The following is a 56,446-nucleotide window of genomic DNA, read 5'->3' on the forward strand; positions in this document are numbered from 1 at the left end:
GGGGGGGGGGGGGGGGGGGGGGGGGGGCCTGCGCCCCACCCCCCCCCCCGGGGCGGGGGGCCGGGGCTCCCCGGGGGGGGGGGGGGGGGCCCGGGGCCGGCCCCCCCCCCCCCCCACGGGTCTAACTCGGCGGGGGCGGCGGGGATGTCAGCTCCCCGCACGCCAGCTCGACCGCGAGCGTGTTCCCGGGTGGCGCGAGCGGGCACGCCCACGCCGGGTCGTACGCGCACGACGGGTTGTACGCGAAGTTGAGGTCCACGACCAGGGGCGCGTCGCCCTCGGGCAGGAGGGACGGGCCCGACCCCAGGTCCGCGCCCTTGATCGTGTCCAGCAGGTACCGCCCGCCGCCGTACGTCGCGGTCGACCGGTCCTTGACCGGCACGAACAGCCCGCCGCCGTACGACCGCAACGCCCACACGTCGAGCGACCCCAGGCCCGGGAGGTCGAGGCGCCCGACGCGCTCGAACGGCACCACGCCGTCGGTGCCCGTGGGGACGTCGAGGCGGGCGGCATCGGGGGTGCCGCGCGCAGGATCGGGCACGAGCAGCACCTCGAAGCGCAGCGCCGCGTCGTACGGGGCGACCGGGACCCCGGTGAAGGCGGGGCGGTTCTCGGGCAGGATCGGCGACGCCTGGTGCTCGGCCAGCAGGTCGTCGCGTGACGCGACCCAGTACTCGTGCGCGGCCGCGGGGTCCTCGACGGCCAGGTCGCGGACGTGCGCGTACAGGTGCTGGACGCGGCGGCGCCAGTCGACGACGTGCAGCTCGGTGATCATCTGGCCAGGGTGCCAGCCGGGACGTGCACCGGCACCCTCGCAGGCCGTGGCAGCGATGCTCAGTGCGCAACCCGCCATCGCGGACTCGTCCCCGACCTGCGGGAGACCATCACCGACGCGACGGCAAGAATCACCACTGCCGCGTTCGCGATGAGAGTGCCCGCCCAGGTCGTCGGCGGGATGCCGAGGGCGAAGCTGGCGGCGTTGAACACCGTGTGGCTGAGGATGCACAGGAACACTCCGTTCCTGCCCGACATTCGGAAGATCGCGCCGTAGAGGAAGCGGAACGCCATGATCTGGACCGCGAACATCCAGAAGTCGATCAGACCGGACTCGTGGTTCGTGCCGGGGATGAAGAACAGCGGTACGTGCCAGAGGAGCCAGATCACCCCGACCACCAGCGAGGACGTGAAGAATCCCCACCGTCGGTCGAGCTCGGGCTGCAGCCCGGTCATCCAGCCGGCCTCCTCCATGCCCCCGATGATGAGATTGCCCGGCAGCGACAGGAAGAACATGTACCACGGAAGCAGGTGCAACGAGGGGCCTGAGATCAGCAGGTGGAGAGAGAAGTACACCGCGAGCACCGAGAAGGCGAACAGGTACCCCGCCGGGCGACCCCGGGCGGAGAACACGACCCTCAGCCACTCCCGGGGACCCGAGACCCTGCGGTTCGCTCTCAGGACGACGTAGGAGGCGATCGCAGGCGAGAGGATATAGATCGAGAACGGCACGTTCGCCAGGAACTCGGGGACCGTGGTGACGACGTTGTTCACCTCGTAGCCAAAGCGGGACGCGAAGATCAGCCCGCCGGAGAAGCCGTAGGCGATCAGGAACGTGAGCGCTGTGAACTGCCGGGCGATTCGCGTGTCCGTCACCCCGCAACGATAGAGCCTGGCCCAGTCTCCCCAGGGAACCATCAGTCAGCACGAGACGAACCGACCTGCCGAACGATGCGCGTCGGGACGGAGCGAATCGGGTGTGATTCACCATCTTCACCGTGCCCCCCGAGACCGCGGCCTAGAAGGTCGGCAGGAGCCGCAGCCACCCGAACGTGTACCGGAACGGTGATCGGGGACGCTCAGCACTGGCCGGATGCTCAGTGGTGCAGCCGGTAGAACCGGAAAAAGCTGAACCCCTCGATCGGCAGCACCTCGACGCGCTCGAACCCGGCGTCGAGCGCGTACCGCTCGAGCGTCGCGGGCCGCATGACGGTGCCCGTGCCGACCGACGGCGAGGACGACAGGCCGTCCGGCAGGCACACGAACTGGCTGAAGCCGTACATGAGCCGCTCCACGTCGTCTCCTGGCGCGGCGAACTCCTCGGCGACGGCCTCGTCCATGACGACCACGGCGCCGTCGGGCAGGACGGCGCGCCGGACCGCGGACAGGACCTCGACCGGGCGCGGCATGTCGTGCGTGCACTCGAACGCGAAGGCCGCGTCGAGCGGCACGTCCGCAGGCAGGGTCGCGGCGTCCGCGGCGTGGAACGCCACGCGGTCCGCGACGCCCGCGGCCTGCGCGTTCGCGCGGGCCACGTCGACCGACGGGCCGTCGATGTCGTACCCGTCGAACCGGGCCTGCGGGTAGGCGCGCGCGAGCGCGACCGTCGACCACCCCGCCCCGCAGCCCACGTCCGCGACGCGCGCGGTGGGTCGCGACAGGACCGCGTGCAGGTCCGGTGCCCGGCCGAGCGCCCCCGCGAGCTCGTGCTCGAACCACGGCCGGTTGAGGTCCGCCTGCGCCTCGCGCGCGTCGGCACCGAGGCGCCCCCACGACACCCCGCCGCCGTCGCGGTACGCGTCGAGGAGCTCGTCGAACGTGCGCCCCACGGCCGCGAACAGCCGCGGCAGCGGCGCCACGTACGCGAGGCTGTGCTCGTCCGTCAGCACCTCGGCGGGGCCTGGCGGCAGGGCGTAGCGTCGCGTAGCGCCGCCCGGCACGCCCGACGGCGGAGCGTCGCCCTCCGGCCCACGTGTGGCGGGCGCCGCGAGCGTGAGGATCCCCGCGACCGCCTGGCCTTCCAGCCACTCGCGCGCGTACCTCTCCTGCGTGCCCGTCCGGGCCGCGAGCTCGGCCGAGGTCGCGGGGCCGTCGGCCGCGAGCGAGCGGTACCAGCCCAGCCGGTCGCCCAGGTAGACCGAGAAGACGTCGAGGGCGCCGAGCGCCGAGGCGAACAACCGCTCGGCGAACTCCTCGGCTCCCGGGCCCTCGCCCGTCGGGCCGCCGGGGGTGCCGGGGCCGCCGGGTTCGCTGAGCGGGACCTGCGCTGTCGTGGACATGACTGCTCCGTCCGTCGAGGACGCGGCGCTCGCGGTCGTCGTCGACGCGCGGACGCACGGACCACCTCCAGCGTAAATCCGTTGCGCCCCCGTGGGACCATGCACAGCATGCTGGTCACCCTCACGACGACCGCCGGTGCGCCGGCCGGGTCCGTCGAGCACGGAGCCCTTCTGGACGCGACCGACCTCGGGTACCTGCTGCACAAACATCCAGCGCGGGCCCAGTCGTTCGACCTGCCCGTCGGCACCGCGCACGTCTTCTACCCCGAGGCCGACGCCGCCCGCTGCACGGTCGCGCTGCTGCTCGAGGTCGACCCCGTGGGGATCGTGCGCAACAAGCGGTTCGGCGGGCGCGACGCCTTCTCCCTGGCCCAGTACGTCAACGACCGCCCCTACGCCGCGTCCTCGATGCTCGCGGTCGCGCTCGGCGCCGTGTTCCGCACCGCGATGACCGGACGCTGCGACGCGCGGCAGGCGCTCGCGGACGGCCCGGTCCCGCTCGAGATCCACGTCCCCGCGCTGCCCTGCCGCGGTGGTGCGCGGCTCGCCGAGCGCCTGTTCGAGCCCCTGGGCTGGACGGTCGAGGCGACGCCCGAGCCGCTCGACCCGACCGTGCCCGAGTGGGGCGACTCGCGCTACGTCGACCTGCGCCTGAGCGGCACGGTCCGCCTCGCCGACGCCCTGCACCACCTGTACGTCCTGCTGCCCGTGCTCGACGACGCCAAGCACTACTGGGTCACGGGCGACGAGGTCGACAAGCTGCTGCGCGCGGGCGCGGGATGGCTCGCCGAGCACCCCGAACGGGACCAGATCATGCGCCGCTACCTCGCGCACCAGCGACGGTACGTCGAGGACGCGACCGACCGGCTCGTGACGCTCGACGGCGTCGCGCCGCCAGAGGACGTCGCGTCACCAGAGGACGGCGCCGCCGAGGGCGACGTCCCCGCCGCGGGGAGCGACGCCGTCGGGACCACGGCGCCCACGCTCGCCCGGCAGCGCGCCGAGGCCGTGCTCGCGACGCTGCACGAGGTCGGGGCGAGCAGCGTCGTCGACCTCGGGTGCGGCGAGGGCGCGCTCCTGCGCCTGCTCGCCGCCGACCGCCGCTTCACGCGCGTGCTCGGCACCGACGTCGCTGCCCGCGAGCTCGAGAAGGCCGCGACCCGGCTGCGCCTGGAGGACGCGAGCGACGCCGAGCGCGAGCGCGTGCGGCTCGTGCAGTCCTCGCTCACCTACCGCGACGAGCGGATCGCGGGCTTCGACGCCGCGGTGCTCATGGAGGTGATCGAGCACGTCGACCCGCCCCGCCTGGGTGCGCTCGAACGGGTCGTGTTCGCCGAGGCGAGGCCGGGGACGGTCGTCGTCACGACGCCCAACGTCGAGTACAACGCGCTGTACCCGTCGCTCGAGGAGCACGGGCACCGGCACACCGACCACCGCTTCGAGTGGACGCGCGCCGAGCTCCAGGCCTGGGCCGACGGCGTCGCGCACCGCCACGGGTACGCCGTGACGTTCCGCGACGTCGGGCCGCAGGACGTGGGGCCGGGAGCGCTCGGGTCGCCGACCCAGATGGCGCTGTTCACACGATCGACGGAGGCAGGGGCATGACCGAGCAGCACGTGACCAGCGGGGAACCGCGCGTCCTGACCGTCCCCGAGCTCTCGCTCGTGGTGCTCGTCGGGGTGTCCGGGTCCGGGAAGTCGACGTTCGCGCGCGAGCGCTTCGCGCCGTTCGAGGCAGTCTCCTCGGACTTCTGCCGGGGACTCGTCTCGGGGGACGTCAACGACCAGTCGGCCACGGCCGCGGCGTTCGAGGTGCTCGAGACGATCGTGAGCAAGCGCCTGGAGGCCGGGCACCTGACGGTCGTCGACGCGACCAACGTCCAGTCCGCGGCGCGCAAGAACCTCGTCGCGCTCGCGCGGGCGCACGACGTCCTGCCCGTCGCGATCGTGCTCGACGTGCCCGAGTCGGTCGCGATCGAGCGCAACCGGTCGCGCCCCGACCGCGACTTCGGCGACCACGTCGTCAAGCGTCAGCGCCAGGCGCTGCGGGCCTCGCTCAAGGCGCTGAGCCGCGAGGGCTTCCGCAAGGTCCACGTGCTGCGCGGCGTCGACGAGATCGAGCACGCCACGATCTCCCGCGAGCCGCTGCTCAACGACCTGCGCGCCGAGACCGGGCCGTTCGACGCGATCGGCGACGTGCACGGCTGCCGCGCCGAGCTCGAGACCCTGCTCGCCGAGCTCGGCTACGTGATCGAGCGCGACGACGCCGGCCACCCGGTCGACGCCGCGCACCCCGCGGGACGTCGCGCGCTGTTCCTGGGTGACCTCGTCGACCGCGGGCCCGACTCGCCGGGCGTGCTGCGCCTCGTGATGGGCATGGTCCGGGCGGGTCACGCGCTCGCCGTCCCCGGCAACCACGAGCACAAGCTCGTGCGCGCTCTCTCGGGGCGCAACGTGACCGTCAGCCACGGGCTGGAGACGACGCTCGCGCAGCTCGCCGAGGAGCCCGAGGAGTTCCGCAAGGACGTCGAGACGTTCTGCCGCGACCTGGTCTCGCACCTCGTGCTCGACGGCGGGCGCCTCGTGGTCGCGCACGCGGGCCTCAAGGAGTCGTACCACGGGCGCGCGTCGGGCCGGGTGCGCAGCTTCGCGCTCTACGGCGACACGACGGGGGAGACCGACGAGTTCGGGCTGCCCGTGCGCTACCCGTGGGCGAACGAGTACCGCGGCCGGGCCATGGTGCTCTACGGGCACACGCCGACGCCCGAGGCCGAGTGGGTCAACAACACGATGTGCCTCGACACGGGCGTCGTGTTCGGCGGGAAGCTGTCGGCGCTGCGCTACCCGGAGAAGGAGCTCGTGTCCGTCCCCGCGGCCGAGGTCTACTACGAGCCGGCGCGCCCGTTCCTGCCGGCCGACGACGCTGAGGCCGCCGCGCGCCCGGCGCGCGAGCCCGACGTCCTCGACGTGACCGACGTGCTCGGCCGCCGGTCGGTCGTCACGGGCACGCGCGGGCGCATCACGATCCCCGAGGAGAACGCCGCCGGGGCGCTGGAGGTCATGAGCCGGTTCGCGACCGACCCGCGCGCGCTGCTCTACCTGCCGCCGACCATGAGCCCCGTCGCGACGTCGCAGCGTCCCGGCTACCTCGAGCACCCCGAGGACGCGTTCGCGGCGTACGCGGGCGACGCCGTCGGGCAGGTCGTGTGCGAGGAGAAGCACATGGGCTCGCGCGCCGTGGTGCTCGTGTGCCGCGAGGCGTACGGGGCCTCGGCCCGGCGCTTCGGGGTCGACGTGCAGCCGGGCGGGCGCGGGGTCGCGCACACGCGCACGGGTCGCCCGCTCTTCTCCGGGCCGACGGCGGAGGCTCTCCTCGAGCACGTCGCGAAGGCCCTCGACGGGGCCGGGGTGTGGGACGAGCTGGGCGCCGACTGGGTCCTGCTCGACGCCGAGATCCTGCCCTGGTCCGCGAAGGCCGACCAGCTCATCCGCGACCAGTACGCGAGCGTCGGGGCCGCGGCCCGGGCCGTCATGCCCGCGGCGCTCGCGGTGCTCGACGCGGCCGTGGCCCGCGGCGTGGACGTCGGGGACCTGCGAGCGCGCACGGCCTCGCGGGCCGAGGACACCGAGCGGTACACGCAGGCGTACCGGCGCTACCGCTGGCCCGTGGACGGCCTCGACGGCGTGCAGCTCGCGCCGTTCCAGGTGCTCGCGAGCGGGTCGGACGGGTCCGGGTCGCCGACCGGTACGACCTACGCGACCCGCGACCACCTGTGGCACCTGGGGGTCGCCGACCGGCTCGTCGAGGCCGACCCCGTGCTCTTCCGCGCGACGCGACGCCTCGTGGTCGACCTCGACGACGACGCCTCGCGGGCCCGCGGCGTCCGGTGGTGGGAGGAGATGACCGACGCGGGCGGCGAGGGCATGGTCGTCAAGCCGCTCGCCAACCTGGTGCGCGGCCCCAAGGGGCTCGTCCAGCCGGGGCTCAAGGTCCGCGGCCGTGAGTACCTGCGGATCATCTACGGCCCCGAGTACACCCAGGCGCACCACCTGGAGCGGCTCCGGGTCCGGTCGCTGGCGCGCAAGCAGTCGCTCGCGCTGCGCGAGTACGCGCTGGGGCTCGAGGCGGTCGAGCGCGTGGTCGGGGGCGAGCCGCTGTGGCGGGTCCACGAGGCCGTCTTCGCGGTGCTGGCCCTCGAGTCGGAGCCGGTCGACCCACGGCTCTAGCGACCTGTCGGAACGGGCGTGACCTCGAGGTCACGCCCGTTCCGACAGGTGTGCAGGGAAGTCGGCGGCCCCTGCCGCCGCGGGTCAGCCCAGCGTCGAGAACGAGCTCAGCGCGAGCGCCGAGAACAGCGCGATGGCCACGAGGACAGAGCCGGCGACGAGCCAGCCGTTCGCCCGCTCGGACGGGTCGGACGACGCGCCGGGGCGACGTTCCTGCGGGCGGGGCGCTCCGCCGTCGGGCCGTGTGGCGGGGGAGGAGCCCGCGGGGCGAGCCGACGAGCGCGCGCGGCGGGTCGTCGTGTCGTGGCCGCGGAGTGCGACGCGGATCGGCGTCGAGGTCGTGACCTGCGTGGTCATGGCTTCCTCCCCAGGAAAAGTTGGCCGCCCTCGCTGTCGCGGGGCGTACCACCAGTCTCTTCGGGGCGGGGGTGCGGGCACATCGGCCCTCCGAACCATCCTCGGCGGGGGCCTCGTCCTCCCGGAGGATGACGGGCGCCCGTCGGATGGGGGACATCCCTTCCGGGACGCCCCTGAGCCGGGGGCCGGGGTCAGCGCGGGGCGTTGCGCTGATGGTCGCTGCGCTGCAGGTAGCGAATCTCGCGGAAGCCTACCGCCACGGCGACGAGCAGCGGGAACCAGGCCCACGTGCGCCCTCTGAGCAGCGAGAACAGGCTCACGAGCCCCACGACGACGCACCCGAGCACGGTCAGCAGGCTCGCCCAGCGGATGGTCTTCATGCGGTCCTCGGCTTCTCGGTGGGGCTCGCGGGGGAAGGGGCGGGGGGCTGCGAGGAGGGCGCGAGCACGACGCCCTCGATGCTGCGGACCGCCATGCGCAGCGCGTCGCTGCGCGAGGTGCAGTCCTCGGTCACGACCGACCACGCGTTGAACAGGGTCCACCACAGCGTGCGCTGGTCCCACGAGATCGTGAGGCTCCGGTCGAACACGCCGTCCCGCTGCCCGCGCTCGAACAGGTCGCGCACGGGGCCCTCGGCGGTGTCGCTCTCCTGCCAGAACGCCTCGTCGTCGGCGAGCAACGGGTCGGCGAACAGCAGCATGTACCAGGGGCCGAGGTCGAAGTACTCGACCACGAGGCGACGCAGGGCGGTCACGGGACTGCCGTCGTCGAGCCGCGCCGCGAGGATCGCGGCGCGCGTGCGGTCGAGAGCCTCGGCGCCGACGGCGCGCATGAGGTCGGCGCGCTCGGGGAAGTAGCGGTGCAGCGTGCTGCGGCCGACCTGGGCGGCCTGGGCGACCTCGCCGAGGGACGCCGCCTGGTTCGAGCTGAACACCGAGACCGCGGCGTCGAGGATCGCGCGCCGTGTCCGGGCGCGCGCGCCCGTGGCGGGGGCGTCGGACGGAGCGCCGGCGCTCGCCTCGCCCGGTGCGGCGGCGGTGTCGCTTGCTGTCACGTGCTCAGCGTAGCCGCCATCTCGTGGGACGCCCCTTGTCTAAAATGGGACAGCCATGTTCCACTGGAACATGGCCGACACCGATCCCGCGCCGACGACCGAGCCGACCCCGGCGACACCGACCGCTCAGGCGACCGAAGGCGCGGAGAACCCGCCCACGGAGCCCAAGGGGCCGCTGCTCCCACGCCTCAAGATCCTCTGGACGTTCGTCACCCCCCACCGCAGGACGCTCGCCGTCGGGCTCGCGCTGGGCCTCGGGACGACGGCCGCGAGCCTCGCGACCCCCATGGTCACCAAGGCCGTGCTCGACACCCTGGGTACCGGCGCCTCGCTCGTCCCGGCCGTGAGCCTGCTGATCGGCCTGCTCGTCGTGGGCCTCGTGCTGGGGATGTGGCAGTGGATCCTGCTGGGCGCGCTCGCCGAGCGCGTCGTGCTCGACGCGCGCACCTCGATGGTCCGCCGCTTCTTCCGGGCCAAGGTCGGGGCGCTCGGGTCGCGCCCCACGGGCGAGCTCGTCACGCGCGTCACCTCGGACACGGTCCTGCTGCGCGAGGCCGCGTCGTCGAGCATCGTGAGCCTCGTCAACGGCGTCGTGAGCCTGGTCGGCACCGTCGTCCTCATGGCCGTGCTCGACATGGTGCTGCTCGGGACCACGCTCGCCGCGATCGTCGTCATCGGCATCCTCGTCGGTCTCCTGATGCCGCGGATCGCCAAGGCCCAGGAGCAGGCGCAGGAGTCCCTCGGCCGGCTGGGCGGCGTCCTCGAGGGCGGTCTGCGGGCCCTGCGGACCATCAAGGCGAGTCGCGCCGAGGAGCGCCAGATCGACCGCGTCGTCGCCGACGCCCAGGACTCCGCGCGCCACAACCTCAAGGCCGTGCGCACCGGGGCCGTCGCGTGGACCATCGCAGGCGGAGGCATCCAGCTCGCGATCATCGTGATCCTCGCGCTCGGCGCGTGGCGCGTCGACCAGGGCCTCCTCGCGGTCTCGAGCCTCGTCGCGTTCCTGCTCTACGCGTTCCAGATCGTCGACCCCGTCACGACCCTCACGCAGAACGTCACCGAGCTCCAGGCCGGCATCGCGGCCGCTGGCCGCATCCGCGAGGTCGAGGCCATCGAGACGGAGGAGCCCGGGCGCACCTCGGGCGCGCCCGGGCCAGGTGCTGCGGGGAGCCGCGTGCCGTCGTCGGGCACGGGGACCTCGCTGCCCGACGGCGCCGCGCACCACCCGCCGCACCTCGCCGACGCGTCGGGCGAGCCGCCCGTGCTCGCGTTCCAGGACGTCGCAGCGCGCTACCTCCCCGGCGGCGAGCCCGTCGTCCGTGACCTGACGTTCGAGGTGCCGCGACGGGGGCAGGTCGCGATCGTCGGCCCGTCGGGCGCCGGGAAGACCACGACCTTCTCGCTGCTCCTGCGCTTCCTCCAGCCCGAGTCCGGGACCCTGCTGCTCGACGGCCGCCCGTACTCGGACTACACGTTCGACGAGGTGCGCGCACGCATCGCGTACGTCGAGCAGGAGACACCCGTCGTGCCCGGGACGATCCGCGAGAACCTCCAGCTCTCCGACCCCGACGCGTCCGAGGACGCCATGTGGGACGCGCTCGCCAAGGTGCGCCTCGACGCCAAGGTGCGTTCGCTCGCCGACGGGCTCGACACGTCGCTCGTCGGGACCACGGTCTCGGGCGGTGAACGCCAGCGCGTCGCCCTCGCCCGCGCGGTGCTGCACGCGCCAGAGGTCCTGCTGCTCGACGAGGCCACGGCTCAGGTCGACGGCCTCACCGAGGCCGCGGTCCACGCCGTGATCGAGGACCTGTCGCGCGACCGCGCCGTCGTGACGATCGCGCACCGGCTCTCGACCGTGATCGACGCCGACCAGATCCTCGTCATGGAGGACGGGCGCGTGCGGGCGCGCGGCACGCACGCCGAGCTGCTCGCGGCGGACGAGCTGTACCGCGACCTCGTGGCCGCGCTGCGGATCTCGACCGAGGCGCGGACGGACGAGGAGGCGACCGTCGGTCAGGCGGCCCGCGACCAGGCCGAGGCGGAGACGCCCGCGGGCGCCGAGGTGCGCTGAGGCCCGTCAGCGGCGCGCCGTTCAGCCGAGCTGCGCGAGCCCCTCGACGGCGATCTTCTCGAACGTCGCCTGGTCGGCCGCGAACTGCGAGCCGGCGATGGGCCAGTGCAGGACGATCTCCGTGATCCCCTGCTCGCGGTAGGCGTTCGCGGCATCGACGAACGCGTCGACCGAGTCGAGCGGCCGGTCCGGCGTGAAGCCTGTCAGGAGGATGCGCTCGATGCTGCCGGGGTCGCGCCCGGCCTCCGTGCACGTCGCCTCGAGCCGGGACACCTGGGCGCCGACCGCGGCGCGCGACGCGGCAGGTGTCCCGTCCTCGCCGACGGCGCCGTCGCCCGTCGTGACCCACGCCTGCCCGTAGCGGGCGGCCAGCCGCAGCCCGCGGGGCCCGGTCGCGGCGATCGCGAACGGGATGCGCGGTTCCTGGACCGGGCCGGGGATCGTCCGGGCCTCGTGCGCACGGTAGTGCCCCTCGTCGTGCGTGACGACGGGCTCGGTCAGCAGGCGGTCGAGCAGCGCGGTGAAGTCCCGCAGCCGGTCCGCCCGCTCGCGCGCCGACCATCCCTCGCCTCCCAGGACCGTCGCGTCGAAGCCCGTGGTGCCGGCGCCGAGCCCGAGCGTGATCCGGCCACCCGACAGGTCGTCGAGGGTCATGAGGTCCTTGGCGAGCGTCACGGGCTCGCGGAAGTTCGGCGAGGTCACGAGGGTCCCGAGCCGCATCCGCTCGGTGAGCCCGGCCGCCGCCGCGAGCGTGGGGACCGCACCGAACCACGGGCCGTCACGGAAGTTCCGCCACGACAGGTGGTCGTACGTGTAGGCCGCGTGGAAGCCCAGGTCCTCTGCGCGGCGCCAGACGTCGCGCCCCTCGGACCAGCGGTAGATCGGCAGGATCACGGTGCTCAGTCGCATGGTCCGACCCTACGTGCCCGTGGGCCGCGCGTCCCGGCTCGAACCGGACCGCGGACCTGTGATGTGCTGTCCGGAGTCCGCTCACGCACCACCGGAGGTCCCCATGGCTGTCGTCGTCAACGTGTCCCACCGCTTCCCGCGCACCGGCTCGCGCGCCGAGCAGCTCGCGGTGGTCCGGGGCGACTGGCCCGTGCCCGAGGTCGACAACCCCGAGGCGTTCGCGGACTCCGACGACGCGCAGGAGCTCCTCGACGCGGCGGACGTGCTGATCGCCGCGGCGGGCAACGAGGTCGTCGACGTCCAGCGCATCACGGGGCTCCAGGTCGACGAGGGCGGGCACGTGCGTTTCGAGACGGTCGACGAGCCGGTCCTCGTGGGGATGATCGGGCAGCGCCTGCGGCCGGGGGCGGCCTGGGAGCCGGGGGAGAGCTGGCCCGTGAAGCTCGCCGACGCCGCGGGGGCCGTGAGCGGGTACCTCGAGCTCGTCGGGGAGGCGGCCCGGGGGGAGGGCGAGCCAGCGCCCGCCGACTCACCGGACGCCGCGGACGCGGCGGCGGGCGACCTGTCCGACGACCTCGAGCTCGGCGGGTTCCGCCTGGTCCTGGGCGTCGACGGGAACCTCGTGGTCACGGCCCCGGCGGGGCGTTCGGTGACCGTGCTCGCCACGCACGAGGGGTGAGCCGAGGCGTGCGGGAGCGCGACCACGGCACCCTGCGCGGCATGGCAGGGTGGAGGCCATGACGATCGACCTCCGCATCTTCACCGAGCCCCAGCAGGGCGCCACCTACGACGACATCCTCGCGGTCGCACGAGCGACGGAAGAGCTCGACTTCGACGCGTTCTTCCGCTCCGACCACTACCTCGTCATGGGAGACGGTGACGGGCTGCCCGGACCGACCGACGCCTGGACCACGCTCGCGGGCCTCGCACGTGAGACGAGCCGCATCCGCCTGGGCACGCTCGTGTCGTCGGCGACGTTCCGGCACCCGGGCGTCCTCGCGATCCAGGTCGCGCAGGTGGACCAGATGTCGGGCGGTCGCGTCGAGCTGGGCCTGGGCGCGGGCTGGTTCCCGCAGGAGCACTCGGCGTACGGCATCCCGTTCCCGGCCAAGCGGTTCGGGATCCTCGAGGAGCAGCTCGCGGTGATCACCGGCCTGTGGGAGACGCCCGTGGGGGAGCGGTTCGACTTCGCGGGCGAGCACTACACGCTCAAGGACTCCCCGGCGCTGCCCAAGCCCGCGCAGTCCCGCGTGCCGGTCGTCGTGGGCGGGCACGGACCGCGTCGCACGCCGGCGCTCGCGGCGCGCTACGCGACCGAGTTCAACGTGGCGTTCCCCGACCCGGGCGTGCTGGGCGACCGCATCGAGAACGTGCGCGTGGTGTGCCAGGACGCGGGCCGCGACCCCGACGACCTGATCTACTCGGCGGCGTTCGTGGTGTGCGTGGGCAAGGACGAGGCCGAGTTCCGGCGTCGCGCCGAGGCGATCGGCCGCGACCCCGAGGAGCTGCGCACGAACGGCATCGCGGGTACGCCCGCCGAGGCCGCGGACAAGCTCGCCGCCGCGAGCGAGCAGGGCGCGACGCGCTTCTACCTGCAGGTCCTGGACCTCGCGGACCTCGACCACCTCGAGCTGGTCGCGCGCGAGGTCAAGCCGCAGCTGAGCTGAGCGCACCCTCCTGCCCGACGGCGGAGCGCACCTTCTTCCCGAGGGTGCGCTCCGCCGTCGGGAGTCCTGGGAGGTAGGTGGTGAGGCGGGCGCGAGGGGGGCGCCGGGCCGGGGCCGTGGGACGTGGCTGTCCACGACGTACCGGTCGGTAACGGAGGCTGCGTGCGCGGCAGTACCCTTCCCTTCGGCACTTCACCAAAACTTCACGAACGGAGCCCCCCATGGCAGCACTCGGCTGGAAGATCCACGGAGACGGGAAGCGCGTCGAGCCCGGCGCCGTGGTCAGCACCGACGAGCGCCTGAGCTGGCCCCGCACGATCGGGATCGGCATGCAGCACGTCGTCGCGATGTTCGGCGCGACGTTCCTCGTCCCGCTCCTGACGGGCTTCTCGCCCGCCACGACGCTGTTCTTCTCGGCGATCGGGACCATCGGGTTCCTGCTCATCACGCGCAACCGGCTCCCCAGCTACCTCGGGTCGAGCTTCGCCTTCATCGCTCCCATCACCGCGGCGACCGCCTCCGGGGGGCAGTCGGTCGCCGTCGGCGGGATCCTGGTGACGGGTGTCGTGCTCGCGCTCATCGGCGTCGTGGTGCACTTCGCGGGACCGCGCTGGATCGACCTCACGATGCCGCCCATCGTGACCGGCACGATCGTCGCGCTCATCGGCCTCAACCTGGCGCCCGCGGCGTGGAACAACTTCCAGCAGTTCCCCGTCACGGCCGTCGTCACGCTGGCCTCGATCATCCTCATCACGGTCCTCTTCAAGGGGATCATCGGACGCCTCGCGATCCTGCTCGGCGTGATCGTCGGGTACATCACGGCGACGATCCGCAGCGAGGTCGACTTCGCGCCCGTCGCCAAGGCGGCCTGGCTCGGCCTGCCCGAGTTCGTGACCCCCACGTTCGACGTCGCCGTGCTCGGCCTGTTCGTCCCGGTCGTGCTCGTGCTCGTCGCGGAGAACGTCGGCCACGTGAAGTCCGTCGCGGCCATGACGGGCAAGAACCTCGACGACCTCACTGGTCGCGCGCTCTTCGCCGACGGCCTCGCGACGACGTTCGCGGGCATCGGCGGCGGCTCGGGCACCACGACGTACGCCGAGAACATCGGTGTCATGGCAGCAACGCGCGTCTACTCGACCGCGGCCTACTGGGTCGCGGGCGCCACGGCCCTGGTGCTGAGCATGTCGCCCAAGTTCGGAGCGCTCATCGCGACCATCCCCGCGGGTGTCCTGGGCGGGGCGACGACCATGCTCTACGGCATGATCGGCATCCTCGGTGCGCGCATCTGGGTGCAGAACAAGGTCGACTTCTCCGACCCGGTCAACCTGACCACGGCGGCCGTCCCGCTCGTCGTCGGCATCGCGAACTTCACGTGGGTCATCGGCGACGTGACGTTCGAGGGCATCGCGCTGGGTACGGCGTCGGCCCTCGTGATCTACCACCTCATGCGCAACATCGCCCGGTGGCGCGGGACGTCCCAGGAGCCCGCGAGCCCGGCGTCGGTGCCGGGCGGCACGGAGATGGCGGACCGCTGACCCTGCTGTCGGACGCGAGGTCGGTCAGGCACCCTCTGACCGGCCTCGCGTCCGGGCACCCCGAGACCGGTCGGCCCTAGAGCTTGAGCCCCAGCACGTAGCCCTCGTCGGTCGGGACCCGTTCGAGGCCGAGGTGCTCGTAGAAGCCGATCGCCGACGTGTTCGTCTCCGAGACGCCCAGGTGGACCCCTTGGACACCACGCTTCCGGAGCGCGTCGAAGAGCACCTCGAGCAGACGACGCCCGTTTCCCCCGCCCTGGGCCGCGGGCAGCAGGTCCACGTGGAGGTGGGCGGGGAAGAGGTCGAGCACCTCACGGTCCGCCGTCGACGGAGAGTGCATGGCGTGCACCAGGCACGCGTCGTCCGTGTCCGCGGGGAAGGAGTCGACCGGGTAGCGGGCGCGCAGGGCCGGCCACCAGTCCCGCGCACAGCGTTCCTCGAACGCCGCCGTGTCCACCGTGCCGACGACGTACCCGAGCGCACCCGACCCGTCGTCGACCACGAACGCGAGCTCCGGCTCGAACGCCAGGTACGCCCCGAGGTAGATCTCGCCGAGCAGTCGGGGGTCGCGATACCTCGCCGTGGCGTCGCCGCCGTCAGCACCGGTCCGCAGGCAGATGTCGTACAGACGGTCGACCTCGCGGGGGTCGGTGGTGCGAGCAGGGCGGATCGGGAGGGAGACCATCGTGTGCCGGACCGTTCGAGAGCAGGGAGAAGAAGGCGCCGCGCCCAGACAGTAGTCGCGAACCCGGCTCAGGGCCACCGGTGCATGTGCGCTGCCGCGGAGTGCGTCAGCCTCCGACGGTGGGGGCCTCGTCGGCAGGGTCGACGTCGGCGGGGGCCTCTTCGGCGGGCGGCGTCGGCGGGACGTAGGCCGCCTGCGGCGTGATGGTCTCGACCCCGACGCACTTCGCCGGGTTCACCAGCGGCACCGCAGGGTCGACCACCACGAGCTCCTCGTCCACGAGGTTCACGAAGTTCTCGCCCAGCACGAGGTCGACGCTGGTGTCGGGCCGGTCGTCGAGGACGAGCACAGGGTCCTGGTAGTGGGCGGCGAGCGTGTACGCCTGGGCGATCCCGGTCACACCGAACGAGATCTGGGTGGTGCGCTGCGTCGTGTTCTTCCCCTCGGGGGTCTGCAGGTCACCGACCGTGGCGACGGTGAACCCACGGCTCTCGAGGATCTGCTCGTTGGCTGCGGCCATCCCACCCTTGCCCGAGGCGTTGAAGATCCGGACCTGCACCTCGCCGTAGGGGGTCGGCAGGGTGCCTTCAGCCAGGCAGGGAGCCTTCACGTCGGCGATCGCGTCGTCGACCTTGGGCGAGCTGAAGGTACGGTCGAACGGCGGTTCGACGGCACCCGTGTAGACGGCGAGGGCGCCGATGCCGGTGATAGCCAGGAAGGCGACGAGCAGCCCGAAGACCACGGCCTGTCGCTCGTGCATGTGCCGTCGACGGACGGATCGAGAGGGATCGGAGCCGGGCTGCGTGGTCACGCCAGAAACCTACCCGACCGAGGGGGCGTTGAGCATGAGCACACGAGCGTGCAGGATGGCCCGCTGCTGCAGTGCTGCGCGGACCGCCCGGTGCAGACCGTCCTCGAGATAGAGCACCCCCTGGTACTCCACGACGTGCGCGAAGAGGTCACCATAGAACGTCGAGTCCTCCGAGAGCAGGTTGTCGAGGTTCAAGGTCCGTTTGGTCGTCACGAGCTCGTCGAGCCGTACCTGCCGGGGCGGGACGCTCGACCAGTCCTTGGGCGTGACCAACCCGTGATCCGGATACGGGCGCCCGTCACCCACGGCCTTGAAGATCATGCGGGCCAGTCTAGGGGGAGGCCTCGGCGCGGTGCTGCGGATCGCGTCCCGGTGCCCCACAACTCCACAGGCCCCGCACATCCGACCCTCACCACCCGGGTCGGGATTCGGGACCCCGTCACGCGCCCCCCACGTCCCGGCGCCGGAACCCGGCGTAGGAGACCGCGACGAGGGCTGCGGCGATGCCCGTCAGGGCCAGGACGGGCCCGAGGGAGAACGGGTCGAGCGGGACCTGCGGCACGTGCGTGAACGGCGACAGGTCACGGACCCACTGCGGCAGCCCGAACAGCTCGCCGAGCTGCCCCACGACCAGGAAGACCGTGACGGCGCCCCAGCCCAGGGCGACGAGCCGCGGCCACCACCCGTAGAGCACGAGCACGAGCCCGGCGACGACCATCGCCGCAGGGACCTGCACGAGCCCGGCACCGACGGCGTCGCCGAAGGCGCTGCCCCACCCGCCCGACACGAGCGCGTGCCCCAGACCCATCATGAGCCCGGCCCAGAGCGGGACGGCCACGACGCCGACGACCAGCAGCACCACGGAGGCCGTCAGGTACCGCGTCCGGGACGTCCCCGTCGCGAGCACGAGCTCGGTGCGGCCGGAGGTCTCCTCGGCGTGGACCCGGGACACGAGCGTCACGGCGAAGGCGGCCGCGGCGATGCCGACGAAACCCATGATCGCGACCTGGAAGACCTGGGCGAGCGCCCCGGCGCCGCCGAGCTGCGCGATGATCTGCTGCATCTGCGGGGACGACCCGGCGATGTCGTCGACCGAGTCCAGGAGGAACCCGACGAGCAGGCAGTACGCCCCGACGCCCAGCGTCCACGACACGACCCCGGGGAGCTGGAGCCGCGTCGCGAGCGCGAGCGGGCTCGTGAGCGATGCGGAGCCGGCCGGACCCGGGCGCGGCTGGACGAGGCCCGCGCCGAGGTCTCGCCCGAGCGAGAGCCGGGCCGCGACCGCCACGCACACGACGAACAGCGCGAGGCACGGCAGCGCAGGCCCCCAGGCGTTCGCACCGAACGGGTCGATCTCCTGGACCCACCCCACGGGGGAGACCCAGTGCAGCCAGTCCGCGGAGTCGATGTCGGCCACGCCGCGCAGCGCGTACCCGGCGACGAGCAGCAGCACGCCGATCGTGTTGGCGGTCCGCGAGGACGTGGCGACCTGCGCGCACACGGCCCCGATGCCCGTCCCGGCCAGGCCGAGCGCCGCGAACTGGAGGCCGAACGCGACGGACGAGGCGCCGTCGGCTCCTTGTGCCACGTACATCGCGGCCATGAGCGCGCCCGTGACCACGGACATCCCGGCCGCGACGAGGACCCCCGTCGTGAGCGGGGCGAGCGACCCCACGCGGGCGGCGCGCACGAGCTCGAGCCTGCCCGTCTCCTCCTCCTTGCGCGTGTGACGCACCACCGTGAGCACGGCGAGCACGCCCAGGACCAGGATCATGAACAGGCCCACGCGCCAGGCGGCCGTCGAGGCGACCGACCCGGTGTGCTCGAGCGGACCGAGCAGCGCGAGGAACGCGCTGTTGGTGCCCATGCTCGCCGTGAGCTCGTCGCGCTCGGCCTGCGTCCCGTACACCGTGGCGACCGACGAGTACGTGACCGCGACCATGAGCAGCACCACGACGACGGACACGGGCAGGACGACGCGGTCACGGCGCAGCGCGAGGCGCGTCAGCGCCGCCGTGCCCGCGAACGCCCCGCGCAGGGACAGGGGAGGGGCGGCGTCCGCGCGCCGGGGCGAGGCGGCGGCCGGGTCGGCGGAGGTCAGCGCGGTCATCGCAGGGCCTCGCCGTCGAGCAGGGCGAGCTCGTCGCCGTACTGCCGCAGGAAGAGCTCCTCGAGGGACGGGGGCTCGATCGTCAGGCCGTGCGGCGCCAGGTCGGCGAGCGCGCGCGTGACCTGCGGCAGGGCGTCGTCGTCGACGTGGAACGTCACGTGCGAGCCGTCGACGACGAGGTCGTGGACCCCGTCGAGCGCCTCGAGGGCACCCGTCGAGGGCGTCCCCGATCCCACCGTCGCGACGACCTTGGAGCGCGTGAGGTGCCGCAGCTCGCGCAGCGTGCCGGACTGCACGGCCCGGCCGCCCCGGATGATCGTCACGGTGTCGCACAGGGCCTCGACCTCGGCGAGGATGTGGCTCGACAGCAGGACCGACGTGCCGCGGGACGTGGTCTCGCGCACGCAGTCCTGGAACACGGCCTCCATGATGGGGTCGAGGCCCGACGTCGGTTCGTCGAGCACGAGCAGCTCGGCGTCGGCGCTCAGCGCGGCGACGAGCGCGACCTTCTGCCGGTTGCCCTTGGAGTAGGTGCCGGTCTTCTTGGTCGGGTCGAGCTCGAAACGTTCGAGCATGCGGGCCTTGCGCCGTTCGTCGACGGTCGCGCCGCGCAGTCGCAGCAGCAGGTCGATCGTCTCGCCGCCCGAGAGCTGGGGCCAGAGCGTCACGTCGCCCGGGACGTAGGCGAGGCGTCGGTGCAGCGACACGGCGTCGCGGAACGGGTCGCCGCCCAGCAGGGTCGCGGTGCCCGAGTCCGGGCGCAGGAGGCCGAGCAGCACGCGGATGGCCGTGGACTTCCCGGCACCGTTGGGCCCGAGGAAACCTGCCACCTCCCCGGCACGGACCGTGAGGTCGAGTCCGTCGAGGGCCGTGGTCGTGCCGAAGGACTTGCGCAGGTCGTGGATCTCGACGGCCGGCCCGCGGGTCGCGGCGGTCGTGCGTGCGGTCGTGGTCATGGTTCCTCGTCGGGTGAGGGAGGGAGTGGACGGAGAGGGGCGACGGTGCGTGCCGAGGTCGGGTGGGAGCGGGGTCCCGGTGCCCGACGGCGCCGCTCGTCCAGGGGGGCCGGGCTGCGGAACGCGCCGGTCGTCCTGGGCTACGGGGCCGGCGCTGCGGCCTGCTCGCCGGGTGGCGGCTCGGCGTACCGGAGGTATGCGTCGAGGAGCGTGCGGTCGGTGAGGAACCCGCCGGTGAAGAGCTCGATCGACGGCAGGCCGTGCCGGTCGACGTACCCCCGGATGACGGACCCGGTGTCTCCCGGGTCGGTGGGTGGGTTCAGCGTGAGGTCGAGGAGGATCGTCCCGAGCGACTGCGTGACGAGGTACCGGGCGCGCGCGCTCTCGTCGAGAGAGGGCTTGATGGTCCCCGTGGCGACCCCGTCCGCGATGTAGGCGACGGCGTCGTCGATCATGCTCGCGACGAACGAGCGGGCGAGGTCGCCGCCCTCCTGGAGGCTGCGCAGGACGTAGCCGAGCACCGGGCCGTACTCCTCGATCGACCCGAGCTGCGCGAGGACGTCCACGGGACTGCCCCGGGATCCCTGCTCGTCGCCCAGGACGTTGCGCTTGTTCTCGCGGACGAGGACGAGGACGTGCTCGTCGCACGCGCGGCGCAGCCCCTCCTTGGACCCGAAGTGGTGGATGACGAGCCCCGGGCTGACCCCGGCGTCGGCCGCGATGGTGCGGACCGGGACCCGGAAGCCCTCGGACGCGAACCGGAGCAGAGCGGCGTCGCGGATGCGGGCGCGCCCGGTGAGGTCCGGGACGTCGGGCGCCTCCGGGACGTTCGGCGTCCGCGTGCCGGGGCCGGTCGGGTCGGGCTCGTCACCCCGTGGGACTGAACGCATGTTCAACACGCTAAACACTCGTTCAGCAGGATGCAAGAGGTTGTGCGTCAAGAAGACGTCAAGGTTCGAGGGCTTCGAAAGGGGACCCCAGGGCCGGGAAGTCCCCCGCGAGGATGACGATCGAGCCCCCGAGGACGGGGGACGGATCAGGGGAGTCCCCGATGTGCGCGAACCGAGCCCCGGCGTACCGTCGAAGCATGAGCCACATCCTCGCCAGACCGCGCCACGGCGCCGTGATCGCCGGCGTCTGCGCGGGCCTCGCCCGCCGCTTCGACATCAGCCCGACGCTCGTCCGCGTCATCGCGGTCGCCTCGTGCATCCTGCCCGGGCCGCAGATCCTGGCCTACGTCGTGCTGTGGATCATGCTGCCCCGCGACCCGGAGTGACAGGGGGCCGCCGCGGCGCGGCCCGTCGTCCTCGTCAGAGCCGCAGCGCCAGCCACCGTTGCGCGTACCGGTCCTCGTTGAACGCCGGGACGTCCACGTACCCGCGCCGTGCGTAGAGGGCCAGGGCCTCGACGAGGTCGTGCCTGGTGTCGAGCCGCACCACCACGGCGCCGAGGCCCCGCGCCGCGGCCTCGGCCGCCTCGAGGAGGGCGCTCGCGACGCCTCGCCCACGGAACGCCGGTTCGACGAAGACGCGCCTGAGCTCCGCGGTCGGCTCGGGGGCGTCGGGCGCGAGCTCGACCCCCGCGCACCCGACGGCCTCGGGGCCGTCACCGCCGTCCGCCCAGGCGAGGTGGAACGAGCCGCCGGGAGCAGCCAGCCCCGTGGAGTCCTGGGCGGCGAAGCCCGTCGCGAGGTCCTCCGGCGGCGTCGCGTGGCCGAAGAACCGGTCGCTGACCTCGGTGTAGTACCGGAACAGGATCTCTCGGGACTCCGGCGCGTGGACCGAGTGCTCGGCGACGTGCCAGGCCGTCGGCCGGTCGACGGGGAGCGGGCGGTCTGCGGGGGGCACGCCGGCCAGTATGCACCGAACCCACCCGGCCTCGGACCGTTGCCCGAGGCTTTTGTCCGACACAGGTCGGCATGGCACCATCCGAGGGTGCGCTCCCACCCCACCCGAGTCGTCCTGCTGCCCCTCTGTCTCGGCGTCGTCGCCGTGACGCTCGCAGGGTGCGTCTCCACCGCCTCGTCCATGGCCACCGCGGAGCAGACCCCTGCCGCCGCAGCCCCTGCCACGCCCCTTCCGACGTTCGACGGGTCGACGAGGGAGGGGGCGCTCCTGCGGGCCGCGGCGGGCGAGCTCGACCCGGCCGTCCTCCCCGCCGAGTTCCACTACGTCGAGACCGTCGACCTCGACCTCTCGGGGTCGACGAGCTCGGTCTACGTCCAGGGGCAGCCCGAGGACCAGGGGCCGGGCCTGTACGTCCACGCGATGCACGCGGGCGTCACCGTCGAGGGCCTCGGCGACGGCTGGGCGTTCGAGGAGGTCCCCGAGCTCTCGGGCGAGGAGGACGTGACCGTGGCCTCGGACCCCGAAGGGCTGGAACGCTCGGTCGTCTCGATCGACGCGGCCCCTGCCGGGACCGTGCGTCTCATCGGCGACGGGGTCCCGCGCGACGAGCTCCTCGCGACGGCGGGGCGGCTGCTCGACTCGGTGGGCTGACGCGCCCAGGCACCCGGCACCCGGCGCCGGGCGCCCGCTCCGGCGCCGGGCGTCAGTCGGCCTCGACCTCGGTCGTCCGCGTCACCGTGATGCGGTCGGGTCGACGGCGGCGGGCGGGGAAGATCGATCCTGTGGTACGCAGGTGCCGACCGCTCCCCGCAAGCTGCCAGCGGGTCTTGGCGACCTGTCCGTGGACGAGCCAGTCCAGCTTCTCGACGGGCCGGTGCAGCTGGCGGTCGAGCCAGTCGGCGGCCCAGGCCCCGAACGTCTCCGCGCCGGCCACGACGCCCAGGACGGTGAGGTCGTCGGGGCCGTCCGAGTGGTTGCCGAGGACGTGCTGGTCACCCCACCCGCCCGTGAGCCGCCAGGAGTGCAGGGAGTCGTCCGCCCAGAAGGCGATCTGGAGGAAGGCACCCACCACTGGCAGGTCCACCGTGACGAGGAGCGGGTCCCGCGACGTGTCAGCCCCGGTCAGGTCAGGGTCGAGACCGGCCAGGTCCCACCGTGCGGCGCCGGCGCGGAGGCCGGCGAGGAACGCCTGCTCGTGCGGCGTCCGCGGCTCGTCGCCCGAGAACCAGGTGTCGTCGGTCATGGGCTGCACGCTACGCGTTTCCGTGCGCGCAGGGCCGGGGGGAGGTGGGCCCCGGGAGCGACGAAGGGCCCGCAGCGCACGCTGCGGGCCCTTCGGTCTGCGGAGGATGGGGGATTCGAACCCCCGAGGGCTTTTAACCCAACACGCTTTCCAAGCGTGCGCCATAGGCCACTAGGCGAATCCTCCGTGCTGCAGCGTCGACCCACGCGGGGCGTCAGGCAGCGTGTCGAGAATACCGGACGCCGGGCCTGCGACCGAATCGGCCTGTCCGGGGCCGTGCCGCCCTGGCCCAGGAGGGCCGGTTTCGGACGACCGGCCCTCCTGGGCTAGGCTGGGTCCAGACCCCTCGTGCGGCGCTATCTCACTGAACTCCCCCAGGGCCGGAAGGCAGCAAGGGCAGGTGGGCTCTGGTGGGTGCACGGGGGGTCCTTTCATGTCCGGGCACCTGGCCGGCGCGGAGGCGTCCAGCGCCCCGACGGCGTCGCTCGCCCGCGCGCCCGGCGTGCTCGTCGTGTCAGGGGTTCCGGAGTGTGGCCTGCGTCATAGATGACGTGCTGATATCGCCACAGAACATGACATGTCGCCCACGATCGACCATGATGCGGACGGTTTTCCGTCCAGCATTTGGAATATCGACCACCGCAGTGGTTTTGAGGCGTCGAGCGTGCGCATCATGGAGCCATGACCCGCCCCACGAGCACCGAGCTCACGACGCACCGCGCAGCAGTCCGCTGCCGAATGTCGTGTCGCTCCGTCCTGCGTGGCGCCGGTCGAATGTGCTGTCAGCTCTGACCTGACCCCAGCACCGCACCGCCCGCTTCGCGAGCGCAGCCCGGAGACGACCGGAGCCCGCGCCGCAGCGCCCGCCTCATCCCTTCCTGAACCACCGACCACCGGTGACGTGTCCTCGCGACGCGCGCTCCGTCGTCGGGCAGGAGGACGTTCCACCTCCCACCCGTCACCACCGTGACGCCCCCCACGGACGCCCCGCGACAACCGCCGGCGCCCGTCACCGGAAGGACAGCCCATGCTCCGCAAGAACCTGACCCTCGCCGCCGTCGCGGCCGCCGCCGCCCTCACGCTCGGGGCGTGCGCCACGACGCCCGCCGACAGCGGTGCCTCGGCAGGCAGCGCCGACGACGTCGTCAAGATCGGCGTGGTCGGTGCGCAGGAGGACAAGTGGGCCGTGTTCGAGAAGGTCGCCAAGGAAGAGGGCCTGAACATCGAGATCGTCGACTTCGGCGACTACCAGCAGGCCAACCCGTCGCTCTCGCAGGGCCAGATCGACCTCAACCAGTTCCAGCACCTGCAGTTCCTCGCGGGCTACAACGTCGAGGCCGGCGACGACCTCCAGCCGATCGGCGCCACCGCGGTCTACCCGCTCGCGCTCTACTCGTCCAAGCACACGGCGCTCGAGGACATCCCTGCGGGCGGCGAGATCGCGATCCCGAACGACGCCACGAACCTCGCGCGCGCGCTCCTCGTCCTCCAGGAGGCGGGGCTCATCGAGCTCAAGGACGGCGGCAGCTCGCTGTCGACCGAGGCCGACGTGCTCCCGTCCTCGAAGGTCAAGGTCACTCCGGTCTCGGCCGAGCAGACCCCGATCGCCCTGCAGTCGGTCGACGGCGCGGTCGTCAACAACGACTTCATCAAGGACGCCGGGCTCAACCCCGACGACGCCCTGTTCCAGGACGACCCCGACTCCGCCGCGGCCGAGCCCTACATCAACGTGTGGGTCGCGCGCGCCGAGGACAAGGACGACGAGACGCTCCTGAAGATCGCCGCGCTCTCGCAGAACGAAGAGGTCATCGCCGCCGAGAACGAGTCGTCGGGCAACTCCGCCGTCATCAAGAGCAACTCGGCTGCTGAGCTCCAGGAGATCCTCGCGGGGATCGAGAAGAACTACCGCGCCCAGGGCTGAGCCCTCGGCACGAGCCACGGGTGCCCGACGGCGTCACTCACCTGACGCCGTCGGGCACCCGCGTGCCCTCGCCCGACGCACCACCCGCGTGTTGGACTGTCCGTACACGCCTGTCGTCCCCCGCACACGACGCGTGGCCACGCGGCTCTCACGAGGAGCCCGGCCGCCGTACCCCCGCACGAGAGGTTCCTCCGTGAGCATCACCTCGGACACGATGGTCAGCTTCCGCGACGCGACGAAGGTCTTCGGGACCGGTCCGTCCGCCGTGGCCGCCGTCGACGGCGTCACCCTGGACATCCGGGCGGGTGAGATCTTCGGCGTCATCGGCTACTCGGGCGCGGGCAAGAGCACGCTCGTCCGCCTCATCAACGCCCTCGAACCCGTCACCAGCGGGAGCGTCGTCGTCGACGGCGACGAGGTGAGCGCCCTCGGCGAGCGCGAGCTGCGTCCCGTGCGCGCGAGCATCGGCATGATCTTCCAGCAGTTCAACCTCTTGTCCTCGCGGACCGTCGCCGGGAACGTGGCCTACGCCCTCAAGGTCGCGGGCTGGGACAAGCCCCGCCGTGAGGCCCGCGTCGCCGAGCTGCTCGAGTTCGTCGGCCTGTCCGAGAAGGCCAAGGCCTACCCGTCGCAGCTCTCCGGCGGGCAGAAGCAGCGCGTCGGGATCGCCCGTGCGCTCGCGACGTCGCCCAAGATCCTGCTCGCCGACGAGGCCACGAGCGCGCTCGACCCCGAGACCACGCGCGACGTGCTCGCGCTCCTGCGCCGCGTCAACGCCGAGCTCGGCGTGACGATCGTCGTCATCACGCACGAGATGGACGTCGTGCGCTCGACCTGCCACCGCGTCGCGGTCATGGAGCACGGCAGGGTCGTCGAGGTCGGCGAGGTCTACGACGTGTTCTCGTCGCCGCAGGCGCCCGCGACCAAGAAGTTCGTCGGGACGGCGCTGCGCGACCGGCCCGGCCCCGAGGCGCTCGAACGCCTGCGGCGCCGCCACCCCGGGCGCCTCGTGACCGTCGGCGTCCACGAGGACGGGACCTCGGGCGCGAGCCTGACGCGGCTCCTGCGCGAGCACGGGCTCGACGGCGCCGTGGTCTTCGGCGGCATCTCCGAGATCGGGGAGCGGCCCTTCGGCTCCCTCACCCTCGAGCTCGCGGGCGACGACGCCACGATCGCGGCGTTCCTCACCGAGCTCGCGGCGACCACCGACGTCGTGGACCTCGGGACCGCCGCGGACCCGCGCGACGACCCGCGCGTCGTGGCCGGGGCGAGCGACGAGTCGGGCGAGGCCGACGACGCCACCGGGGCTCCGCCGTCGGGCCGCGTCGACGAACCCGACCCGCGCGACGCCTGGCAGAGCGAGAGATGGCCCGGGACGGGAGGCCCCGGCACGCAGGGGACCCAGCCCGGTGACCGCGGCGGCAGGCCCGGCACGTTCGGAGGGGAGCGATGAACCGCGACTGGTCCACCCTGTGGCCGATCCTGCTGTCCTCGCTGGGCGAGACGCTCTACATGGTCTCGATCGCGCTCCTCGCGGGCGGGCTCGGAGGCCTGGTGCTGGGGCTCGCGCTCTACTGCACGCGCAAGGGCAACCTGTTGGCCAACAGCGTGGTGTTCAACGTCCTCAACGTGCTCGTCAACATCGTCCGGCCCATCCCGTTCATCATCTTCCTGACGATGATCTACCCCGTGACGCTCGCGGTCGTCGGGACGACGATCGGTACCGAGGCGTTCATCCTGCCGCTGTCCGTCATGACCGCGTTCGGGACCTCGCGCATCGTCGAGCAGAACCTCGTGAGCATCGACCCGGGCGTGGTCGAGGCCGCGCGCGCCATGGGCGCCTCGCCGTGGCGGATCATCCGGACGGTCCTCATCCCCGAGGCGCTCGCGCCGCTCATCCTGGGCTACACGTTCATCTTCGTGGCCGTGATCGACATGTCGGCGATGGCTGGCTACATCGGCGGCGGTGGCCTGGGCGACTTCGCGATCCGGTACGGCTACCAGCGCTACAACTGGGCCGTGACGGCCGTGACGGTCGTGGTCATCATCGTGATCGTGCAGGTCGTCCAGTTCTTCGGGAACTGGCTCGCGCGCAAGGTCCTGCGGCGCTGAGCCGCCCCGGGCGGCTGCCCGACCGTGGGCGGCCGGGCCCGCCCACGGGCCCCCGGGACACCTGCCTGGGGACCTGCTGTGCGGGCTGTCAGCCTCGCCGTCTAGAGTTGCCGGGGTGAGCACCGCCCTGTACCGCCGCTACCGGCCAGAGACCTTCGCCGAGGTCATCGGGCAGGACCACGTCACCGGACCGCTGCGGCAGGCGCTGCGCAGCGGACGCGTGAACCACGCCTACCTCTTCTCGGGCCCCCGCGGCTGCGGCAAGACGACCTCGGCGCGCATCCTCGCGCGCACCCTGAACTGCGCGCGCAACACCGAGGAGACGCCCGTCGACACCCCCTGCGGGGAGTGCTCGTCGTGCGTCGAGCTCGCGCGCGGCGGCTCGGGCAGCCTCGACGTGATCGAGATCGACGCGGCGTCGCACAACGGTGTCGACGACGCCCGCGAGCTGCGTGAGCGCGCGACCTTCGCGCCCGCCCGCGACCGGTACAAGATCTTCATCCTCGACGAGGCCCACATGGTCACGCCGCAGGGCTTCAACGCGCTCCTCAAGCTCGTCGAGGAGCCCCCGCCGCACGTGAAGTTCATCTTCGCGACCACCGAGCCGGACAAGGTCATCGGGACCATCCGCTCGCGTACCCACCACTACCCGTTCCGCCTCGTCCCGCCGGACGTCCTGGGCCCGTACCTCGAGCAGCTCTGCGCCGCGGAGGGCGTGACCATCGGCACAGGCGTCGTGCCGCTCGTCGTGCGCTCGGGCGGTGGCTCGGTGCGTGACTCGCTGTCCGTCATGGACCAGCTCATCGCGGGCGCCGAGGCCGGGAACGTCGACTACGAGCGCGCCGTGGACCTCCTGGGCTTCACGCACGCCTCGCTGCTCGACGACGTCGTGGAAGCCCTCGCGGCCCGCGACGGCGCGAGCATCTTCCGCGTCGTCGAGCAGATCATCACCACGGGGCACGAGCCGCGCCGCTTCGTCGAGGACCTCCTCGAGCGCCTGCGCGACCTCATCGTCATCTCCGTCTCCGGCGGGGCCGCGGACGCCGTGCTGCGCGACGTCCCGTCCGACCAGCTCGACCGCATGAAGGCCCAGGCGCAGACCCTCGGCGCGGCCGAGCTCTCGCGCGCGGCGGACCTCGTCAACGCGGCGCTCACCGAGATGAGCGGCGCCACGTCACCCCGCCTGCACCTCGAGCTCCTGTGCGCGCGCCTCCTGCTCCCCGGCGTGGACGACGGCGCCGCGGGGCTCGCGGCCCGCATCGACCGGTTGGAGCGGGGCGGGCTGGGAACCGGTGGGCTCGCGCCTGGCGCACCGCGACCCGGCGCCCCCGAGGGCCTCGCCGCTGCCGCGCCCCGTGGGCCGCGGGTCGAGGACGACGCACCCGTCGCCCCCGTGAACGGGCTCAGCGGAGCCGCGGCCGCACGTGCCGCGCTCCAGGCCCGCAAGGCGGGGGAGGGGGCTGCGGCTGCTTCGTCCGCGCCGGGCGCACCCGCCTCGCCGACAACGGCTCCCGTGCCTTCTGCTGTGCCCGACGTGGTGCCCGTCGACGTGGTGCCCGTTGTGGAGGTGCCGACCGAAGCGGTGGCTCCTGCTCCTGCCTCGTCGGGCGCGCCGGACGCCCGGGCGACCGACGAGTGGCCGGTCGTGGTGCCGGTCGGCACCGCCGAGGCCGCACCTGCCACGTCGGAGGCCGGTGCCGAGGCCGCACCCGGGGGTGAGGACTCCCCGGCCGTCTCCCCGGTTCCCGACCACGGGACCACGCCCACGGCCGAGCCGGTGCACGCCGCGCCGGTCGAACCGGCGGCGCAGCAGGTCGCCGTGCCCGCCGCGCCTGCCGCACCGGCAGGGCCCTCGGCGACGTCGACCGACACCGCGGCGCTGACCCTGCGCTGGCCCGAGGTCCTCGAGACGCTGAGCACCATCAAGCGCCTCACGTGGATGCTCGTGCGCGACAACGCCGAGGTCGCCGAGCTCACGGAGAGCACGCTCGTGCTCAGCTTCAGCAACGGTGGCGCCGCAGGCTCGTTCCGCAACGGCAACAACTCGGCCGCGCTCCAGGAAGCGGTGCACAAGACGCTCGGGTTCCAGGTCCGGATCGACGTCCAGATCGACGAGGGCGACGGGACCCCCCGGGCCCGGACCACGGCTGGTCCCGCTCCCGTCCCCTCCCCGCAGCCCGCGTCGGGGGCGACGCCCCCGGCGCGTCCCCTCGACGCACCGGTGACACCGCCGACGCCTTCGACACCTCCGCAGCGGGAGGCGTCGGGTGGTGCCGCTCCCCCGACCGCTCAGGTGCCCGGTGCCGGCTCGGTGCCGAGCGCCCCCACCGCACCCCAGGGCACGGGAGCGCTCCAGGTCTCCGGCGAGACGGCGGCGGTCACCGACCAGCGCGGCGGCGTCGCCCTCCAGGAGCGACCCGACCCGGCGTCGCAGCCCTCCACCCCGGTTGCGGTGGCACCTGTCGTCGAGCCCCCGGTCGTGAACGCGGCCGACGAGGCCTGGCTCGCGGGCCTGCCCGTGACCGAGCCTCCCGCCGACCTCGACGAGGGCCACGAACCGCCGCCTGCGGACGTGCGGCCAGCCGCGCCGTCGGGCAGCGGGACCGGGCAGCGCCCCTCGGCGCCGACGGCACCCAGTGCGCCGACACCCGCCGTCCCCACGGGGCCCGCGCCGGGCGTGCGCGAGACGCGCCGCCAGACGCTCGAACGGCAGGCCGCCGAGCAGAAGGCCCGGCAGTCGTCGGCGCGCGTCGCGGTCTCGATGGACGACGACTCGCCGTCCGACGACGACCCGGACCTCGCGTCGTCGGGCCTGGTCGGTGCGCCGCTCGTCGCCCAGCTGCTGGGCGGCGTCGTGATCGACGAGACCATCGACACCGGGATCTGACCGTGAGCCCGCGCGGGGAGCTCCATCACGTCGAGCTGTGGGTCGAGGACCTCGACGCGGCGGAGAGCTCGTGGGCGTGGCTGCTCGACGAGCTCGGCTACACGCGGTTCCAGACGTGGGCCTCGGGCCAGAGCTGGCTGCGCGGGGCGACGTACATCGTGCTCGAGGCGAGCCCGGCCGCCCGCGCCGCGAGGCACGACCGCCTGCGTCCCGGCCTCAACCACCTGGCGTTCTCGGGCGGGCGCCGCGCCGAGGTCGACGACCTGGTGACGCGCGCGGCCGAGCACGGATGGAGCCTGATGTTCGCCGACGCCCACCCCTACGCGGGCGGCCCGCAGCACTACGCGGCCTACCTCGAGAACGCCGACGGCTTCGAGGTGGAGATCGTCGCGGCCGACGACTGACGCGGCCCCCGTGACGTCCGCGCGGCGGACCGCGGAGTCGGCGGCGCCACGTAGGCTGGGGGCGTGTATGAAGGCGCGGTCCAGGACCTGATCGACGAGCTCGGCCGACTCCCCGGGGTCGGCCCCAAGAGTGCCCAACGCATCGCGTTCCACCTCCTCGCGGCCGACGCCGCGGACGTGCGGCGGCTCTCCGACGCGCTCACCGAGGTCAAGCTGCGCGTGCGGTTCTGCGAGATCTGCGGCAACGTCGCGGAGTCCGAGCAGTGCCGCATCTGCCGTGACCCCCGGCGCTCCGCAGAGGTGATCTGCGTCGTCGAGGAGCCCAAGGACGTCGTCGCGATCGAGCGCACGCGCGAGTTCCGCGGCAAGTATCACGTGCTCGGCGGGGCCATCAACCCGATCGACAACGTCGGTCCCGACGACCTGCGCATCCGTGAGCTCCTCACCCGGCTCGCCGACGGCGCGGTCCAGGAGGTCATCCTTGCGATGGACCCCAACGTCGAGGGCGAGGCCACGGCCACCTACCTCACGCGCATGCTCTCGCCCATGGGGCTGCGCGTGTCCCGCCTGGCGTCCGGACTGCCGGTGGGTGGAGACTTGGAGTACGCCGACGAGGTGACGCTCGGGCGGGCGTTCGAGGGACGGAGGGTCGTCAGTGGTTGAGACCGAAGAGGCCGTGGGGTCGGACCTGCGGTCCGTCGCGGCCTCGGTGTCCGCGCAGGCGCGCACCTTCCTCACGACGACCGCGGAGGTCGCCTCGGGCGCGGCCCCGGAGGCCGCGATCCCGCTGCTCCTCCTCGCCACGTCGGACCTGCTGGCCGTCGGCGCACGACTGGGCGCCATGATGGACGTCGTCCCGGACCAGCGCTTCGAGCCCGACGCCGGGCCCGAGACCGACCTCGACCCGTTGCGCGAAGGCCTGGCCCGGCTGCTCGACGGCCTCGACGACTACCCGGAGATCGAGGACCCGGTGCTCGGTGCGGTCGTCGGTCAGGCGTCCGTGTCCGGGGACATCGCGTGCATCGCCGAAGCCCTGGCCAAGGGGCTCCAGCACTACGACTCCGGCCAGGAGCTCGAGGCCCTGTGGTGGTGGCAGTTCTCCTACCTGTCGCTGTGGGGCGAGCGGGCCGCGAGCGCGCTGCGCGTCCTGCAGCTCGTGCTCGCGCACCTGCGGCTCGACGTCGAGGACGACGTCGCCGCCGAGGCGGAGTACGACGCGCTGCACTCCTGACGCGAACAGTGCTCGGGAGGCGTGGCGCGTGCAGTGTCCTGCGGCGTGACCACCGACCGCTAGGGTCTGGCAGCAAGACAGCACGCGGACGTCTCGTCGCCCGTCGTGCAAGACTTCCGTGTGACCTGGGACCTCGCCGCGACCCTTCCCACCGCCGACGGGATCGTGCTGCCCGGCTCGGGCGGGCTCGAGCTCGACCTCCTGACGATCGCCCTGCTGGTCCTCGCGGGCCTGACCGCCGGCTGGATCGACGCCGTGGTCGGCGGGGGAGGGCTCGTCCAGCTCCCCGCGCTGCTGCTCGTCCCCGGGATCAGCCCCGTCCAGGCCCTCGCGACCAACAAGCTCGCGAGCATCATGGGCACGTCCGTGAGCGCGACGACGTACTACCGGCGCGTGGGGCCGGACCTACGGACCGCCGGACCCATGGCGCTCGCGGCGCTCGTAGGGGCCGTGGGCGGCGCAGCGCTCGCGTCGAAGATCCCCGCCGAGCTGTTCAAGCCGATCATCCTCGTGGTCCTGATCGCCGTGGCGGCGTACACGATCGCCAGGCCGAGGCTCGGTCACACGACGAACCTGCGCTGGGAGGGCAACGGTCACCGGTGGGCCGCGGCGGGGATCGGGCTCGCGATCGGGTTCTACGACGGGCTGCTCGGCCCCGGGACGGGGACGTTCTTCGTCATCTCGCTCGTGAGCATCCTGGGGTACGCGTTCCTGCCGGCCTCGGCGCTCGCGAAGATCGCGAACTTCGCGACCAACGCCGGGGCGCTCATCTTCTTCGTCCCGTACGGCGCGGTGCTGTGGGGACTGGGGCTCGCGATCGGGGCCGCGAACCTGCTCGGCGCCTACATCGGGGCACGCATGGCAGTGGCCAAGGGCAGCGGGTTCGTGCGGGTCGTGTTCGTGGTCGTGGTGGGCGCCTTGATCTGCAAGCTGGGGTACGACGTCCTCACGAGCCTGGGGGAGTGACCGTGCGCGAGGAGGGGGTGTCGGGCGGGGCCGGTCCGAAGGGGTCCGGCCGGCCGGGGCCGAGACGGGTCGTCCGGTCCGAGACGGGTGGTTACGCACCTGACCTGGAGACCCGTCTCGTGCGCGAACACCCGTCTCGTGCGCGACCGCGGGTGCGGGCGCCGGGTGCGACGAACCGTGGCGGCGACCTCGTGCACGACCTGCACGACCTGCACGACCTGCACGACCTGCACAACCTGCACGACCTGCACGGTCGGCCTCGTTCGCGGTGGCGCCCTCTCGTCGGGGTGCTCGTCGCTGTCGTGGGGTATGTCCTGGTGGCGATCCCCGCCATGATCGCCTACGACCGCGGGATCGACGGCTACGGCTACCTCTGTCAGACGGGACCGGGCGTCGAGGCTGACCTTGCCTGCATCGGCGATCCGGCGCCTGCCACCGAGGCGTTCGCGGACCTCGTGGTGATGGTCACCGTGCCTGCCGCGCTCGGGATCCTCGTCGCCTGGCCGCGGCGGCGGGGTCTCGTGCTCCTGGTGCTGGCCTGTGCGGGCCTCGGGCTCTACACCTGTCTCGTGCTGGCCAACCCGCGCACCTGACCCCGCCCAGCCACCACCCGGCTGCCCACGCCGCCGAGAACGGGATGGAGGCCGTCAGGGGCCCCGAAACGGCATCGACAACGTTCTCGGCACCCGCTGATCACGGCGTCGTCGCAGGTCAGCGCCCGACCCCCGTTCCCGGCCGGCCGCATCCTGAGCACCCTCCCGGCGACCCCGGGCCTCGGGCTATCATCGACCGACTCGTAAAACACCCGGCGGGCCGTTGAGAGAGACGGAGGCCGGCGACGTAACGGAGCAGCAAGTGGCACTTGTCGTGCAGAAGTATGGTGGCTCGTCGGTAGCTGATGCGGAGAGCATCAAGCGGGTGGCGAAGCGCATCGCAGAGACCAAGCGGGCCGGACATGACGTGGTCGTCGTGGTCTCGGCCATGGGTGACACGACGGACGAGCTCATCGATCTCGCCCAGCAGGTCACCCCCCTCCCTCCCCAGCGCGAGATGGACATCCTGCTCACGGCAGGCGAGCGCATCTCGATGTCGCTGCTGGCGATGGCGATCAACAACCTCGGTGTGAAGGCGAAGTCGTTCACGGGCCAGCAGGCCGGCGTGATCACGGACGCCGTGCACGGCAAGGCGCACATCGTCGACGTCGTCCCGCACCGCATCCGCGAGACCGTCGAGAAGGGCTCGGTCGCGATCGTCGCCGGGTTCCAGGGCGTCACCCAGAGCACCAACGACGTGACGACCCTCGGTCGCGGCGGCTCGGACACCACGGCCGTGGCGCTCGCGGCGGGCCTGAGCGCCGACGTGTGCGAGATCTACACCGACGTCGACGGCGTGTTCACCGCGGACCCGCGCATCGTGCCGACGGCCCGCAAGATCGACCACATCTCCTACGAGGAGATGCTCGACATGGCGGCGAGCGGGGCCAAGGTCCTGGTTCTGCGCTGCGTCGAGTACGCGCGCCGCTACGGCGTGCCCATCCACGTCCGTTCGTCGTTCTCGACGAAGGCCGGGACGATCGTGTCGAACGACGCGCGCTCGGTGCCGAACGTCCCCCAGCAGGCTCCCGGCTCCCCGGCCGGCAACGAGGCAGAGGTCATCATGGAAGCTCCGATCATCTCCGGCGTCGCGCACGACCGCAGCGAGGCCAAGATCACCGTCGTCGGCGTCCCGGACGTGCCGGGCACGGCCGCACGCATCTTCGAGGTCGTGGCCGGTGCGGGCGCGAACATCGACATGATCGTCCAGAACGTCTCGGTCGCGGCCACGGGCCTGACGGACATCTCGTTCACGCTGCCCATGGACGACGGCGCGCTCGCGACCACGGCCCTGGACGCCGTGCGCGAGGAGATCGGCTTCGCGTCGCTCCAGTACGACGACCAGATCGGCAAGGTCTCGCTCATCGGGGCGGGCATGAAGTCGAGCCCGGGCGTCTCGGCGCAGCTCTTCGGTGCGCTGCGCGACGCGGGCATCAACATCGAGATGATCTCGACGTCGGAGATCCGCATCTCGGTCGTGACCCGCGCCGACAGCCTCGACGACGCGGTGCGGGCCATCCACACCGCGTTCGAGCTGGACGGCGAGAGCGAAGCAGTCGTCTACGCCGGCACCGGCCGTTGAGCGAGGAGAGAACCATGAGCAACCAGAACTCTGCAGGCCTCGTCGTCGGCGTCGTCGGGGCGACGGGTCAGGTCGGCGCCGTCATGCGTCGTCTGCTCGAAGAGCGTGACTTCCCGGTCGCGCAGATCCGCTACTTCGCGTCGGCGCGGTCCGCGGGCAGCACGCTGCCCTGGAAGGGTGAGGACGTCGTCGTGGAGGACGCGGCCACGGCCGACGTGTCGGGCCTCGACATCGCCCTGTTCTCCGCGGGGGGCGCGACCTCGAAGGCGCAGGCCGAGCGCTACGCCGCGGCGGGCGTCGTCGTGATCGACAACTCGTCCGCGTGGCGCATGGACCCGGACGTCCCGCTGGTCGTCTCGGAGGTCAACCCGGAGGCGATCCACGAGGCGCGCAAGGGCATCATCGCCAACCCGAACTGCACCACGATGGCCGCGATGCCGGTCCTCAAGCCGCTCGCGGACGAGGCCGGTCTGGAGCGTCTGATCGTGGCGACGTACCAGGCGGTCTCGGGTGCGGGGTTGGCCGGTGCGGCCGAGCTGCGCGACCAGGCGGTCGCGGGGGCCGAGCAGGACCTCACGGGCCTGGTGCACTCGGGCAGCGCGGTCTCGTTCCCCGCGCCGGACAAGTTCCCGCGCAACATCGCGTTCAACGTGGTGCCGCTCGCCGGCTCGATCGTGGACGACGGCGAGGAGGAGACCGACGAGGAGAAGAAGCTCCGTCACGAGTCTCGCAAGATCCTCGGCCTCCCGGACCTGCTGGTCGCGGGTACGTGCGTGCGGGTCCCGGTGTTCACGGGTCACTCGCTCGCGATCCACGCCGAGTTCGGTCAGGCCATCTCTCCTGACCGTGCGCGCGAGCTCCTCGCGGACGCCCCGGGGGTCGCGCTCTCGGACGTCCCGAACCCGCTCGAGGCCGCAGGTGCCGACCCGTCGTTCGTGGGCCGTATCCGTACCGACCAGAGCGTGCCGGGCGGTCGCGGCCTGGTGCTGTTCGTGTCGAACGACAACCTCCGCAAGGGTGCCGCGCTCAATGCGGTGCAGGTCGCGGAGCTGGTCGCGGCGGACCTCGCGAGCAAGGCTTCGACTCCCGCGTGACCCGGCTGTCAGAACCAGCGTGACATCGAGGTCACGCTGGTTCTGACACGGACCACGCATCGCAGTGCCCGACGGCGCCCCTCACCTTCCGGTGGGCGGGCGCCGTCGTGCTGTGTGCCGTCCCGGGAAGTGAGCTGTGGCCCCTGGTCCGACGGGATCAGGGGCCACAGCTCACTTCTCGTCGAGGAAGCCCCTTGCGCGCACCCACGGTTCTGTGGTTCATTACTCATGTAATGAACCACAGAACGTGCGATCGACGAGAGGATGGGCCCCATGTTCGACGGACCTGAACCCATCTACCTGCAGATCGCCCAGCAGATCCGCGCCCAGATCCTGAGCGGCGACCTCGCCGAGGAGGAGCAGGTCATGTCCACGACCCAGTACGCGACGACGTTCCGCATCAACCCCGCGACGGCCGCCAAGGCCTTCGCCGGGCTGGTCGACGAGGGCGTCCTCTACAAGCGCCGTGGCGTCGGCATGTTCGTCGCGACCGGAGCCCGCGAGAAGCTGCTCGCCGAGCACCGCGACCGCTACTTCGCCGAGGTCCTGCGCCCCGCGCTGGTGCAGGCCGACCTCCTGGGTATCACGCCCGCCGAGATCGTGGACCACGTGCTCGGCCGCGGACCCCAGGGCCGCCCCACCCCGACGGGAGAGACCTCATGACCGCCCCCACCCGCCCCGAGCCGTTCGGCGTCGAGCTCCAGGACGTGACCCTGAGCTTCGGCAAGGACGAGAAGCACCCTGCGCTCGACGGCCTGAGCCTCCAGGTACGCCCGGGCACCATCACGGGCCTGCTCGGCCGCAACGGCGCGGGCAAGACCACCGCCCTCTCGCTGATCGCCGCCATGCGTCGGCCTGACGCCGGCACGGTCCTGGTCGACGGCGAGGACCCGTTCGAGAACGCCTGGGCCATGGCCGGCACGCAGCTCGTCCGCGAGAGCGGCGACACGATCGCCGCGACCAAGGTCGCCGACAGCCTGGGCTACTACGCCGAGCTGCGCGAGCACTGGGACGCGGACCTCGCTGCCGGCCTGGTCGACCTGTTCGAGATCGACCTGCGCAAGGCTCCCGAGAGCCTCTCGCGCGGCAAGCGATCGGCGCTCGGAGCGGTCATCGGGCTCGCGTCGCGGGCGCCGCTGACGATCTTCGACGAGGTCTACCTCGGGATGGACGCGCCCAGCCGGTACGCGTTCTACGACGCGCTCGTCGAGGACTACACCGAGCACCCCCGCACGATCATCCTGTCGAGCCACCTGATCGACGAGGTCGAGCGGATCTTCGAGGACGTCGTGATCGTGGACAAGGGGCGTGTCCTGCTCGCGGAGAGCGTCGAGTCGGTCCGCGCCAGGGGAGTGAGCCTCACGGGGACCGCTGCCGTGGTCGAGCAGTTCGTCGACGGCCGCCGTGTGCTGGCCCGTCAACGCCTGGGCAGCACGGCCCAGGTCACGCTCTTCGGCACGCTCGACGACGCCGAGCGCGCCGCGGCGACCGAGGCGGGCCTCGAGCTCGGCGCGGTGCCGTTGCAGGACCTGTTCGTGCACCTGACCCGAGAGGAGCGGTCATGACCGAGAACCTGGCGGGCCCCACGGCCCTCACCGATCGCGAGGTGCAGCGTGCCACGATGCGTCGCGCTGCCGAGAGACGGTCGCTGCGCACCTCGGCGTGGTCGATGTGCGCCGGGACGTGGCAGATCGGCGTGTGGTTCTGGGCGATCGTGCTCATCATCGCGGGCATCATCGGCTACGTCGAGGTGCGCACCGACATCCTCGACGGCAGCGTGATCGACGGCGTCGTGAGCGGGTCGGCGAAGTTCTTCCTGTTCGTCATGGGCATCATCACGCCCCTCGCCATGATCGCGGTGCACGTCGCGGCGGGAGGCACCCGACGGTCGTTCATCCGTTCGGCCTGGTTCACGGCGGTCTTCCTCGGGCTCACGTTCGCGGTCGTGGCGGCAGCGCTCGGCTACGTGGAGTGGCTCGTCTTCCGGTCGCAGGGCTGGTCGCCCGAGCTCGACCGGGCCCAGCTCTACGTCGACGGCGGGCAGGTCGGCACCGCGTTCCTCGTGCAGCTCTTCTTCTGCAGCGTGTACTGGCTCTCGGGCGCGGCGATCGGCATGGGGTACTACGGCTTCGGCGTGTGGCGCGGGACCTTCGCCATCCCGCTGTTCCTGGTCCCACTGGTCCTCGTCGAGCTCGCGTTCCAGAGCGGCTACTTCGGCAGGCCGTTCGCCCAGGCCGTCGGTCTGGCCGATGCCCAGGTGCTCACCGCGGTGGTGGGCGGTCTTCTGGGCCTCGCCGCAGCGGCGTTCGCTTTCCACCTGGTCACGAGGTCGGTGGCCATCGCTCCCGTCACGACCTGACGGTCGACTGACGCACTGGCGTCCCCGACGCCTTAGCGCGGCGCGTCCCCTCCGCGGGGCCGGCGCACCCACCACGAACGCTCATCCCGTCCAGCGGACGGCGCCCGGTCCACCGGTGCGCCGCCCGGTGGGCGAACACACCCTCAGGGAGGTCGCCATGACCACCGCACATCCTGTCCCGTCCGTCCCACCCTCGCCGTCGCTCGCGGCACGCACCGTGCCCGACGGCGCCGCACCGGCCATCGAGGTCGTCGCCCTGCGCAAGGCGTACGGGAGCACCGTCGCCGTGCGCGACGTGAGCTTCGCCGTCGGGCCGGGGGAGATCTTCGGCGTCCTCGGCCCCAACGGGGCCGGCAAGACGACCACGGTCGAGTGCCTGGCCGGGCTCCGGCAGGCCGACGCCGGGACCGTCCGGATCCTCGGCCTCGACCCGCAGTCGGACCCTGCCTCGGTGCGCGAGCTCCTGGGCGTCCAGCTCCAGGAGGCCGAGCTCAACGAGCGCATGACCGTGGCCGAGGCGCTGCGGCTCTACGCCTCGTTCTACGAGGACCCGGCCGACACGGCCGAGCTCATGGACCTGCTGGACCTCGCCCCGCACCGCGACCAGCAGTTCGCGAAGCTCTCGGGCGGGCAGAAGCAGCGGCTCTCGATCGCGCTCGCGCTCGTCGGGAACCCGCAGGTCGCGATCCTCGACGAGCTGACCACGGGGCTCGACCCGCAGGCCCGCCGGGCGACCTGGGAGCTCGTCGAACGCGTGCGGGAGCGGGGCGTGACGATCCTGCTCGTGACGCACTTCATGGACGAGGCCGAGCGCCTGTGCGACCGCCTCGTCATCATCGACCAGGGTGTCGTCGTCGCGGCCGGGTCCCCGGCCGAGCTCATCGAGTCGGTCGACTCCTCGCGCGTGCTGCGGCTGCGGGTCGAGCCCCACGAGGAGCCCGTCGTGCTCGAGGTCCTCGGCGGCCTCGCGGACGTCGGTGCGGTGGCGCGAGCGGGCCGCGAGATCGAGGTGACGGGGACGCGGCGGGTGCTGCCCGCCGTCGTGCTGGCACTCGCAGAGCGTGACGTCGTGCCCGACGTCCGGACCATGACCAGATCGCTCGAGGACGTGTTCGTGCACGTCACGGGCAGGACGTACGACCACACGGGGGCGACGGGCCCCGCCGCGACCGACGACCGGTCCGACACCGAAGGAGCAGCGCGATGACCACGCAGACGGCACGGACGACGACACAGGGCGCGCGGCAGGCGGGCGGCCCCCGACGCCGCAGGATCGCGGGCACGGGTTGGCACGGCCTGCGGACGCTGACCCTCACCGAGGCCCGCCTGCTGCTCCGCGACCCGGGGACGGTCTTCTTCGCGCTCTTCTTCCCGACGGTCCTGCTCGTGGGTGTGGGTTTCGCGTTCCCCGGCATGCGGGACGTCATCACCGACGCGCCGCCACCCTGGGAGGGGCTGACCGCGGTCGCGGTCTACGTCCCCGTGGCGCTCGCGACCGCCGTCGCGACGGTCGCGCTCACGACCCTGCCCGTCTACTTCGCGACGTTCCGCGAGAAGGGCGTGCTGCGCCGGCTCTCGACGACCCCCATGAAGCCGCAGGGGCTCATCGGGGCGCACCTGTTCATCAACCTGGTGACGGTCTGCGTCGCGGCGCTGCTCGCGGTTGTCGTGGGGAGCCAGGTGTTCGACCTCGCGGGCCCCACGAACCTCACGGTCGTCCTGGGGAGCTTCCTGCTGGGGATCCTGTCGATGTTCTCGATCGGGATGCTCATCGCGTCGCGCGCCGGGAAGGCGAGCACCGCGTCGGCGATCGGGATGACGCTGTACTTCCCGATGCTGTTCCTCGCGGGCATGTGGACGCCCGGGCCGGTCATGCCCGAGGTAGTGGAGACCATCGCCGGATACACGCCGCTCGGCGCGGCGACGCAGGCCATGACGACGGGCTGGTTCGGGACCGGCGTCCCGGTGTCGCAGCTCGTGGTCATGGCGGTGTGGACCGTGGTGCTGCTGCCGCTCGCGGCGAGGCTGTTCCGCTGGTCGTGAGGACGGGCTACCGGACGAGGTGCGGGCCCGCGGTCGGGTCCGCGAGGTAGCCCAGCGTGTGGCCGAGGCGCTCGCTCGTCGACGCGGCGAGGTCGGTGGGCAGGTCGTCGGGCGAGAACCACGCGACGGCGAGCGACTCGTCGTCCGCGACGTGGGCCTCGGCCGCCGCGGCGGGGGAGACCGGGCGGCACAGGAAGCACAGGTCGAGGTACTGCGACCGGTCGCCGTTCGGGTACTCGACGGGCGGCGTCACGGTGACCCCGGTCAGGGCGTCGACGTGGACCGCGACGCCGGTCTCCTCCAGGATCTCGCGGGCGAGGCCCACGGCCGGGTCCTCGCCCGGTTCGAGGATGCCGCTGACGATCGCCCACTGCCCGGTGTCGGCGCGCTGCCCCAGGAGGAGGCGGCCTGCGTCGTCGATCACGACGCCCGACACCCCCGGCATCCACAGGAGGTCGGTCCCGACGCGGGACCGGAGGGCGGCGACGAAGTCGGGGATCGGCATGGGATCGAGCGTAGACCTGCGCGCCACGGGGAGTGTCGGAACCCGCGAGACCTCGGGGTCTCGCGGGTTCCGACATGAACGAGACGCGCCGGCCGCCCGGGGAGTGAGACAGCCCGCCGGTGCCCCGAAACCCCTGTGCTACGGTCGTCGGGTGAACACGGTTCGTTGGTATTGGCGCTTTACGCTGGCTCCTGGAGGGGCCGAGCGGGCGTTCGCCTGACCAACCTTCCCCGGAGCCAGCACAGGGCCTTGGACGCGGACCGCGTCCGGGCCCTTCGTCATTCAGACGGGCCGACTCCGGACACAGAGCAGGCCGCACGGCTCCGTCTGAGTCACCTTCAGATCAGGAGCCCTCGCATGACCGCCACGACCGCGACCGCCGCCTCGCCGGACGAACGTCACCACGAGACGACCACGTCACCCGCCGGTGCAGGTGACACCATGGAACGCGTGACCTCCCACCCCGAGTACGAGCTGCAGGCGCCCACGAGCGACCTGCGCATCCGCGCCCTCGACCCTCTGCCCGCCCCCGTCGACATGCTCGCGGAGCTGCCGCTCGGCACGGCGCGCGGTGACCTGGTCACCCAGTCGCGCCGCGAGATCCGTGACGTCCTGGCGGGCGACGACGACCGTCTGCTCGTCATCGTGGGGCCGTGCTCGGTCCACGACCCCGAGGCCGCGCTCGACTACGCGCACCGCCTTGCGGCCGTCGCGAAGGACCTGTCCGAGGATCTCGCGATCGTCATGCGCGTGTACTTCGAGAAGCCGCGCACGACGGTCGGCTGGAAGGGGCTCATCAACGACCCCGGCCTCGACGGGTCGCACGACGTCAACCGTGGCCTGCACCTGGCGCGCGAGGTCCTGCTCGGCGTCCTCGACGCCGGTGTCCCTGCGGCGACCGAGTTCCTCGAGCCCACGAGCCCGCAGTACATCGCGGACGCGGTGTCGTGGGGTGCGATCGGCGCGCGCAACGTCGAGAGCCAGGTGCACCGCCAGCTCGCGTCGGGTCTGTCGATGCCGGTCGGCTTCAAGAACGCGACCGACGGCGACATCCAGATCGCGGTCGACGGCTGCATCACCGCCGCGAGCGAGCACACGTTCTTCGGCACGGACGGTGCGGGCCGCGCGGCCGCGGTCGAGACCGCGGGCAACCCGGACTGCCACATCATCCTGCGCGGAGGCCGCAGCGGCCCCAACTACAGCCCCGACGACGTCGCGTCCGCCCTGCGCGTGGCCGCGGCCTCGGGCCTGGGCGGGGCCGTCGAGCACGGCCTGGTCATCGACGCGAGCCACGGCAACTCGGGCAAGGACCACGTGCGCCAGGCGGAGGTCGTGCGCGAGGTCGCGGCCAGGATCGCCGAGGGCGAGGCGGGCATCACGGGTCTCATGATGGAGAGCTTCATCGTGGCGGGGGCGCAGGCGCCGGCTCCGAGCGGGCTCGTGTACGGGCAGTCCGTGACGGACAAGTGCATCGACTGGGAGACGACGGCCGAGCTCCTCGGCGAGCTCGCCGAATCGGTGCGGGCGCGCCGGGCGCTCTGAGCCCCCTCGCTCCAGGACGGCGGCCGCTCTCCCACGGGGAGGGCGGCCGCCGTCGTCCTGGGACGGGGGTCAGGGGGTCGTGCTGCTCGGGGTGGTCCAGGAGCCGACCTCCACGGTCGCCCCGCCGAGGATGTCGACGCCGCCCTCCCCGCCCATGTGGGAGGTCACGGGCAGACGGACGGCGTCGGCGCCGACCACGGTCTTGACGAGGAAGCTCGTGGTCACGTCCGGGTCGTTGGCCGTGGACATGGCACCCCACCGGACCAGGGACTCGACGGTCTGGCCGGGGAGGACGACCAGCCGGACGGAGCTGCCGCCGTCCATGTACGGCTCGAGCGTGACCTCGGGTTCCGTGCCCGAGGCGCGGAGGAAGCTCAGGTCGGGACGACCGTCCACGGCGCACGGTGCGCCCGAGCCGTTCGTCGCGCGGAGGATCGCGAAGCGTGACCCGGCGGCGGCGTCGAACCCGACGAGCTCCGGGGTGAGGTCGGGGCCGGTGCAGGCAGGGATCCCGTCGGCTGCGGCGGCCGCGGCGTCCACCGCGTCCTGCTCGGCGAGCGCCGGGTCGGGTCCGGCCGGTTCGAGGTCGCTCACCCAGCCCGTCTGGGACGTCCCCTCGCCGTCGACCACGAACTGGATCGGGCGTCCGAGCAGCTCGGCCTGGCCCGAGGCGCGCAGCCAGGTGGCTGTGGGTGCCGGGTCGCCGTCGACGCGGACCGTCAGGAGGGGGGCGTCGCCCTCGCCGGGAGTGCCCTCCTCGATCGAGGGTCCTGCGTCGTACGAGACCTCGGTGACCTCGTCGCGCGCGGAGGCCTCGGCGAGGAGCGCTACGGCGGGCAGGGGCGGGGGCGTGAGGTAGTGGCCGCCGAAGTACCGGGTGCGGGAGTCGTCGGTCGAGAGGGAGACGATCCCGTGCCCGAGGTCCTGGGCGGCCTGGGCGATCGTCGGGAGGTTCTCCGGGGCGCGGACGGTCACGGCCGCGGTCGTCGCGTCGAACAGGACCGAGGTGGCCCCGGCGTCGAGCAGCCCGACGCCGGCGGCGACCGAGTACGTCCCGGTGCCGTCCATCCCGACGCGCAGCGTCGAGCCGGTCCCGGGGATCTCGTCGACGACCCAGGTCTCGTGGAAGCCCCGGATCCCCGCCTCGAGGAGAGCGGCGCGCGCCCTGTCCGCGGTGTCCTGCGAGGCGTCGGGGCCGGTGAAGCTCTCGAGGTCGATGGTCATGACGAGCCGCAGGACCGGGACGTCGAAGCCGGGCTCGTCCGTCTCGGTCTTCTCGACCTCGACCGACTCGACGCCGTCGAGCGCCCCGACCTTCCTCTCGAGTGCGGCGACGGCCTCCTTGTCGGAGAGGGGGGCGGGGGTGGTGGCGGCGTTGCCCGGGCGGTTCAGGGCCCAGAGCGCCAGGGCGACCAGGACGACGAAGAGTCCGGGCACCACCAGGTAGACGGGCTGGGTCCGGGGGCTCTGCGGCGTCTCGGTCACCCCGCGAGGGTAGCGGCTCCCGAGCGGTGCCCGCCGCGACCCATCCACCGGCCCGTCGGCGACGAACCACAGATGCCTCGGTCGTCGCGGGAGGCCACGTGCCGCGGGTGGTCCGCCGGTGCGCCGCGTCGGCGGGCCTGGGGCAGACTGGGCGGGTGCCACCTGTGAGGACGAGCGAGCCCGACGCTCTCGATGCCGCGCTCGCCGCGTGCGCCGGGGGCGACCCGGACGCGTTCGCGCCGGTGTACGACGCGTTGGCCCCGGCCGTGTTCGGCACCGCGCTGGGCGTGCTGCGCGACAACGACCATGCGGCCGAGGTGACCCAGGAGGTGATGATCGAGGTGTGGCAGACGGCGGTGCGCTTCGACGCCTCACGGGGCTCGGCACGCACGTGGGTGGTCACGATGGCCCGACGGCGCGCGGTGGACCGGGTGCGGTCCGAGCAGTCCCGCCGGGTCCGGGACCAGAAGGACGTCGACGGACGTCTCGCGGGGGGCGGGCACGACGTCGTGGCGGAGGAGGTCGAGCACCTCCTCGAGTCCGCCGCGGTGAGGCAGTGCCTGGGGAGCCTGACGCAGACCCAGCGCGACGCCGTCGTGCGTGCGTACTTCGGTGGGCTGACGTACCGGGAGGTGGCCGTGGAGCTCGGTGCAGCCGTGCCGACCGTGAAGTCGAGGATCCGCGACGGGCTCCTGCGCCTGCGTGACTGCCTGGGGGTGAACCGTGGCTGACGACACCGGTCGCCCGCCCGGCGGCGCCCAGGGCTCGGGCGGGTCGGACGCCCAGGACCGCCCGGGCGGTCCGGACGAGTCTCGTGACCTGCTCGCGGCCTACGCGCTCGACGCGGTCGACGACCTGGACCGCCGCCTGGTCGAGCGGTTGCTGGCCGCCGACCCCGAGGCTCGTCGTGAGCTCGACGAGCACCGCGCGGTGGTCGCGGCGTTCACGGTGGACTCGGCGCCGCCCGTGGCGCTGCGCGAGCGCGTGCTCGGGAGCATCGCCTCCGTGCCGCAGGTCGCCGAGACCCCCCGGAGCGCGGACGCGGCCGGCACGTCCGGCGGCGCACGCCCGGGCACGGCGCGGCGCCCGCGGAGGCGGTGGGCCGCCGTCGCGGTGGCCGCTGCGGCGGTCGTGGCGGTCGCGGTCCCGACGACGCTCGCGATCCAGGCCCGGCAGGAACAGGTCCGGCTCCAGACGCAGGCCGACGCGCTGGCCTCGATGCTGGCCGACCCGACGGCCGAGATCGTCCGCGGGGAGATGGTGGGGGGCGGGGACGCGAGCGCGCTCGTCTCGGGGGACCGTGTCCTCTTCTCCGTCACGGACCTGCCGCAGGCGGGCTCGGCGGAGGACTATCAGCTCTGGCTCGTCGAGGGTGAGGAGATGGTCTCTGCCGGGGTCTTCGACGCACGTGACGGGTCGGCGGCACTCCTCGTCGAGGCGGCGGGGAGCGCGGGGGTAGCGGTGACCCTCGAGCCTGCAGGCGGTTCTCCGCAGCCGACGAGCGACCCGCTCGTCGTGCTCGAGACCTGATACTCGACACCGGATAGAGATTCCTCGGAAAACGGGTGCTAAATACCCGTGCTCGGGTAGTTCCTTGGTCCGATTCCGGATATATGCCAGGGTTTGTAAAATTCTGGGTATTGGTGATGCAATACGACACGTTCCCACCTGTGTCGTCGTGCGAAGGCGCTCCGACATCACCCCGGAAGGAATCCACCACCCGTGAAGAAGCTCCTGGCGAGCGGCGCTGCCGCGCTGCTCGCACTCGGCGGACTGGTCGCCACCGCGGCCCCTGCCTCCGCGCACACCCCCCGCGTCACCGCGGACTGCTCCGGCCTCGAGGTCGACCTGAAGGCCTACTCCGACAACGCCAACTCCGTCGTCGTGAAGGTCGACGGAGAAACCGTCAAGAAGGACACGTTCAAGCGGTCGTACTCCACGTCCTACACCTTCACCGACACGACCGTCGGCCACTCGTGGGAGGTCGTCGTCAAGGCCTCGGACGGCAAGCGGTACGACTTCAGCGACGACGGCACGACCGAGGCGTGCACCGGCACCTCGACGCCGAAGCCCGGCAAGGAGGTCGGCCTCTACGTCTACAAGAAGAACGACCCCGCGAAGCCCGCTTCCTGGGCGAACTCGGGGCCGCAGACGCTCGTCGACCACAAGCCGGGGACCGAGTGGTACACGACGTTCCCGACCGTCCTGCCGACAGAGGTCTGCGGCGAGGGCTGGGCCGTCCAGCAGGACAGGGTCAGGCAGGACGGCACGTTCGTCTGGCCCGGGACCATCACCCCGCCGACGTCGGCCCTGGGCGGCGTCCTCGTCGACTCGAAGCACCATGACCTCGGTGACCTGATCGAGGTGCCGGCGTGCGACCAGCAGACGGCCCCGCCGCGTCCGTCGAAGCCTGCCCCCGAGACGCCGGCGGAGCCCGTGACCCCGGTCGTGCCGACCGTCGGTGACGTGTGCACCGCCGAGGGCCAGGACGTCGACCTGCCGACGGACACCGACGAGGTCACCTACGAGCGATCGGGCGACACCGTGGTGGCCCGCCCGGCCGCCGGACGCACGCTGGCCGCCGTCGAGGGCTACGTCCTCGCCGAGGACGGCTCGTCCGCGACGTTCACGATCGACCGGACCGCGGCCGACTGCGCCCTGGTCCCGGGTGAGATCGGCGCGGTCTGCGAGGCCGACACCCCGTACCTCGGCTACGAGGTCTTCCTGCCCGAGGGCTACGTCGCGGACAGCGACCGCCCGTTGAGCATCACGTTCCTCAACCCCGGTGAGGGCGAGGACTACACGGTCGAGGGGCTGCCGCTCGACGGCACGCTCCTGTGGCCCGGCGCGTCGGCGAGCGAGCCGCTCTCGTGGCCCGGCTGGGAACGTCAGGCCGACGGCACCTACACCGAGACCGACGGCAACTACGCGTGGACCCGGTCGGGCGTCGAGGTCCTGTTCGAGGTCAACCCGGGCTGGTCGACGACCGTCAGCTACCCCGAGGCCACGGAGGCCTGCGCGAACCCGCGCGTCCTGGCCGCGACCGGTCCGCTGGAGGGTCCTGCGACCCCGGTGAGCGCAGAGAAGCCGTCCGGCCCGTCGCTCGCGGCGACCGGAGCGACCGTCGGCGGGGCCGCCTTCCTGGCGCTGCTGCTCGTCGGTGGCGGCGCGGGCATCATCTGGGCGCGGCGTCGGGCAAACGCCTGAGCCGCTGAGGTGAACCGGGCCCACCGATGACGGGTGGGCACGAAGAGGAGCCGGCCGCTCCGGGCATCCCGTCCGGTGCGGCCGGCTCCTCGCTCGTCGTCCCCGTGGGCGGCTCGCGGACCGCTGAGGGCCGACCGCCGCGGCACGGGGACAACCGCGGCGGCCGGCGTCGGGGGTCACATGGTCGGCATGAGGACCGTGTCGACGAGGTAGACCGTGGCGTTCTGCGTCATGACGCCGCCGCAGATCACCTTGGCGTCGTTGACCATGAGGTCGTCGCCCGAGCCCGTGACGGTCACGGTCCCGCCCTCGACGGTCTCGTGCTCACCGACGACCTGGTCCGGGGTGAGCTGGCCGGGCACCACGTGGTACGTGAGGATCTTGGTCAGCGTGTCGGAGTCGGTCTTGAGGCTCTCGATGGTCGCCGGGTCGATCTTGGCGAACGCGTCGTCGACCGGCGCGAACACCGTGAACTCGCCGCCGTTGAGCGTGTCGACCAGGTTCACGTCGGGGTTGAGCTGCCCGCTCACCGCGGCGGTGAGGGTCGTGAGCAGCGGGTTGTTGGAGGCGGCGACGGCGACCGGGTCGGTCGACATGCCGGTCACGGAGCCTGCGCCGTCGGGGACCTGCTCGGCGTAGGCCGCACAGCCGGGGCCGACGAGGTTCGCCGCGGGGTCGACCTCGGGGGTCATGGCCTCCTGCGACATGTCGTCGGACGGCGTCGTCATCTCCGACGCGCTCGACGAGTCGCTCCCGGAGCCGGAGTCCGAGTCGGAGCTGCAGGCGGTCAGGCCCAGGATCGCCAGGGCGGCGACGCCGGCCACGGCGTACGAACGGGTTCGAACGTTCATCGGTCTCTCCTCGTTGTCGTCGCCCCGTCAGGTGCGGGGCGTCTCGCAGGAGGTTCGGAGCCGGGGGCGGGGTGGATGGGTCGGACTTCCGGCGAGCCGCGCGACCCATCCGTGCGGAGGGCCGCGCCGAACCCCGGCCATGGAAACCCTCGTGCTCATCGGCCTGATCGGTGGCCTCATCACCGGCATCTCGCCGTGCATCCTCCCGATGCTCCCCGTGATCTTCTTCGCGGGCGGCGTGCAGGGCGCCCGCGGTACCGCGGCCGCTGCGCCCTCGCTCGTCCCCGTGCCCGACGGCGCAGCGGCCACCGCGGCCCCGTCGCCCTCGGTGGGGGCCGGGTCGGGCGCCTCGACCGCCTCGCTGTTCGCCGGCGTCCCCGGCGCGGTCCAGGTCGGTGCACGCGGCCAGGTCGTCACGGCGGTCCGGCCGGACGTTGGCACGGCGCCGGGGGGCACGTCCGACCCGACCACGGCGGTCAAGGCGCCGTCCGCGGGCGGTGAGCGGCGCCGTCGGGCGGGGAAGGGCGGTGACGGCGCCGGCAGCACCCGGGGCGCGCGCCGCTCGTGGCGGCCCTACCTCGTGATCGCCGGGCTCGTCGTGAGCTTCAGCGTGTTCACGCTGCTCGGATCGCTGCTCCTCGGGGCGCTCGGGCTCCCGCAGGACCTGCTGCGCTGGGTGGGGCTGACGCTGCTCGCGGTGATCGGCGTGGGCATGATCGTGCCCCGGTTCGAGGAGGTGCTCGAGCGGCCGTTCCAGAGGATCGCTGCGCTGGGTTCACGGCGCGGTGCGCGCAGCCAGGACCGCGGGGCGTTCGTCCTGGGCCTCGGCCTCGGGGTCCTGTACGTCCCGTGCGCGGGGCCGGTCCTCGCGGCGATCACGGTCGCGGGCGCGACGGGGAACATCGGGCCGGAGACGGTCGCGCTCACGGTGTCGTTCGCGGTCGGCGCCGCGGTCCCGCTGCTGGTCTTCGCGCTCGCGGGACGTCGGGTGGCAGAGCGCGTCAAGGCCTTCCAGCGCCACACGCGCGGGATCCGCGTGGCCGGGGGCGTGGTCATGATCGCGCTCGCCGTCGGGCTCGCGTTCAACCTGCCCGCGTACCTCCAGCGCGCGCTGCCCGACTACACGGGCAGCCTCCAGGAGCGTGTCGACGCGTCCGGGACGGTGCGCGAGGCGCTCGACCTCGGCGGGATCGTCACGGACGAGAACCGTGGGCTGTCGAACTGCTCGAACGGTGCGCCCGAGCTCGAGGACTGCGGGCCCGCCCCCGCGCTGCGCGGCATCGACACGTGGTTCAACACCCCTGGCGACCAGCCGCTCGCGCTCGACGGCCTGCGGGGCAAGGTCGTCCTCGTCGACTTCTGGGCGTACTCCTGCATCAACTGCCAGCGCGCGATCCCGCACGTCAACGCCTGGTACGAGCAGTACAAGGACGTGGGGGAGGGCTTCGAGGTCATCGGCGTGCACACGCCCGAGTTCGCGTTCGAGCGCGAGACGCGCAACGTCGTCGCGGGCGCCGAGGACCTCGGCGTCACGTACCCGGTCGCGCAGGACAACTCCTACGCGACGTGGACCGCGTACCGGAACCGGTACTGGCCCGCGCAGTACCTGGTCGACGCCGACGGGACCGTGCGGCACATCCGGTTCGGCGAGGGCGGGTACGAGGACACCGAGGGGCTGATCCGCGAGCTCCTCGCGGACGCGAACCCGGGCGTGAGCCTGCCGGGCGCGACCTCCGTCGAGGACGGCACCCCCGAGGGGTCGACGACCCCCGAGACCTATCTCTCGGTGGGCAAGGTGGGCAACTACGCGGGCGAGCCGCGCTACGCCGCGGGCGAGCAGGGCTTCACGCTCGCCGACGAGCAGGCTCCCGACACGTTCTCGCTGGGCGGGACGTGGGACGTCGACTTCCAGGGCGCCACCGCGGTGTCCGACGGCGCCCGCGTACGACTGGCGTACCGCGGCACCGACGTGTTCAGCGTCCTGGGCGGCGAGGGGACCGTCACCGCGACGGTCCGGGACGCGGCGGGGAAGGTCGTCGAACGTCGCGAGATCGACGTCTCGGGGAACCCGACGCTCTACCCCGTGCTGGAGGGGGACGCGCCGAGCGAGGGGACCGTCGAGCTCGACGTGCCTGCGGGGATGCAGGTCTTCACCTTCACGTTCGGGTAGCGGGCGGAGCGGGGCGCGGACTGAGACCGCGCGTTCCACCTGACGACCCTCGCCGCGACCTTAGATGGAAGGGGTGGATCATGAGAGGGTGCTGAGCCTCTCCGAGAACCTGACCGAGCAGTCCCGTGCAGCTCGCACCAAGGTCGACGGCGCCCGACACCCGTGGCGCTACCTCGTGGCCGCGATGCTCGCGGGCGCCTACATCGGCGTCGGGGTGGTCCTCATGGTCGCCACCGCCGGCCCGTTCCTCGCGGCAGGGGCCCCGGCCGAGAGGCTCGTCGCCGGCGGCGTGTTCTCGGTCGCGCTGACCCTCGTCGTCTTCGCGGGGGCCGAGCTCAGCACCTCGGCCATGATGATCCTGACGCAGGGAGCGGTGACCCGGACGATCCCGGTGCGCTCCGCCGTCGGGACGCTGCTGTTCTGCTTCGGCGGGAACCTGCTCGGGTCCATGCTCTTCGGCTGGATGGTCGTCCAGTCCGGCATCCTGCACACCAACGCCGCCGCGGGCGAGATGATCGCGTCGATGCTCGCGGGCAAGGGGCACGAGACCGGCACACAGCTCTTCTTCCGCGGCGTCCTGTGCAACATCCTGGTCTGCGCCGCGATCTGGGCGTGCGGGCGGCTCCGCTCCGAGGCGGGCAAGGCGATCGTCATCTTCTGGGCGATCTTCGCGTTCATCTCCTCGGGGTTCGAGCACGTCGTCGCGAACATGACGACGTTCAGCATCGGGCTCTTCAGCCCCGAGGCGCTCACGACGTGGGGCGAGTTCGGGCGCAACATGCTGTTCGTCGGGCTGGGCAACGTGGTGGGCGGGGCCGTCGTGGTCGGGCTCGGCTACGCAGCCGTGTCGGGGCGGCGCCGGGCCGTCGCGAGCGACCCCGACGACGTCGAGGAGCTGGTGAGCGGGCCCCTCGTCGAGCTCGAGACCGAGGCTGTCCGGGCCGGGAACGTCGAGCGATAGTCTCGTCAGATGGACTGCCCATCGGGTGGTTTTCGGCGGAATTCCGGGGTTTGTGCGCCAGGAAAGTCCGGAAAAGATGCACACATGGGGCGGATCCGGTAACGGAATCTCCGCGAGGTGTCGGAATTCACTGCCGTCCATGGCATGATCCCCGATCATGGGCATCAGGACGGTGGTGGATCTCACGCAGGTCGAGGAACCTGCCTGGCCCACGCTCGCGCGGATGTTCCAGCGACCGGGCGTCGAGGTGCTCGCGCCCCCCGAGTGGGCGCCCGAGGTCCTGTACCGGCTCCAGATCACGACCCGCTCGACCCTGGGAGCGCTTGCGCTCCACACCGGGGGAGTGCTGGTCGACCACGGCTGGCTGCGACTCCTCGGCGGCGGCGCCTACGGCCTGCCCGACCTCGCCACGATCAACGGGCTCGGCGACCCTGCCGAGGGCAGTGTCGCGCCGCAGCGACTCGTGGTCGCGTTCGACGTGCTCGGCGGCACGTTCGCCGTCAACGGCGGCGGGCTGCCCGGGCCGCTGGGCGACGTGCACTACTTCGCGCCCGACACTCTCGAGTGGCACTGCCTGGGGTTCGGGCAGGGGGCGTTCACCGAGTGGGCGGTCAGCGGCGGCCTCGGCGAGTACGTCGCGGACCTGCGGTGGCCGGGCTGGGAGCGTGACGTCGAGGCGCTGCCTCCGGACATGGGGTTGAGCGTCTACCCGCCGCTGTGGTCAGGGCAGGGCGCGGGGTCGTGGGTCGAGCGACGGGCCGTGCTGCTCGAGGGCCTCGCGGTCTGGCACCACGAGCTCGCCGAGCGCATGCGGCCGCTCGACGACGACGCCCCGCTGGGCAACCCCTCGGCCGACGGCTGCTAGCCACTCCGGGGGCGGTTGAGGGGCCCCGTCGGCAAGGGCACCGGTGAGGACGTCCTCCTGCCAGTACTCCCAGTCCGCGTCCGGCGACGGGTCGAACGTCCCGAGGGCCGCGTCGTCCGATGTGCAGGGGATTCCTGCGCAGCCCGCAGCAGAGTTGTATACAAGTACGCAGGCGGTGTGGCACGATGGCCGCATGGTCAGCGCCCCGACGACGTCGTCCCCACCTCGTGACGAGCCCCTTGCCGTCGTCCGCCGCCAGTCCGGGGCCCGTGCGGTCTACGACCTCCTGCGTCAGCGCATCATCGACGGCACGCTCGCGGCCGACGCCCGACTCACCGAACCCGTCCTCTCGGCCCAGCTCGGCGTGAGCCGCACCCCCGTCCGAGAAGCCCTGAGGCTCCTCCAGGCCGAGGCCCTCGTGGTCGAGCAGCCGACCGGGGGAGTGCGCGTCGCGCCCCTCGCGGTCACCGACCTGCACCGCGTGTACGACGTCCGGGCCCGCCTGGAAGGCCTGCTCGCCCGGGACGCGTGCGAACGTGCGCGGCCTGCCGACGTCGCCCGTCTCTCCCGGCTCGTCGACCTCATGGACGCCGTGCGCGACCACGAGGACGAGGTCCTGCGCATCGGCGCCCAGTTCCACGGCGAGATCGCGACCCTCGCCGACAACCGGTGGTGCTCCGAGCTGCTGCGTCAGATCCGCGGTCACGTCGACCGCTATCGTTCGCTGTCCGCGCGGGAGCGAGTCGGGACCACCGACCACGTCGACGAGCACCGTGAGGTCGCGTCCGCCATCGCGAGCGGCGACCCGGACGCGGCCGAGCGTGCCATGCGCGAGCACATCGAACGCAGCGGCGCCATGGCGGCCAAGGCCCTCGGCGAGCAGGAGAGCCCGCCGCCCGGCTGACGACGCGCACCTCACCCGGCCCCCACCGACCGCAACCGGCCCCCACTGCCCACGCGACGCCGTCGGGCAGGGAGCACGCCCTACGTCCCCCGACGCACCGCAACAGACCACCGGAGGCACCGATGCCCACGACCCACCACCTGCGGACCCACCGCTCCGCGGAGAACCTCGCCCGCACCGACCAGCTCGCCTGGAAGCTCGCCGAGCTCGCGACCGACCAGGTCGAGGTGCCCGACGAGGTCGTCGACATGATCGTCAACCGCGTGATCGACAACGCGGCCGTCGCGGCGGCGAGCCTCACCCGAGCCCCGGCCGTCGCGGCCCGCGGGCAGGCCCTCGCGCACCCGTACGAGCCGGGCGCGACGGTCTTCGGGACGCCGCTCGCGACCCGCACGAGCCCCGAGTGGGCCGCCTGGGCCAACGGCGTCGCGGTCCGCGAGCTCGACTACCACGACACCTTCCTCGCGGCCGAGTACTCGCACCCGGGGGACAACATCCCACCGATCCTCGCGGTCGCCCAGCACGCGGGCTGCGACGGGGCGGCGCTCGTGCGCGGCATCGCGACGGGCTACGAGATCCAGGTGGACCTGGTGCGGGCCATCAGTCTGCACGCGCACAAGATCGACCACGTCGCACACCTGGGCCCGTCGGCAGCGGCAGGGATCGGGACCCTGCTCGGGCTCGACACGACCACGATCTTCCAGGCGATCGGCCAGGCCCTGCACACCACGACCGCGACGCGGCAGTCCCGCAAGGGGCAGATCTCCACGTGGAAGGCGTACGCGCCCGCCCTCGCGGGCAAGGTCGCGGTCGAGTCCGTGGACCGGGCGATGCGCGGGCAGACGTCGCCCGAGCCGATCTACGAGGGCGAGGACGGCGTGATCGCGTGGCTGCTCGACGGCCCCGAGGGACGCTACGACGTCGTGCTGCCGTCGCCCGGTGAGCCCAAGACCGCGATCCTCGACACCTACACCAAGGAGCACTCGGCGGAGTACCAGTCGCAGGCGCTCATCGACCTGGCGCGCGCCCTGCACGCCGAGCACCCGTGGCTCGCGGACCCTGACAACATCGCGAACATCGTGATCCACACGAGCCACCACACCCACTACGTGATCGGCTCGGGCGCGAACGACCCGCAGAAGTACGATCCGGCCGCGTCGCGCGAGACGCTCGACCACTCCATCCCGTACATCTTCGCGGTCGCGCTCCAGGACGGCGGGTGGCACCACGTCGACTCCTACACGCCCGAGCGCGCGGGCCGCGCCGACACGGTCGCGCTGTGGGGCAAGGTCACCACGGCCGAGGACCCCGGGTGGACGCGTCGCTACCACTCGGTCGACCCGGCCGAGAAGGCGTTCGGCGGTCGCGTCGAGATCGAGCTGGCCGACGGCGGACGGATCGTCCGCGAGATCGCCGTCGCCGACGCGCACCCGCTCGGCGCGCGCCCCTTCGCCCGGGCGCAGTACGTCGCCAAGTTCAGGCTGCTCGCCGAGGGCGTGCTCGAGCCCGCCGAGATCGAGCGCTTCCTCGACCTCGCGCAGCGGCTCCCGTCGCTCACGCCCGCCGAGGTGCGCGAGCTCTCGATCGTCGCGCGGCCCGGGCTGCTGGACGCGGTCCCGGTGCCCACGGGCATCTTCGAGCTGGGCCGCCCCGACACCACGGACGCCGGGGGTCCCGGCGAGACCGGTCCCGGCGAGGGCGCCGCGGGCTGGACCATGCACGAGGCGGCCGACGACCCCACCGGCTCGACCACCGCAGGAGGCAACTGATGCTGTACTCGCACGTGACGCCGTCGGACAAGCGGGCGGCGCTGCGCGCCCGGCTCGCGGCCGGCGAGCTGCTCCAGCTTCCCGGTGCGTTCAACCCGCTCTCGGCGCGCCTCATCGAGGACAAGGGCTTCGACGGCGTGTACATCTCGGGGGCCGTGATCTCGGCGGACCTGGGGCTCCCGGACATCGGCCTCACGACCCTCACCGAGGTCGCGACCCGTTCCGGGCAGATCGCGCGCATGACGAACCTGCCCGCGCTCGTCGACGCCGACACCGGCTTCGGGGAACCCATGAACGTCGCGCGCACCGTCCAGTCCCTCGAGGACACCGGCGTCGCGGGCTGCCACATCGAGGACCAGGTCAACCCCAAGCGCTGCGGCCACCTCGACGGCAAGGCGACCGTCGACCTCGAGACAGCGACCAAGCGCATCCGTGCCGCGGTCGACGCCCGGCGCGACCCGAACTTCCTCGTCATGGCGCGCACCGACGTGCGCGCGAGCCTGGACGGTGCCGCGGGGCTGGCGACCGCGATCGACCGCGCCAAGGCGCTCGTCGACGCGGGCGCCGACGCGATCTTCCCCGAGGCCATGCGCGACCTCGCCGAGTTCGAGGCCGTGGCCGCCGCCGTAGACGTGCCCGTGCTCGCCAACATGACCGAGTTCGGCAAGTCCGAGCTGTTCACCCGTGACCAGCTCGCGGCGGCAGGCGTGCAGATCGTCATCTACCCCGTGACCCTCCTGCGTAGCGCGATGGGGGCTGCGGAGCGCACGCTGGACATGATCCGGGAGACCGGCACGCAGGACGGGGTGGTCGGTGAGATGCAGACGCGCGCGCGGCTGTACGAGCTGGTGGACTACGCCGGCTACAACCACTTCGACACCGAGATCTTCACCTACCGGCCGTAGGGCGCCCAGGACTGCCGCAGCACGACCCCGCATCACGAAGGAGTGAGCACATGACCACCAGCACCCCCAGCGTCGGGACGCCCGCGACCACCCCTGGAGCCGTGGCCCCGGCCGCGCCCCCCGAGATCCGCAAGGGCCTCGCGGGCGTCGTCGTCGACACGACGTCGGTCTCCAAGGTCAACCCCGACACGAACTCGCTGCTCTACCGGGGGTACCCCGTGCAGGAGCTCGCCGCGCGCAAGAGCTTCGAGGAGGTCGCCTACCTCCTGTGGCACGGCGAGCTGCCCACGCCCGAGCAGCTCGCCGAGCAGACCGCCGTCGAGCGCGCGCACCGTGCGCTGCCGGGCGCCGTGCGCAACGCGATCCTCGAGCTCCCCACGACCTGCCACCCCATGGACGTGTGCCGCACCGCGGTGTCGGTCATCGGCGCGCACGACCCGACCGCCGAGGACTCGTCCCCCGAGGCCGAGCACGCCAAGGCGCTGCGCCTGTGGGCGATGCTGCCCGCCGTCGTCGCCCTCGACCAGCGCCGACGCCGTGGTCAGCAGATCGTCGACCCCGACGAGGACCTGGGCTACGCCGAGAACTTCCTCCACATGACCTTCGGCGAGGTGCCCGACGAGTGCGTCGTGCGGGCCTTCGAGGTGTCGATGATCCTGTACGCCGAGCACTCGTTCAACGCCTCGACGTTCACGGCCCGCGTCATCACCTCGACGCTGTCCGACCTGCACTCGGCCGTCACGGGCGCGATCGGCGCCCTCAAGGGGGCCCTGCACGGCGGCGCGAACGAGGCCGTCATGGCGACCTTCGCCGAGATCGGGACGGCCGACCGGGCCGCCGCCTGGCTCGACGAGGCGCTGGTCGACAAGCGCAAGATCATGGGCTTCGGCCACCGCGTCTACAAGCACGGCGACTCACGCGTCCCGACCATGAAGAAGACGCTCGACGACCTCGTCGCACACCTCGGGACCGACGAGGCGACCGCGCTCGACGCGCTCTACGACGCGCTCGAGGCCGCCATGACCGAGCGCAAGGGCATCCTGCCGAACCTCGACTACCCGACCGGCCCCGCCTACCACCTCATGGGTTTCGACACCCCCACGTTCACGCCCCTGTTCGTCGCGGCGCGCGTCGTGGGCTGGACCGCGCACGTCGTCGAGCAGCGGTCCGCGAACGCCCTCATCCGGCCGCTCAGCCAGTACGTCGGGCAGGCGCAGCGCGAGGTGCCGTAGGGGCGGTGCGGGACCGGCCCTTGCCGGTCCCGGGGCCATGCCGGACCGGTCAGGCGCGGAACGCCTCCAGCGCGTCCCGGTCGACCGGCCCGGTGGCCCGGACGAGCTCCTCCACGTGTTCCATCTGCTCCCAGACGTTGACCGTCATGCCGGCCTGGACCCGGTCGCCCGACACCCAGAACGCGACGAGCTCGTGGTCCTCGAGGGACCCGCTGACGACCACCTCGGTCCCGGCCGGGTCCTCGACGAACCCCAGGTACTCCATGCCCACGTCGTACTGGTCGGAGAAGAAGTAGGGCAGCTTGTCGTAGGGCTCACGCGAGCCCAGCATGGC

The 56,446-nt window shown here is 72.6% G+C and carries 53 protein-coding genes, 1 tRNA gene, 1 other RNA gene and 1 pseudogene (1 of these 56 cut by a window edge); 36 read left to right on the top strand and 20 right to left on the bottom strand.

Features of this window, described 5'->3' with window-relative positions:
• Positions 1-121: 121 nt before the first annotated feature.
• From WFH32_RS17740 to WFH32_RS17750, 3 genes are all read right to left on the bottom strand, one after another.
• A complete protein-coding gene (locus WFH32_RS17740) occupies positions 122-775 on the bottom strand; it encodes a DUF1684 domain-containing protein (protein WP_336708635.1) in 654 nt (217 codons plus the stop codon).
• A 59-nt stretch (positions 776-834) separates the two neighbouring features.
• Positions 835-1,650 carry a CPBP family intramembrane glutamic endopeptidase gene (locus WFH32_RS17745; RefSeq protein WP_336708637.1) on the bottom strand — a complete coding sequence of 272 codons (816 nt, stop codon included), beginning with the start codon at positions 1,648-1,650 and terminating at the stop codon, positions 835-837.
• 221 nt (positions 1,651-1,871) lie between these two features.
• A complete protein-coding gene (locus WFH32_RS17750; RefSeq protein ID WP_336708639.1) occupies positions 1,872-3,053 on the bottom strand; it encodes a class I SAM-dependent methyltransferase in 1,182 nt (393 codons plus the stop codon).
• Positions 3,054-3,161: 108 nt separating this feature from the next.
• Between WFH32_RS17750 and WFH32_RS17755 the strand changes: the two genes are divergently transcribed.
• Together WFH32_RS17755 and WFH32_RS17760 are read left to right on the top strand one after the other, a co-directional pair.
• Positions 3,162-4,658, top strand: a complete 1,497-nt coding sequence (locus WFH32_RS17755) for a 3' terminal RNA ribose 2'-O-methyltransferase Hen1 (protein ID WP_336708641.1) — start codon at positions 3,162-3,164, stop codon at positions 4,656-4,658.
• Complete coding sequence (locus WFH32_RS17760) at positions 4,655-7,279, top strand: polynucleotide kinase-phosphatase (RefSeq protein ID WP_336708642.1); 2,625 nt, start codon at positions 4,655-4,657, stop codon at positions 7,277-7,279. The genes WFH32_RS17755 and WFH32_RS17760 overlap by 4 nt, the downstream gene beginning before the upstream one ends.
• Positions 7,280-7,363: 84 nt before the next feature.
• On the opposite strand, the gene WFH32_RS17765 is transcribed toward WFH32_RS17760, so the two are convergent.
• From WFH32_RS17765 to WFH32_RS17775, 3 genes are all read right to left on the bottom strand, one after another.
• Positions 7,364-7,636 carry a hypothetical protein gene (locus WFH32_RS17765; protein ID WP_191796321.1) on the bottom strand — a complete coding sequence of 91 codons (273 nt, stop codon included), beginning with the start codon at positions 7,634-7,636 and terminating at the stop codon, positions 7,364-7,366.
• 191 nt (positions 7,637-7,827) lie between these two features.
• Positions 7,828-8,016 (bottom strand): hypothetical protein, encoded by a 189-nt coding sequence (locus WFH32_RS17770; RefSeq protein WP_336708645.1) that lies wholly within the window; start codon positions 8,014-8,016, stop codon positions 7,828-7,830.
• A complete protein-coding gene (locus tag WFH32_RS17775) occupies positions 8,013-8,690 on the bottom strand; it encodes a TetR/AcrR family transcriptional regulator (RefSeq protein WP_336708647.1) in 678 nt (225 codons plus the stop codon). Before WFH32_RS17775 ends, WFH32_RS17770 begins: the two co-directional genes overlap by 4 nt.
• 55 nt (positions 8,691-8,745) lie before the next feature.
• On the opposite strand from WFH32_RS17775, the gene WFH32_RS17780 reads away from it, so the two are divergent.
• The gene (locus WFH32_RS17780; RefSeq protein WP_336708649.1) at positions 8,746-10,761 is read left to right on the top strand and encodes an ABC transporter ATP-binding protein; all 2,016 of its coding nucleotides are present in this window, start codon (positions 8,746-8,748) and stop codon (positions 10,759-10,761) included.
• A 21-nt stretch (positions 10,762-10,782) separates the two neighbouring features.
• Here WFH32_RS17780 and WFH32_RS17785 read toward each other — a convergent pair whose 3' ends face one another.
• A complete protein-coding gene (locus tag WFH32_RS17785) occupies positions 10,783-11,670 on the bottom strand; it encodes an LLM class flavin-dependent oxidoreductase (RefSeq protein ID WP_191796323.1) in 888 nt (295 codons plus the stop codon).
• Positions 11,671-11,773: 103 nt separating this feature from the next.
• Here WFH32_RS17785 and WFH32_RS17790 point away from each other — a divergent pair, with 103 nt between their 5' ends.
• From WFH32_RS17790 to WFH32_RS17800, 3 genes are all read left to right on the top strand, one after another.
• The gene (locus tag WFH32_RS17790) at positions 11,774-12,349 is read left to right on the top strand and encodes a hypothetical protein (protein WP_336708650.1); all 576 of its coding nucleotides are present in this window, start codon (positions 11,774-11,776) and stop codon (positions 12,347-12,349) included.
• A gap of 64 nt (positions 12,350-12,413) precedes the next feature.
• Positions 12,414-13,337 (top strand): LLM class F420-dependent oxidoreductase, encoded by a 924-nt coding sequence (locus WFH32_RS17795; protein WP_191796389.1) that lies wholly within the window; start codon positions 12,414-12,416, stop codon positions 13,335-13,337.
• Between the two features lie 221 nt (positions 13,338-13,558).
• Positions 13,559-14,872, top strand: coding sequence for a uracil-xanthine permease family protein (locus WFH32_RS17800; RefSeq protein ID WP_191796325.1), 1,314 nt, complete (start codon positions 13,559-13,561; stop codon positions 14,870-14,872).
• Between the two features lie 76 nt (positions 14,873-14,948).
• Here the strand turns inward: WFH32_RS17800 and WFH32_RS17805 are convergent, their stop codons facing one another.
• The 6 genes from WFH32_RS17805 to WFH32_RS17830 form a co-directional block, all read right to left on the bottom strand.
• On the bottom strand, positions 14,949-15,557 hold the full coding sequence (locus tag WFH32_RS17805) for a GNAT family N-acetyltransferase (protein ID WP_336708652.1): 609 nt from the start codon (positions 15,555-15,557) through the stop codon (positions 14,949-14,951).
• Positions 15,558-15,663: 106 nt separating this feature from the next.
• Positions 15,664-16,368, bottom strand: coding sequence for a LytR C-terminal domain-containing protein (locus tag WFH32_RS17810; RefSeq protein ID WP_191796327.1), 705 nt, complete (start codon positions 16,366-16,368; stop codon positions 15,664-15,666).
• 9 nt (positions 16,369-16,377) lie between these two features.
• Positions 16,378-16,689 carry a type II toxin-antitoxin system VapB family antitoxin gene (locus WFH32_RS17815; protein WP_138822644.1) on the bottom strand — a complete coding sequence of 104 codons (312 nt, stop codon included), beginning with the start codon at positions 16,687-16,689 and terminating at the stop codon, positions 16,378-16,380.
• A 118-nt stretch (positions 16,690-16,807) separates the two neighbouring features.
• Positions 16,808-18,478, bottom strand: coding sequence for an ABC transporter permease (locus WFH32_RS17820; RefSeq protein WP_336708654.1), 1,671 nt, complete (start codon positions 18,476-18,478; stop codon positions 16,808-16,810).
• Positions 18,475-19,434, bottom strand: coding sequence for an ABC transporter ATP-binding protein (locus tag WFH32_RS17825; protein WP_336708656.1), 960 nt, complete (start codon positions 19,432-19,434; stop codon positions 18,475-18,477). The genes WFH32_RS17820 and WFH32_RS17825 overlap by 4 nt, the downstream gene beginning before the upstream one ends.
• 140 nt (positions 19,435-19,574) lie before the next feature.
• Positions 19,575-20,324 carry a TetR/AcrR family transcriptional regulator gene (locus WFH32_RS17830; RefSeq protein WP_191796330.1) on the bottom strand — a complete coding sequence of 250 codons (750 nt, stop codon included), beginning with the start codon at positions 20,322-20,324 and terminating at the stop codon, positions 19,575-19,577.
• 197 nt (positions 20,325-20,521) lie between these two features.
• Between WFH32_RS17830 and WFH32_RS17835 the strand changes: the two genes are divergently transcribed.
• A complete protein-coding gene (locus tag WFH32_RS17835; protein ID WP_191796331.1) occupies positions 20,522-20,710 on the top strand; it encodes a PspC domain-containing protein in 189 nt (62 codons plus the stop codon).
• Between the two features lie 34 nt (positions 20,711-20,744).
• Here the strand turns inward: WFH32_RS17835 and WFH32_RS17840 are convergent, their stop codons facing one another.
• Entirely contained in the window at positions 20,745-21,281 is a 537-nt protein-coding gene (locus WFH32_RS17840) for a GNAT family N-acetyltransferase (protein ID WP_318244127.1), read from the bottom strand.
• Positions 21,282-21,368: 87 nt separating this feature from the next.
• On the opposite strand from WFH32_RS17840, the gene WFH32_RS17845 reads away from it, so the two are divergent.
• Positions 21,369-21,932, top strand: coding sequence for a hypothetical protein (locus tag WFH32_RS17845; RefSeq protein ID WP_191796333.1), 564 nt, complete (start codon positions 21,369-21,371; stop codon positions 21,930-21,932).
• Between the two features lie 52 nt (positions 21,933-21,984).
• On the opposite strand, the gene WFH32_RS17850 is transcribed toward WFH32_RS17845, so the two are convergent.
• On the bottom strand, positions 21,985-22,524 hold the full coding sequence (locus WFH32_RS17850) for a hypothetical protein (RefSeq protein WP_336708660.1): 540 nt from the start codon (positions 22,522-22,524) through the stop codon (positions 21,985-21,987).
• Positions 22,525-22,624: 100 nt separating this feature from the next.
• A tRNA-Ser gene (locus WFH32_RS17855) sits at positions 22,625-22,710 on the bottom strand.
• A 151-nt stretch (positions 22,711-22,861) separates the two neighbouring features.
• On the opposite strand from WFH32_RS17855, the gene ffs reads away from it, so the two are divergent.
• The 17 genes from ffs (at position 22,862) to WFH32_RS17940 (ending at position 39,716) form a co-directional block, all read left to right on the top strand.
• Positions 22,862-22,958, top strand: an RNA gene (gene ffs / locus WFH32_RS17860) — signal recognition particle sRNA small type.
• Positions 22,959-23,551: 593 nt separating this feature from the next.
• Positions 23,552-24,445 carry a MetQ/NlpA family ABC transporter substrate-binding protein gene (locus tag WFH32_RS17865; RefSeq protein WP_191796335.1) on the top strand — a complete coding sequence of 298 codons (894 nt, stop codon included), beginning with the start codon at positions 23,552-23,554 and terminating at the stop codon, positions 24,443-24,445.
• A gap of 193 nt (positions 24,446-24,638) precedes the next feature.
• Positions 24,639-25,898, top strand: a complete 1,260-nt coding sequence (locus WFH32_RS17870; protein ID WP_442946357.1) for a methionine ABC transporter ATP-binding protein — start codon at positions 24,639-24,641, stop codon at positions 25,896-25,898.
• Complete coding sequence (locus WFH32_RS17875) at positions 25,895-26,557, top strand: methionine ABC transporter permease (RefSeq protein ID WP_191796336.1); 663 nt, start codon at positions 25,895-25,897, stop codon at positions 26,555-26,557. Before WFH32_RS17870 ends, WFH32_RS17875 begins: the two co-directional genes overlap by 4 nt.
• A gap of 115 nt (positions 26,558-26,672) precedes the next feature.
• Positions 26,673-29,444, top strand: a complete 2,772-nt coding sequence (locus tag WFH32_RS17880) for a DNA polymerase III subunit gamma and tau (RefSeq protein ID WP_336708662.1) — start codon at positions 26,673-26,675, stop codon at positions 29,442-29,444.
• A gap of 2 nt (positions 29,445-29,446) precedes the next feature.
• The gene (locus WFH32_RS17885) at positions 29,447-29,848 is read left to right on the top strand and encodes a VOC family protein (protein ID WP_318244128.1); all 402 of its coding nucleotides are present in this window, start codon (positions 29,447-29,449) and stop codon (positions 29,846-29,848) included.
• A 63-nt stretch (positions 29,849-29,911) separates the two neighbouring features.
• Entirely contained in the window at positions 29,912-30,511 is a 600-nt protein-coding gene (recR, locus tag WFH32_RS17890; protein ID WP_191796338.1) for a recombination mediator RecR, read from the top strand.
• Entirely contained in the window at positions 30,504-31,079 is a 576-nt protein-coding gene (locus WFH32_RS17895) for a DUF5063 domain-containing protein (RefSeq protein ID WP_138822668.1), read from the top strand. The genes recR and WFH32_RS17895 overlap by 8 nt, the downstream gene beginning before the upstream one ends.
• A 168-nt stretch (positions 31,080-31,247) precedes the next feature.
• Positions 31,248-32,045: a TSUP family transporter gene (locus WFH32_RS17900; RefSeq protein ID WP_191796392.1), complete on the top strand. Its 798-nt coding sequence runs from the start codon at positions 31,248-31,250 to the stop codon at positions 32,043-32,045.
• 191 nt (positions 32,046-32,236) lie between these two features.
• Positions 32,237-32,638: a hypothetical protein gene (locus WFH32_RS17905; protein WP_336708664.1), complete on the top strand. Its 402-nt coding sequence runs from the start codon at positions 32,237-32,239 to the stop codon at positions 32,636-32,638.
• Positions 32,639-32,900: 262 nt separating this feature from the next.
• A complete protein-coding gene (locus WFH32_RS17910) occupies positions 32,901-34,220 on the top strand; it encodes an aspartate kinase (RefSeq protein WP_138822672.1) in 1,320 nt (439 codons plus the stop codon).
• Positions 34,221-34,234: 14 nt separating this feature from the next.
• Complete coding sequence (locus WFH32_RS17915) at positions 34,235-35,314, top strand: aspartate-semialdehyde dehydrogenase (RefSeq protein WP_191796340.1); 1,080 nt, start codon at positions 34,235-34,237, stop codon at positions 35,312-35,314.
• Positions 35,315-35,587: 273 nt separating this feature from the next.
• Positions 35,588-35,977 (top strand): GntR family transcriptional regulator, encoded by a 390-nt coding sequence (locus tag WFH32_RS17920; protein ID WP_191796341.1) that lies wholly within the window; start codon positions 35,588-35,590, stop codon positions 35,975-35,977.
• Positions 35,974-36,879 carry an ABC transporter ATP-binding protein gene (locus tag WFH32_RS17925; protein ID WP_336708666.1) on the top strand — a complete coding sequence of 302 codons (906 nt, stop codon included), beginning with the start codon at positions 35,974-35,976 and terminating at the stop codon, positions 36,877-36,879. The genes WFH32_RS17920 and WFH32_RS17925 overlap by 4 nt, the downstream gene beginning before the upstream one ends.
• Positions 36,876-37,673: a hypothetical protein gene (locus tag WFH32_RS17930; protein WP_191796343.1), complete on the top strand. Its 798-nt coding sequence runs from the start codon at positions 36,876-36,878 to the stop codon at positions 37,671-37,673. Before WFH32_RS17925 ends, WFH32_RS17930 begins: the two co-directional genes overlap by 4 nt.
• A 157-nt stretch (positions 37,674-37,830) precedes the next feature.
• A complete protein-coding gene (locus WFH32_RS17935) occupies positions 37,831-38,880 on the top strand; it encodes an ABC transporter ATP-binding protein (RefSeq protein WP_191796344.1) in 1,050 nt (349 codons plus the stop codon).
• Entirely contained in the window at positions 38,877-39,716 is an 840-nt protein-coding gene (locus tag WFH32_RS17940; RefSeq protein WP_191796345.1) for an ABC transporter permease, read from the top strand. Before WFH32_RS17935 ends, WFH32_RS17940 begins: the two co-directional genes overlap by 4 nt.
• Positions 39,717-39,723: 7 nt before the next feature.
• On the opposite strand, the gene WFH32_RS17945 is transcribed toward WFH32_RS17940, so the two are convergent.
• Positions 39,724-40,221, bottom strand: coding sequence for an NUDIX hydrolase (locus tag WFH32_RS17945; protein WP_191796346.1), 498 nt, complete (start codon positions 40,219-40,221; stop codon positions 39,724-39,726).
• Positions 40,222-40,662: 441 nt separating this feature from the next.
• Here WFH32_RS17945 and WFH32_RS17950 point away from each other — a divergent pair, with 441 nt between their 5' ends.
• Positions 40,663-41,763 (top strand): 3-deoxy-7-phosphoheptulonate synthase, encoded by a 1,101-nt coding sequence (locus WFH32_RS17950; protein ID WP_336708712.1) that lies wholly within the window; start codon positions 40,663-40,665, stop codon positions 41,761-41,763.
• A 69-nt stretch (positions 41,764-41,832) separates the two neighbouring features.
• Here the strand turns inward: WFH32_RS17950 and WFH32_RS17955 are convergent, their stop codons facing one another.
• Positions 41,833-43,248 (bottom strand): DUF4232 domain-containing protein, encoded by a 1,416-nt coding sequence (locus WFH32_RS17955; protein WP_336708668.1) that lies wholly within the window; start codon positions 43,246-43,248, stop codon positions 41,833-41,835.
• A gap of 155 nt (positions 43,249-43,403) precedes the next feature.
• On the opposite strand from WFH32_RS17955, the gene sigK reads away from it, so the two are divergent.
• The 3 genes from sigK (at position 43,404) to WFH32_RS17970 (ending at position 46,455) form a co-directional block, all read left to right on the top strand.
• Positions 43,404-43,979, top strand: coding sequence for an ECF RNA polymerase sigma factor SigK (gene sigK / locus WFH32_RS17960; protein ID WP_191796348.1), 576 nt, complete (start codon positions 43,404-43,406; stop codon positions 43,977-43,979).
• Positions 43,972-44,778 carry an anti-sigma factor domain-containing protein gene (locus tag WFH32_RS17965; RefSeq protein ID WP_191796349.1) on the top strand — a complete coding sequence of 269 codons (807 nt, stop codon included), beginning with the start codon at positions 43,972-43,974 and terminating at the stop codon, positions 44,776-44,778. The genes sigK and WFH32_RS17965 overlap by 8 nt, the downstream gene beginning before the upstream one ends.
• Before the next feature lie 192 nt (positions 44,779-44,970).
• Positions 44,971-46,455 (top strand): hypothetical protein, encoded by a 1,485-nt coding sequence (locus tag WFH32_RS17970; protein WP_336708670.1) that lies wholly within the window; start codon positions 44,971-44,973, stop codon positions 46,453-46,455.
• A 176-nt stretch (positions 46,456-46,631) separates the two neighbouring features.
• Here the strand turns inward: WFH32_RS17970 and WFH32_RS17975 are convergent, their stop codons facing one another.
• Positions 46,632-47,306 carry a fasciclin domain-containing protein gene (locus tag WFH32_RS17975; protein WP_191789635.1) on the bottom strand — a complete coding sequence of 225 codons (675 nt, stop codon included), beginning with the start codon at positions 47,304-47,306 and terminating at the stop codon, positions 46,632-46,634.
• 139 nt (positions 47,307-47,445) lie between these two features.
• On the opposite strand from WFH32_RS17975, the gene WFH32_RS17980 reads away from it, so the two are divergent.
• From WFH32_RS17980 to WFH32_RS18010, 7 genes and pseudogenes are all read left to right on the top strand, one after another.
• Complete coding sequence (locus WFH32_RS17980; RefSeq protein WP_336708674.1) at positions 47,446-49,476, top strand: cytochrome c biogenesis protein DipZ; 2,031 nt, start codon at positions 47,446-47,448, stop codon at positions 49,474-49,476.
• Positions 49,477-49,564: 88 nt separating this feature from the next.
• Positions 49,565-50,437 (top strand): formate/nitrite transporter family protein, encoded by an 873-nt coding sequence (locus WFH32_RS17985; protein WP_336708676.1) that lies wholly within the window; start codon positions 49,565-49,567, stop codon positions 50,435-50,437.
• A gap of 157 nt (positions 50,438-50,594) precedes the next feature.
• On the top strand, positions 50,595-51,302 hold the full coding sequence (locus WFH32_RS17990; protein ID WP_138822702.1) for a DUF2625 family protein: 708 nt from the start codon (positions 50,595-50,597) through the stop codon (positions 51,300-51,302).
• 193 nt (positions 51,303-51,495) lie between these two features.
• Entirely contained in the window at positions 51,496-52,206 is a 711-nt protein-coding gene (locus WFH32_RS17995) for a GntR family transcriptional regulator (RefSeq protein ID WP_191796354.1), read from the top strand.
• Between the two features lie 122 nt (positions 52,207-52,328).
• A pseudogene (locus tag WFH32_RS18000) lies at positions 52,329-53,843 on the top strand (MmgE/PrpD family protein); the annotation flags it as partial.
• A 131-nt stretch (positions 53,844-53,974) separates the two neighbouring features.
• Positions 53,975-54,880: a methylisocitrate lyase gene (gene prpB / locus WFH32_RS18005; RefSeq protein WP_336708678.1), complete on the top strand. Its 906-nt coding sequence runs from the start codon at positions 53,975-53,977 to the stop codon at positions 54,878-54,880.
• A gap of 50 nt (positions 54,881-54,930) precedes the next feature.
• Positions 54,931-56,112 (top strand): bifunctional 2-methylcitrate synthase/citrate synthase, encoded by a 1,182-nt coding sequence (locus WFH32_RS18010; RefSeq protein WP_191796357.1) that lies wholly within the window; start codon positions 54,931-54,933, stop codon positions 56,110-56,112.
• A gap of 49 nt (positions 56,113-56,161) precedes the next feature.
• On the opposite strand, the gene WFH32_RS18015 is transcribed toward WFH32_RS18010, so the two are convergent.
• On the bottom strand, positions 56,162-56,446 hold the final stretch of the coding sequence (locus WFH32_RS18015) for an NAD(P)/FAD-dependent oxidoreductase (RefSeq protein WP_191796358.1). 954 nt of this gene lie beyond the right edge of the window; the window shows 285 of its 1,239 coding nt (coding positions 955-1,239); its start codon lies off the right edge, out of view; its stop codon occupies positions 56,162-56,164.

This window comes from Oerskovia sp. USHLN155, assembly GCF_037145535.1.
GTDB classification, from domain to species: Bacteria; Actinomycetota; Actinomycetes; order Actinomycetales; family Cellulomonadaceae; genus Oerskovia; species Oerskovia rustica.

Bases quoted from the DNA above. Each gene is read 5' to 3' on its own strand.
- WFH32_RS17740 (WP_336708635.1), bottom strand. From the start codon at position 775: ATGATCACCGAGCTGCACGTCGTCGACTGGCGCCGCCGCGTCCAGCAC.
- WFH32_RS17750 (WP_336708639.1), bottom strand. From the start codon at position 3,053: ATGTCCACGACAGCGCAGGTCCCGCTCAGCGAACCCGGCGGCCCCGGC.
- WFH32_RS17755 (WP_336708641.1), top strand. From the start codon at position 3,162: ATGCTGGTCACCCTCACGACGACCGCCGGTGCGCCGGCCGGGTCCGTC.
- WFH32_RS17760 (WP_336708642.1), top strand. From the start codon at position 4,655: ATGACCGAGCAGCACGTGACCAGCGGGGAACCGCGCGTCCTGACCGTC.
- WFH32_RS17765 (WP_191796321.1), bottom strand. From the start codon at position 7,636: ATGACCACGCAGGTCACGACCTCGACGCCGATCCGCGTCGCACTCCGC.
- WFH32_RS17770 (WP_336708645.1), bottom strand. From the start codon at position 8,016: ATGAAGACCATCCGCTGGGCGAGCCTGCTGACCGTGCTCGGGTGCGTC.
- WFH32_RS17780 (WP_336708649.1), top strand. From the start codon at position 8,746: ATGTTCCACTGGAACATGGCCGACACCGATCCCGCGCCGACGACCGAG.
- WFH32_RS17785 (WP_191796323.1), bottom strand. From the start codon at position 11,670: ATGCGACTGAGCACCGTGATCCTGCCGATCTACCGCTGGTCCGAGGGG.
- WFH32_RS17790 (WP_336708650.1), top strand. From the start codon at position 11,774: ATGGCTGTCGTCGTCAACGTGTCCCACCGCTTCCCGCGCACCGGCTCG.
- WFH32_RS17800 (WP_191796325.1), top strand. From the start codon at position 13,559: ATGGCAGCACTCGGCTGGAAGATCCACGGAGACGGGAAGCGCGTCGAG.
- WFH32_RS17805 (WP_336708652.1), bottom strand. From the start codon at position 15,557: ATGGTCTCCCTCCCGATCCGCCCTGCTCGCACCACCGACCCCCGCGAG.
- WFH32_RS17815 (WP_138822644.1), bottom strand. From the start codon at position 16,689: ATGATCTTCAAGGCCGTGGGTGACGGGCGCCCGTATCCGGATCACGGG.
- WFH32_RS17820 (WP_336708654.1), bottom strand. From the start codon at position 18,478: ATGACCGCGCTGACCTCCGCCGACCCGGCCGCCGCCTCGCCCCGGCGC.
- WFH32_RS17825 (WP_336708656.1), bottom strand. From the start codon at position 19,434: ATGACCACGACCGCACGCACGACCGCCGCGACCCGCGGGCCGGCCGTC.
- WFH32_RS17830 (WP_191796330.1), bottom strand. From the start codon at position 20,324: ATGCGTTCAGTCCCACGGGGTGACGAGCCCGACCCGACCGGCCCCGGC.
- WFH32_RS17835 (WP_191796331.1), top strand. From the start codon at position 20,522: ATGAGCCACATCCTCGCCAGACCGCGCCACGGCGCCGTGATCGCCGGC.
- WFH32_RS17850 (WP_336708660.1), bottom strand. From the start codon at position 22,524: ATGACCGACGACACCTGGTTCTCGGGCGACGAGCCGCGGACGCCGCAC.
- WFH32_RS17865 (WP_191796335.1), top strand. From the start codon at position 23,552: ATGCTCCGCAAGAACCTGACCCTCGCCGCCGTCGCGGCCGCCGCCGCC.
- WFH32_RS17875 (WP_191796336.1), top strand. From the start codon at position 25,895: ATGAACCGCGACTGGTCCACCCTGTGGCCGATCCTGCTGTCCTCGCTG.
- WFH32_RS17915 (WP_191796340.1), top strand. From the start codon at position 34,235: ATGAGCAACCAGAACTCTGCAGGCCTCGTCGTCGGCGTCGTCGGGGCG.
- WFH32_RS17920 (WP_191796341.1), top strand. From the start codon at position 35,588: ATGTTCGACGGACCTGAACCCATCTACCTGCAGATCGCCCAGCAGATC.
- WFH32_RS17925 (WP_336708666.1), top strand. From the start codon at position 35,974: ATGACCGCCCCCACCCGCCCCGAGCCGTTCGGCGTCGAGCTCCAGGAC.
- WFH32_RS17930 (WP_191796343.1), top strand. From the start codon at position 36,876: ATGACCGAGAACCTGGCGGGCCCCACGGCCCTCACCGATCGCGAGGTG.
- WFH32_RS17935 (WP_191796344.1), top strand. From the start codon at position 37,831: ATGACCACCGCACATCCTGTCCCGTCCGTCCCACCCTCGCCGTCGCTC.
- WFH32_RS17940 (WP_191796345.1), top strand. From the start codon at position 38,877: ATGACCACGCAGACGGCACGGACGACGACACAGGGCGCGCGGCAGGCG.
- WFH32_RS17945 (WP_191796346.1), bottom strand. From the start codon at position 40,221: ATGCCGATCCCCGACTTCGTCGCCGCCCTCCGGTCCCGCGTCGGGACC.
- WFH32_RS17950 (WP_336708712.1), top strand. From the start codon at position 40,663: ATGGAACGCGTGACCTCCCACCCCGAGTACGAGCTGCAGGCGCCCACG.
- WFH32_RS17975 (WP_191789635.1), bottom strand. From the start codon at position 47,306: ATGAACGTTCGAACCCGTTCGTACGCCGTGGCCGGCGTCGCCGCCCTG.
- WFH32_RS17980 (WP_336708674.1), top strand. From the start codon at position 47,446: ATGGAAACCCTCGTGCTCATCGGCCTGATCGGTGGCCTCATCACCGGC.
- WFH32_RS17990 (WP_138822702.1), top strand. From the start codon at position 50,595: ATGGGCATCAGGACGGTGGTGGATCTCACGCAGGTCGAGGAACCTGCC.
- WFH32_RS17995 (WP_191796354.1), top strand. From the start codon at position 51,496: ATGGTCAGCGCCCCGACGACGTCGTCCCCACCTCGTGACGAGCCCCTT.
- prpB (WP_336708678.1), top strand. From the start codon at position 53,975: ATGCTGTACTCGCACGTGACGCCGTCGGACAAGCGGGCGGCGCTGCGC.
- WFH32_RS18010 (WP_191796357.1), top strand. From the start codon at position 54,931: ATGACCACCAGCACCCCCAGCGTCGGGACGCCCGCGACCACCCCTGGA.